This is a genomic window from Streptomyces sp. NPDC020801 (assembly GCF_044334385.1).
GTDB lineage: Bacteria > Actinomycetota > Actinomycetes > Streptomycetales > Streptomycetaceae > Streptomyces.
Map to the genome: position 1 here is coordinate 1 of NZ_JBIRST010000004.1, position 56,731 is coordinate 56,731.

Annotated in this window: 45 protein-coding genes and 1 rRNA gene (1 of these 46 cut by a window edge); 21 read left to right on the plus strand and 25 right to left on the minus strand. The window is 73.0% G+C overall.

What is annotated here, in order from left to right; translation table 11 throughout:
• Positions 1-271 (minus strand): 16S ribosomal RNA (locus ACH4UM_RS09790); the annotation flags it as partial.
• Between the two features lie 561 nt (positions 272-832).
• Between ACH4UM_RS09790 and ACH4UM_RS09795 the strand changes: the two genes are divergently transcribed.
• Together ACH4UM_RS09795 and ptsP are read left to right on the plus strand one after the other, a co-directional pair.
• Positions 833-1,282: a PTS glucose transporter subunit IIA gene (locus ACH4UM_RS09795; RefSeq protein WP_398175950.1), complete on the plus strand. Its 450-nt coding sequence runs from the start codon at positions 833-835 to the stop codon at positions 1,280-1,282.
• 80 nt (positions 1,283-1,362) lie between these two features.
• Positions 1,363-3,033, plus strand: coding sequence for a phosphoenolpyruvate--protein phosphotransferase (gene ptsP, locus ACH4UM_RS09800; protein ID WP_398175952.1), 1,671 nt, complete (start codon positions 1,363-1,365; stop codon positions 3,031-3,033).
• Positions 3,034-3,106: 73 nt separating this feature from the next.
• Here the strand turns inward: ptsP and ACH4UM_RS09805 are convergent, their stop codons facing one another.
• Both ACH4UM_RS09805 and ACH4UM_RS09810 read right to left on the minus strand, forming a co-directional pair.
• Complete coding sequence (locus ACH4UM_RS09805) at positions 3,107-4,000, minus strand: hypothetical protein (RefSeq protein WP_398175954.1); 894 nt, start codon at positions 3,998-4,000, stop codon at positions 3,107-3,109.
• A 687-nt stretch (positions 4,001-4,687) separates the two neighbouring features.
• Positions 4,688-6,655: an acetoacetate--CoA ligase gene (locus tag ACH4UM_RS09810; RefSeq protein WP_398175956.1), complete on the minus strand. Its 1,968-nt coding sequence runs from the start codon at positions 6,653-6,655 to the stop codon at positions 4,688-4,690.
• 213 nt (positions 6,656-6,868) lie between these two features.
• Here ACH4UM_RS09810 and ACH4UM_RS09815 point away from each other — a divergent pair, with 213 nt between their 5' ends.
• Positions 6,869-9,238, plus strand: coding sequence for a TIM-barrel domain-containing protein (locus ACH4UM_RS09815; RefSeq protein ID WP_398175958.1), 2,370 nt, complete (start codon positions 6,869-6,871; stop codon positions 9,236-9,238).
• A gap of 1 nt (position 9,239) precedes the next feature.
• Here the strand turns inward: ACH4UM_RS09815 and ACH4UM_RS09820 are convergent, their stop codons facing one another.
• Positions 9,240-9,776, minus strand: coding sequence for an NUDIX domain-containing protein (locus ACH4UM_RS09820; protein WP_398175960.1), 537 nt, complete (start codon positions 9,774-9,776; stop codon positions 9,240-9,242).
• A gap of 47 nt (positions 9,777-9,823) precedes the next feature.
• Positions 9,824-10,633: a M15 family metallopeptidase gene (locus ACH4UM_RS09825; protein WP_398175962.1), complete on the minus strand. Its 810-nt coding sequence runs from the start codon at positions 10,631-10,633 to the stop codon at positions 9,824-9,826.
• Between the two features lie 155 nt (positions 10,634-10,788).
• Between ACH4UM_RS09825 and ACH4UM_RS09830 the strand changes: the two genes are divergently transcribed.
• The 5 genes from ACH4UM_RS09830 (at position 10,789) to glpK (ending at position 16,401) form a co-directional block, all read left to right on the plus strand.
• Positions 10,789-11,217: a Zn-ribbon domain-containing OB-fold protein gene (locus ACH4UM_RS09830; protein WP_398176704.1), complete on the plus strand. Its 429-nt coding sequence runs from the start codon at positions 10,789-10,791 to the stop codon at positions 11,215-11,217.
• Positions 11,214-12,404 (plus strand): lipid-transfer protein, encoded by a 1,191-nt coding sequence (locus ACH4UM_RS09835; protein WP_398175964.1) that lies wholly within the window; start codon positions 11,214-11,216, stop codon positions 12,402-12,404. The genes ACH4UM_RS09830 and ACH4UM_RS09835 overlap by 4 nt, the downstream gene beginning before the upstream one ends.
• A 165-nt stretch (positions 12,405-12,569) precedes the next feature.
• Positions 12,570-14,195, plus strand: a complete 1,626-nt coding sequence (locus tag ACH4UM_RS09840; protein ID WP_398175966.1) for an EAL domain-containing protein — start codon at positions 12,570-12,572, stop codon at positions 14,193-14,195.
• Positions 14,196-14,567: 372 nt separating this feature from the next.
• A complete protein-coding gene (locus ACH4UM_RS09845) occupies positions 14,568-14,858 on the plus strand; it encodes a hypothetical protein (RefSeq protein WP_398175968.1) in 291 nt (96 codons plus the stop codon).
• Between the two features lie 22 nt (positions 14,859-14,880).
• Positions 14,881-16,401, plus strand: coding sequence for a glycerol kinase GlpK (glpK, locus tag ACH4UM_RS09850; RefSeq protein WP_398175970.1), 1,521 nt, complete (start codon positions 14,881-14,883; stop codon positions 16,399-16,401).
• 159 nt (positions 16,402-16,560) lie between these two features.
• Here the strand turns inward: glpK and ACH4UM_RS09855 are convergent, their stop codons facing one another.
• Genes ACH4UM_RS09855 through ACH4UM_RS09875 form a run of 5 tightly spaced genes read right to left on the minus strand, consistent with a single transcriptional unit; the run spans position 16,561 to position 24,477 of the window.
• Entirely contained in the window at positions 16,561-17,166 is a 606-nt protein-coding gene (locus ACH4UM_RS09855; RefSeq protein WP_398175972.1) for a GTP-binding protein, read from the minus strand.
• A complete protein-coding gene (locus tag ACH4UM_RS09860; protein WP_398175974.1) occupies positions 17,147-20,785 on the minus strand; it encodes a hydantoinase B/oxoprolinase family protein in 3,639 nt (1,212 codons plus the stop codon). The genes ACH4UM_RS09855 and ACH4UM_RS09860 overlap by 20 nt, the downstream gene beginning before the upstream one ends.
• A 24-nt stretch (positions 20,786-20,809) precedes the next feature.
• The gene (locus tag ACH4UM_RS09865) at positions 20,810-21,205 is read right to left on the minus strand and encodes a DUF742 domain-containing protein (RefSeq protein ID WP_398175976.1); all 396 of its coding nucleotides are present in this window, start codon (positions 21,203-21,205) and stop codon (positions 20,810-20,812) included.
• 9 nt (positions 21,206-21,214) lie between these two features.
• On the minus strand, positions 21,215-21,649 hold the full coding sequence (locus tag ACH4UM_RS09870) for a roadblock/LC7 domain-containing protein (protein WP_398175978.1): 435 nt from the start codon (positions 21,647-21,649) through the stop codon (positions 21,215-21,217).
• Complete coding sequence (locus tag ACH4UM_RS09875) at positions 21,646-24,477, minus strand: nitrate- and nitrite sensing domain-containing protein (RefSeq protein ID WP_398176706.1); 2,832 nt, start codon at positions 24,475-24,477, stop codon at positions 21,646-21,648. The genes ACH4UM_RS09870 and ACH4UM_RS09875 overlap by 4 nt, the downstream gene beginning before the upstream one ends.
• A 422-nt stretch (positions 24,478-24,899) precedes the next feature.
• Here ACH4UM_RS09875 and ACH4UM_RS09880 point away from each other — a divergent pair, with 422 nt between their 5' ends.
• Positions 24,900-25,466, plus strand: a complete 567-nt coding sequence (locus tag ACH4UM_RS09880; RefSeq protein WP_398175980.1) for a hypothetical protein — start codon at positions 24,900-24,902, stop codon at positions 25,464-25,466.
• On the opposite strand, the gene ACH4UM_RS09885 is transcribed toward ACH4UM_RS09880, so the two are convergent.
• The 5 genes from ACH4UM_RS09885 to ACH4UM_RS09905 form a co-directional block, all read right to left on the minus strand.
• Positions 25,448-25,657 (minus strand): hypothetical protein, encoded by a 210-nt coding sequence (locus ACH4UM_RS09885; RefSeq protein WP_398175982.1) that lies wholly within the window; start codon positions 25,655-25,657, stop codon positions 25,448-25,450. The genes ACH4UM_RS09880 and ACH4UM_RS09885 overlap by 19 nt on opposite strands.
• A gap of 345 nt (positions 25,658-26,002) precedes the next feature.
• Positions 26,003-30,784, minus strand: a complete 4,782-nt coding sequence (locus tag ACH4UM_RS09890; RefSeq protein ID WP_398175984.1) for a hypothetical protein — start codon at positions 30,782-30,784, stop codon at positions 26,003-26,005.
• Positions 30,785-30,830: 46 nt separating this feature from the next.
• A complete protein-coding gene (locus tag ACH4UM_RS09895; RefSeq protein ID WP_398175986.1) occupies positions 30,831-31,721 on the minus strand; it encodes a hypothetical protein in 891 nt (296 codons plus the stop codon).
• A gap of 106 nt (positions 31,722-31,827) precedes the next feature.
• Entirely contained in the window at positions 31,828-33,354 is a 1,527-nt protein-coding gene (locus ACH4UM_RS09900; protein WP_398175988.1) for a hypothetical protein, read from the minus strand.
• Positions 33,355-33,445: 91 nt separating this feature from the next.
• Positions 33,446-34,141 (minus strand): GntR family transcriptional regulator, encoded by a 696-nt coding sequence (locus ACH4UM_RS09905; RefSeq protein WP_398175990.1) that lies wholly within the window; start codon positions 34,139-34,141, stop codon positions 33,446-33,448.
• Positions 34,142-34,324: 183 nt separating this feature from the next.
• On the opposite strand from ACH4UM_RS09905, the gene ACH4UM_RS09910 reads away from it, so the two are divergent.
• From ACH4UM_RS09910 to ACH4UM_RS09930, 5 genes are read left to right on the plus strand one after another with little or no spacing between them, the layout of a single operon-like run.
• Positions 34,325-35,644, plus strand: coding sequence for an MFS transporter (locus tag ACH4UM_RS09910; protein WP_398175992.1), 1,320 nt, complete (start codon positions 34,325-34,327; stop codon positions 35,642-35,644).
• Positions 35,645-35,694: 50 nt separating this feature from the next.
• Positions 35,695-36,510: a putative hydro-lyase gene (locus ACH4UM_RS09915; RefSeq protein WP_398176708.1), complete on the plus strand. Its 816-nt coding sequence runs from the start codon at positions 35,695-35,697 to the stop codon at positions 36,508-36,510.
• A 20-nt stretch (positions 36,511-36,530) separates the two neighbouring features.
• Entirely contained in the window at positions 36,531-37,289 is a 759-nt protein-coding gene (locus ACH4UM_RS09920) for a LamB/YcsF family protein (RefSeq protein WP_398175993.1), read from the plus strand.
• Entirely contained in the window at positions 37,286-37,912 is a 627-nt protein-coding gene (locus ACH4UM_RS09925) for an allophanate hydrolase subunit 1 (protein ID WP_398175995.1), read from the plus strand. Before ACH4UM_RS09920 ends, ACH4UM_RS09925 begins: the two co-directional genes overlap by 4 nt.
• A complete protein-coding gene (locus ACH4UM_RS09930) occupies positions 37,909-38,778 on the plus strand; it encodes a biotin-dependent carboxyltransferase family protein (protein WP_398175997.1) in 870 nt (289 codons plus the stop codon). The genes ACH4UM_RS09925 and ACH4UM_RS09930 overlap by 4 nt, the downstream gene beginning before the upstream one ends.
• 38 nt (positions 38,779-38,816) lie before the next feature.
• On the opposite strand, the gene ACH4UM_RS09935 is transcribed toward ACH4UM_RS09930, so the two are convergent.
• The 5 genes from ACH4UM_RS09935 to ACH4UM_RS09955 all read right to left on the minus strand — a co-directional run bounded on the left by ACH4UM_RS09935 (position 38,817) and on the right by ACH4UM_RS09955 (position 44,247).
• Positions 38,817-39,677 (minus strand): SGNH/GDSL hydrolase family protein, encoded by an 861-nt coding sequence (locus ACH4UM_RS09935; RefSeq protein WP_398175999.1) that lies wholly within the window; start codon positions 39,675-39,677, stop codon positions 38,817-38,819.
• Positions 39,674-40,840 (minus strand): glycosyltransferase, encoded by a 1,167-nt coding sequence (locus tag ACH4UM_RS09940; protein WP_398176001.1) that lies wholly within the window; start codon positions 40,838-40,840, stop codon positions 39,674-39,676. The genes ACH4UM_RS09935 and ACH4UM_RS09940 overlap by 4 nt, the downstream gene beginning before the upstream one ends.
• Entirely contained in the window at positions 40,837-41,973 is a 1,137-nt protein-coding gene (locus ACH4UM_RS09945) for a glycosyltransferase family 4 protein (protein ID WP_398176003.1), read from the minus strand. Before ACH4UM_RS09945 ends, ACH4UM_RS09940 begins: the two co-directional genes overlap by 4 nt.
• Positions 41,974-42,112: 139 nt before the next feature.
• The gene (locus tag ACH4UM_RS09950; RefSeq protein WP_398176005.1) at positions 42,113-43,531 is read right to left on the minus strand and encodes a HEAT repeat domain-containing protein; all 1,419 of its coding nucleotides are present in this window, start codon (positions 43,529-43,531) and stop codon (positions 42,113-42,115) included.
• Between the two features lie 323 nt (positions 43,532-43,854).
• Positions 43,855-44,247, minus strand: a complete 393-nt coding sequence (locus ACH4UM_RS09955; protein ID WP_398176007.1) for an ankyrin repeat domain-containing protein — start codon at positions 44,245-44,247, stop codon at positions 43,855-43,857.
• A gap of 320 nt (positions 44,248-44,567) precedes the next feature.
• Between ACH4UM_RS09955 and ACH4UM_RS09960 the strand changes: the two genes are divergently transcribed.
• Both ACH4UM_RS09960 and ACH4UM_RS09965 read left to right on the plus strand, forming a co-directional pair.
• Positions 44,568-44,762 carry a hypothetical protein gene (locus tag ACH4UM_RS09960; RefSeq protein ID WP_398176009.1) on the plus strand — a complete coding sequence of 65 codons (195 nt, stop codon included), beginning with the start codon at positions 44,568-44,570 and terminating at the stop codon, positions 44,760-44,762.
• 42 nt (positions 44,763-44,804) lie between these two features.
• A complete protein-coding gene (locus ACH4UM_RS09965) occupies positions 44,805-46,397 on the plus strand; it encodes a hypothetical protein (RefSeq protein WP_398176011.1) in 1,593 nt (530 codons plus the stop codon).
• 243 nt (positions 46,398-46,640) lie between these two features.
• On the opposite strand, the gene ACH4UM_RS09970 is transcribed toward ACH4UM_RS09965, so the two are convergent.
• Positions 46,641-48,140, minus strand: a complete 1,500-nt coding sequence (locus tag ACH4UM_RS09970; protein ID WP_398176013.1) for a PLP-dependent aminotransferase family protein — start codon at positions 48,138-48,140, stop codon at positions 46,641-46,643.
• Positions 48,141-48,204: 64 nt separating this feature from the next.
• Between ACH4UM_RS09970 and ACH4UM_RS09975 the strand changes: the two genes are divergently transcribed.
• From ACH4UM_RS09975 to ACH4UM_RS09990, 4 genes are all read left to right on the plus strand, one after another.
• The gene (locus ACH4UM_RS09975) at positions 48,205-48,894 is read left to right on the plus strand and encodes a YitT family protein (protein ID WP_398176015.1); all 690 of its coding nucleotides are present in this window, start codon (positions 48,205-48,207) and stop codon (positions 48,892-48,894) included.
• A complete protein-coding gene (locus ACH4UM_RS09980) occupies positions 48,891-49,658 on the plus strand; it encodes a glycerophosphodiester phosphodiesterase (protein WP_398176017.1) in 768 nt (255 codons plus the stop codon). Before ACH4UM_RS09975 ends, ACH4UM_RS09980 begins: the two co-directional genes overlap by 4 nt.
• Before the next feature lie 92 nt (positions 49,659-49,750).
• Positions 49,751-51,097: an MFS transporter gene (locus ACH4UM_RS09985; RefSeq protein WP_398176019.1), complete on the plus strand. Its 1,347-nt coding sequence runs from the start codon at positions 49,751-49,753 to the stop codon at positions 51,095-51,097.
• A gap of 279 nt (positions 51,098-51,376) precedes the next feature.
• Positions 51,377-51,751, plus strand: coding sequence for an RNA polymerase-binding protein RbpA (locus ACH4UM_RS09990; RefSeq protein ID WP_003977404.1), 375 nt, complete (start codon positions 51,377-51,379; stop codon positions 51,749-51,751).
• A 209-nt stretch (positions 51,752-51,960) separates the two neighbouring features.
• Here ACH4UM_RS09990 and fxsA read toward each other — a convergent pair whose 3' ends face one another.
• From fxsA to ACH4UM_RS10010, 4 genes are all read right to left on the minus strand, one after another.
• Positions 51,961-52,527, minus strand: coding sequence for an FxsA family membrane protein (gene fxsA / locus ACH4UM_RS09995; protein WP_398176021.1), 567 nt, complete (start codon positions 52,525-52,527; stop codon positions 51,961-51,963).
• Positions 52,528-52,634: 107 nt separating this feature from the next.
• Entirely contained in the window at positions 52,635-53,435 is an 801-nt protein-coding gene (locus ACH4UM_RS10000; protein ID WP_398176023.1) for a polyprenol monophosphomannose synthase, read from the minus strand.
• A 545-nt stretch (positions 53,436-53,980) separates the two neighbouring features.
• Positions 53,981-55,585, minus strand: coding sequence for an amidohydrolase (locus ACH4UM_RS10005; protein ID WP_398176025.1), 1,605 nt, complete (start codon positions 55,583-55,585; stop codon positions 53,981-53,983).
• Between the two features lie 76 nt (positions 55,586-55,661).
• Complete coding sequence (locus ACH4UM_RS10010; protein WP_398176027.1) at positions 55,662-56,102, minus strand: Lrp/AsnC family transcriptional regulator; 441 nt, start codon at positions 56,100-56,102, stop codon at positions 55,662-55,664.
• A 268-nt stretch (positions 56,103-56,370) separates the two neighbouring features.
• On the opposite strand from ACH4UM_RS10010, the gene ACH4UM_RS10015 reads away from it, so the two are divergent.
• Positions 56,371-56,731 carry the 5' portion of a hypothetical protein gene (locus ACH4UM_RS10015; protein ID WP_398176029.1) on the plus strand. It continues 77 nt past the right edge of the window, so the window shows 361 of its 438 coding nt (coding positions 1-361); it begins with the start codon at positions 56,371-56,373; the stop codon falls past the right edge of the window.

Below are 56,731 nucleotides of genomic sequence, written 5' to 3' on the forward strand. Positions count from 1 at the left end.
CGCCTTGGTGAGCCGTTACCTCACCAACAAGCTGATAGGCCGCGGGCTCATCCTGCACCGCCGGAGCTTTCCACCACCCGACCATGCGGTCAGTGGTTGTATCCGGTATTAGACCCCGTTTCCAGGGCTTGTCCCAGAGTGCAGGGCAGATTGCCCACGTGTTACTCACCCGTTCGCCACTAATCCCCACCGAAGTGGTTCATCGTTCGACTTGCATGTGTTAAGCACGCCGCCAGCGTTCGTCCTGAGCCAGGATCAAACTCTCCGTGAATGTTTTCCCGTAATCGGGATGAACACCACGAGAGCGGTGCGAGAGGAGGAATAGTCCCCTCGCACACAGCGTCCTCGCTGTGTTGTTTCAAAGGAACCTCGACCATCGGAATGAACCGACGGACGGGGTATCAACATATCTGGCGTTGACTTTTGGCACGCTGTTGAGTTCTCAAGGAACGGACGCTTCCTTCGTACTCACCCTCTCGGGCTTTCCTCCGGGCGCTTCCCTTCGGTGATCCAAACTCTATCAGGCTTTTCCGGTCTCTCTGACCACCGTCCCGCAGGCATGCGGAAGGCGATCCCGAGATAGGATCTGACAAGTTGGGTGCTGCTCGGCAAGGACGCCTGGTGCGTCGCTCATCCCCGGGCAGGGGTACGACTGTACACGGGGCCGCAGAGCGGGTGCAAATTGATTGGTTTGGTGGTCTAGACCACCAACGCGGAGCTGTCGTAAGCTCTCGTCCGGTACCGGTACTTACCGTGACATCCTGCTGCTCAGTGTGCCGTCCAGCACAGACAGTGACGGCCCATATGAATCTCCACCCCTGGGAGGCTTCCCATGACCACCGTGACGTCCCCGCTCGCCGGACGCGCCATCGGACTGTCGGCCGTGCCGGATCCGGTCTTCTCGGGCGCGATGGTCGGCCCGGGCACGGCGATCGACCCCGTGCGTGAGCCCTCCGAGGCCGTCGCCCCCGTGGACGGCGTCATCATCTCGCTGCATCCGCACGCCTTCGTCGTCGTCGACGAGCAGGGCCACGGTGTGCTCACGCACCTCGGCATCGACACCGTGCAACTCAACGGCGAGGGCTTCGAGCTGCTCGTGAACAAGGGCGACACGGTGACGCGTGGCCAGGCCGTGGTGCGCTGGAACCCCGCCGCCGTCGAAACGGCCGGCAAGTCTCCCGTGTGCCCGGTCGTGGCCTTGGAGGCCACCGCCGAATCCCTCTCCGATCTTCGCGACGACGGCGATGTGAAGGCCGGCGACAGTCTCTTCGCCTGGAAGTGACACCACCGCCGTCCTCCGGGACGGCGCACAGAACAACCATCGCGGCGGCGGAACCCGCCGCACTATCGGAGACGGGTCAGATGGAGACAACGCTGCGAGGCGTCGGTGTGAGCCACGGGGTGGCGATCGGCGAGGTTCGGCACATGGGCACGGCGGTGCTGGAACCGCCTGCCAAGCAGATCCCGGCGGAAGAGGCGGGGCGCGAACAGGGGCGCGCCCGTCAGGCTGTGGAGGCTGTGGCGGCCGACCTGATGGCGCGCGGCAATCTGGCGGGGGGCGAGGCCCAGGCAGTGCTCGAGGCGCAGGCCATGATGGCCCAGGACCCGGAGCTGATCGCGGATGTCGAGCGGCGTATCGCCGTCGGCAGCACCGCCGAGCGTGCCGTGTACGACGCGTTCGCCGCCTACCGGGATCTGCTGGCCGGTGCCGGTGAGTACCTCGCGGGTCGGGTCGCCGACCTCGACGATGTGCGGAACCGTATCGTCGCACGCCTGCTCGGTGTGCCCATGCCGGGTGTGCCGGACAGCGACGAGCCCTATGTCCTGGTCGCCCGGGACCTGGCGCCGGCGGACACGGCGCTGCTTGATCCGACCCTGGTCCTGGGCTTCGTCACCGAGGAGGGCGGCCCGACCAGCCACAGCGCGATTCTCGCGCGGGCGCTCGGTGTACCGGCCGTCGTGGCGCTGCCCGGCGCCGGTGAGCTGGCCGAGGGCACGGTGATCGCTGTGGACGGCAGCACCGGGGAGATCTTCGTGAACCCCAGTGCCGAGAAGAAGGCCCAGTTGGAGGCCGCGGCTGCCGAGCGCAGGGCCGCGCTGGCCGCCTCGACCGGTCCGGGTGCCACCTCCGACGGTCACAAGGTGCCGCTGCTGGCCAACATCGGCGGTCCCGCGGACGTCGCGGCGGCGGTCGAGGCCGGGGCCGAAGGGGTCGGTCTGTTCCGGACCGAGTTCCTCTTCCTGGACGACAACAAGAACGCGCCGGCGGAGGAAAAGCAGGTCGAGGCCTATCGGCAGGTCCTGGAGGCCTTCCCCGAGGGCCGTGTCGTGGTACGCGTGCTGGACGCGGGTGCGGACAAGCCGCTGGACTTCCTGACGCCGGCCGACGAGCCGAACCCCGCCCTCGGCGTGCGCGGTCTGCGGACGCTGCTCGACCATCCCGAGGTGCTGCGCACCCAGCTGGCGGCGCTGGCCAAGGCGGCCGAGGGGCTCCCGGTCTACCTCGAGGTCATGGCCCCGATGGTGGCCGACCGGGCGGACGCCAGGGCGTTCGCGGACGCCTGCCGTGCGGCGGGGCTGCGGGCGAAGTTCGGTGCGATGGTCGAGATTCCTTCGGCCGCGCTGCGCGCGCGCTCGGTGCTGCAGGAGGTCGAGTTCCTGTCGCTGGGGACCAACGACCTCGCGCAGTACACCTTCGCCGCCGACCGTCAGGTGGGCGCGGTGTCCCACCTGCAGGACCCGTGGCAGCCCGCGCTGCTCGACCTGGTCGCGATGGCCGCGGAGGCGGCGAAGGCCGAGGGCAAGAGCTGCGGTGTCTGCGGTGAGGCCGCGTCCGACCCGCTGCTCGCGTGTGTGCTGACCGGTCTGGGTGTCACCTCCCTGTCCATGGGTGCGGCGTCGATTCCCTATGTCCGGGCGACGCTGGCCAAGCACACGCTGGCGCAGTGCGAGCGTGCGGCCTCGGCGGCGCGTGCCGCGGACAGCGCTGACGAGGCGCGCGCCGCGGCTCAGGCGGTGCTGTCCGGCGAGTGACCTCGCCACGCCGATCGCCGGCCGCGGCTCCGTGAGGGGCGCTCCACCCGTGGGTGGGGCGCCCCTGGTGCGTTCAGTGCCGGTGCCGCGGCTGCGGTCCCTCCTCTCCCAGGTCGGGCGGGGTGCCGTAGTCGACGCCCGATTCCGGAGAGATCAGGTCACCGGACTCGACATCGGTGCAGTAGGCGTCGAAGACCTCGCCGGCGGTGAGGGGTTCGAGGCCGTCGTCGCGAAGGCGCCAGCCGTAGATGCGGTCGGGGGTGTCGTCGGCGGTGGTGCGCATGACGAGTCCACCGGGGCTGCGGGTGGCGATGCCGAGGGCGAGGACGGTGGTGAATTCCAGGGCCTCGGCCTCGTCCAGCCGGGTGCTGCCGCTGTCCTCGTCGTCCACGTGGAGGACGGCGACGAGGGCTTCCGGTGTGGTCGAGACGCTGCACACCAGGTGCCGGTTGCCCGGTGGGGCCGTATCGAGGATGCGGACGAGGAGGTCCGCGGCCCGGGTGAAGGCGGCTCGGCCGATGTCCTCGCCGCAGGAGGCGCAGGGGCCGAGCCGGGCCAGGAGAGTGGAGGCGTACTCCCAGGTGGCCTGGCGCACCGCCTCGTCGACGAGGTCGGGGACGAGCTCGTCGAGGGGCCGGCCGTCGTAGGGAAGGCTGGGGCCGTTGGTCGCGATCTCGGCGGTGAAGCGGGCCCGGCTGGTGGGGGTGTCGGGCTCGAGGCCGGTGTCCGCGCAGAACGCGGCGTAGTCCTCGGGGTCGAACAGCGCCACTGCCGTGTGATTGCCCTGGGCGGCCCGGGACCTGAGGAGGGCCTCGACCTGTGCGAGGTAGGTGGTGTGGTCGGCGAAGGCGAAACTGCGGTAGCGCCGCATGGCCCGGAAGTCGTGCTCGTCGGTGAGCAGGCCGATGGTTCCGGCGATCTCCCGGTGCAGTACGCGTCGCATGGTCCTGTGGTCGGTGTGCGCCATGTCTTCCCCCTGTGAGCGCAGTCGATCAATGCTCACTCACAGTAACCGGCGCCACTGACAACGGGGCCTTCGTGAGCCGGTCGCGGGCGGTTCGGTGCTGGATCAGGCAGGTCACGGCGATGCCGGTGCCGAAGACCGTCCGGCCGGCCGGGCCGGTGGCGATGGCCCAGGTCCGCGGGCGGTCCGGTGCGCTGGGTGCATGTGCGCACGGTGATCAAGTTCCTGGGAGCGGATCTGCGGTGGGCCGCGGCCGCCTGCGACGCCACCACCTGCCCTGGCACGACGGGCGGTTGCTGCTGACGTCCGGCCGGGCCAGCCGTCTCCTCCAGGGGACGGTCCACGGGCTGATGACGGACGAGGGCACTCGCGCGTTGGTGTCCCGCGCGCGGGAGACGTACACGCGACGCCGTGGCGCCCTCCTGGGGGAGCTGCGGGCGTGGCGCTTCGCGGCGCACGGGGCGAGCGGGATGAATGTGTGGGTGCCGGTGGCGGACGAGTCGGCCGTGGTGACGGACTGCGGTCCTACGGCTGGTGCTCGCCGCGGGTTCCAGGTTCCGGCTGTCGTCCGAGCCCGGGTGCGGATCTCCGTCGCCGGGCTGGAGCCGGCCGGCGCGGCGCAGCTGGCCTCGGACTTCGCCGCCGTGCTGGGCGAGTCCGAGGCCGCCTGTGGGGGGATGACCGCAGCCGTCAGGCGCGCTTGCGGGCCAGGTCCTCGTAGAAGCGCAGGAGGTCGAGGTCGTCGATGGAGCCTGGGTTGACCGCCTTCTCCAGCGGGGTGCCCTGGAGGAGGCGCTTGACCGGGACCTCGATGCGCTTGCCCGTGAGGGTGTGCGGGATGCCCGGCACCTCGATGACCTCGTCCGGGATGTGGCGCGGGGAGAGCTGTTCGCGGATGGTCTGCTTGATGCGGTCCAGGAGCGCGTCGTCGAGGACGGCTCCGGGGATCAGGTGGACGAAGAGGGGCATCCAGTAGCCGCCGTCCGGCTGCTCGATGCCGATGACGAGGCATTCCTTGATCTCGGGGAGGCGTTCGACGGCTTCGTAGATGTCGGCGGACCCCATCCGCACGCCCTGGCGGTTGAGCGTGGAGTCGGAGCGACCGTGGATGATCACGGAGCCGCGGGAGGTGAGGGTGATCCAGTCGCCGTGGCGCCACACGCCGGGATACATGGCGAAGTAGCTGTCGTGGTAGCGGCTGCCGTCCGGGTCGTTCCAGAAGTGGATCGGCATCGACGGCATGGGGTTGGTGACCACCAGCTCGCCGACCTCGTCGACCAGGGGGGCACCGCTGGGGTCCCAGGACTGCAGATCGGTACCCAGGCAGGGCGCCTGGAGTTCGCCGATGTGGACCGGGAGGGTCGGTACGGCACCCGCGAAGCAGGAGCACACGTCCGTGCCGCCGCTGACGGAGGCGATCCACAGGTCCTCGCGGACCTCGTCGTGCAGCCAGCGGAATCCGTCGGGCGGCAGCGGGGAGCCCGTGGTGGCCACGCACTGGACCCTGGACAGGTCGAAGTCGCTGGACGGGTGCACCTGTGCCTTGCGGCAGGCCATCACATACGCGGCGGAGGTGCCGAAGAGGGTGGCTCCGGTGCGCTCGGCGACCCGCCACTGGGCTCCGGTGTCGGGATATCCCGGACTGCCGTCGTACAGGATGATCGTCGTACCGGTCAGCAGGCCGGAGACGAGGAAGTTCCACATCATCCAGCCGGTCGACGTGTACCAGAAGAAACGGTCCTCGGGGCCGAGGTCGCAGTGCAGGCCGAGCTGCTTGAGGTGTTCCACCAGGATGCCGCCCTGGGACTGCACGATGGCCTTGGGCAGGCCGGTGGTACCGGAGGAGTACAGCACCCACAGCGGATGGCCGAAGGGCACCTGCTCGAAGTCCGGCTCGACGTCGGCGGAGGTCAGGGCCGACCAATCCAGGGCGCCTTCGGGGGCGGCGGTGCCCAGGAGGGGGATGTGGACGACGGCGCGCAGGGTGGGCAGTTCGCCGCGCAGCTCGGCGACGGTGTCCCGGCGGTCGTGCTCCTTGCCCCCGTAGCGGTAGCCGTCCACGGTGAACAGCACGACCGGTTCCACCTGCTGGAAGCGGTCGAGGACGCTGCGGGCGCCGAAGTCGGGGGCGCAGGACGTCCAGACGGCCCCGACGGCGGCCGTGGCCAGGAGGGCGACGACGGCCTGGGGGATGTTCGGCAGGTAGCCGCTGACCCGGTCGCCCGGGCGTACGCCGAGGAGGCGCAGCTCGGCGGCCAGGGAGCCCACCTGGCGGCGCAGCTCGGACCAGGTCACGGGGCGTGGCTCGTGGGTCTCGTCGACATGGAGGAGGGCGGGTTCGTCCGGGCGGGTGGCGGCCGCGCGCAGGGCGTGTTCGGCGTAGTTCAGCCTCGCCCCGGGGAACCACTGCGCACCCGGCATCGAGCGGTCGCCCAGCACCCGCGCGTAGGGGGTCGAGAACCGTACGTCGAACCACTCCGTCACGGCTTTCCAGAAGGTGTCCAGCTCGTCGACGGACCAGCGGTGCAGGGCCGCGTAGCCGCCCTCGGCCGGGGCTCCGTGGTGCTCGGCCGCCCATGCCTGGAACTTCGTGATCTGTGCCTGGGCGATCCGCTGCGGATCGGGCTGCCAGAGCGGCAGGGGATTCACGGTCGACATGGGCGGCTCCCGGACTGTGCGCGTCGTGTGCGTCGGTCCGCGCACGTGCTGGGGTGTGCGCGTGACACGGCTGACACGGACGATGCCATGTGATCGACTTCCGCACCAGGGTGCGCCCCACATAGTCGCTGTCGTGAAGGTGTGGTCCGGGCACGGGTGAACGGAAGTTGAACGACACGCGCGCGGAGCGCCGTCAATGGCAGGGTGAGCAGCATGGACGGTCGTGACCTGGTGCGTTCGGTGAAGGCGGTCGGTTCGGCGAGGGCGGCCCAGGGGGTGCGCACCGTGCGGGCCGCTTGGCGCAGGCGGCGTGCCGACGCCAAGGGACTGCCGCCGCGCGGCGCCGAACGCGCGCGGGTGCCCGGTGAGGTGCGGGACGCGGAGCCGGGACCCGGAGGCGGGGTCGTGCGCTTCGCCCGCTCTGAGCTGCGCATCGTCGTCGCGGTGAACGGGGCCGTGTTCTGGGGCTGGGACGGGGCCGGGCCCGAGCCGTCCTACGCGCTGGCCGGCCGCTGTCCGGAGCCGGATCCGCGTGCGGTGCTGGAGCCGGACAAGGACGGCGGCTGGCGGGTCGTGGCCGAGCGGGCCACTGTCGCCGTCTCGCGGCACGGCGCGGTCGAGGTCCGCACGCCCGGGGGCGTGTCACTGCGCCGCGATCTGCCGCCCCGGTGGTGGGAGCCGGTTGGTGGGGGCGCGGCGCGCTGGACGCAGCGCTCTGAGGTGCCGGCCGACGCCCGGTTCTTCGGTCTGGGCGGACGGCCGTCGGGCCCCCGGCTGCGGAACGGCAGCTACCGCCTGTGGAACACCGATCCCGGTCATGCGTTCGGCCGCGACGACGACCCGCTGTACATCACCATGCCGGTCCAGCTGGTGGTGGCCGACGCGGGCACGCACCTGGTGTTCCACGACAACTCCTGGGACGGCTCGGTCACCGTGCGGGAGGGTGGGGAGGGCGCCGGCTCGGGCCACGACCGGGCCGGGGCGAGCGAGTTGAGGATGGACGGCGGTCCGCTGCGGTGCTGGGTGGCCGTCGGCACCCCCGCGCGCGTCGCACACACCTGGGCCTCTCTCACCGGGGCGGCCGCGCTGCCGCCCGCCTGGGCCCTGGGCCACCACCACGCGCGGTGGGGGTTCGGCACCGAGCAGGAGGTGCGGCGGATCGTCGCGGGCTATCACGAGCACGGTCTGCCCCTGGACGCCGTGCACCTCGACATCGACCACTACGACGACCACCAGGTGTTCACCGTCGACCAGGACCGCTTTCCCAAGCTGCCGGTGCTCGCCGAGGAACTGCGGCGGGACGGCATCCGGCTGGTGTCGATCGTCGACCCGGCGGTGAAGGCCGAACGGGGAAATGCCGTGTACGACGCCGGAACGGCAGCGGACGCCTTCGTGCGGGACGCCGCGGGGAAGGTCGTACGGGGCGTCGTGTGGCCCGGGGAAGCCGTCTTCCCGGACTTCACGCACGCGCGCGTGCGGCAGTGGTGGGGCGGCCTGTACGAGGAGCGGCTGGCCCAGGGGTTCTCCGGCTTCTGGCATGACATGAACGAGCCGACCTCGTTCGCCGCCTTCGGCGAGACGACGCTGCCCCGGTCGTCCCGCCACGCGCTGGAGGGCCGGGGAGGCGACCATCGCGAGGCACACAACGTGTACGCGCTGTGCATGGCCAGGGCCGGGTACGAGGGGCTGCGCGACCTGGTGCCCGAGGAACGCCCTTTCGTCTTCTCCCGCGCCGGGTGGGCCGGTATGCAGCGCTACGGCGGGACCTGGTCGGGGGACGTGGCCACCGGCTGGCCCGGCCTGCGGGCGTCGCTGTCCCTGGTGCTGGGGCTGGGCCTGTGCGGCGTGCCGTACTCGGGACCGGACGTCGGCGGGTTCGACGGCAGCCCCTCGGCGGAGCTGTATCTGCGCTGGTTCCAGCTGGCGTCGTATCTGCCGCTGTTCCGGACGCACGCGAGTCTGCGGGCGGGACGCCGGGAGCCGTGGGAGTTCGGGCCGGAGGTGCTCGGGCACGCGCGCGTGGCGCTCGTCGAGCGGCGGCGTCTGCTGCCGTACTTCGTGACCCTGGCCCATCTCGCGCGGCGCACCGGGGCGCCCTATGTGCGGCCGCTTTGGTGGAGCACGCCGGAGGACCGCGCCCTGCGGGACCGTGACGACGCCTTCCTGCTCGGCGACTGCCTTCTGGTGGCGCCCGTGCTGGGGCCGGGCACGGACCGGCGGGCCGTGCGGTTGCCGCGGGGCCGCTGGTACGACACGGCGACGGGACGGGCGTACGAGGGGCCGGGGCAGGTGCTGGTCGAGGCCCCCTTGGCGCGGATCCCGGTGCTCGCGCGCGCGGGTGCCGTGATCCCCGTGCGGGGTGCGGACGGCGGACTGGAGCTGGAGGTGTGGGCGCCCGCCCGTGGACGGACCGGAGGCGGGCTGGTGGTGCCGGACGCGGGTGACGGCTGGGAGGAGCCGGAGATCGAGCGGTATGCCTGCCGCTGGAAGGGCCGGCAGGTGGTCGTCGAGCGCGAGCGGGAGGACGGTGTGAGCGCACCGTCCCACCCGGTGCGCATACGCGGGCTGGACGAGCACTACTAGTTCAGACGTAGCGGCCCTCGAACCAGGCGCGGACGGCCAGCGTGTGCAGCGGGAAGGCGAGTTCCTGCGGCCTGCGCAGCAGGTGCCAGCCCTCCGTCTCGTCCGTGGCCGTGGACCGCGGCAGGCCCTCGGCCGGGCGTTCCGGGAGCAGCCCGAAGAGCAGCAGATGGCCGTCGGGCGAGCTCATGGCGTCGGCGAGCCGCACGTCCCGGGCGGCCGCGTCGATGCCCGTCTCCTCCCTGAGTTCACGGACGATGGCCTGCCGCCAGTCCTCGCGGTCGTCGACGTAGCCGCCCGGCAGCGCCGTGCCCCCGCGCGCGGGGGCCACGGTGCGGGTGATGACGACCAGGGCGGCGCCCTTGGTGTCGTACACGGGCTGGAGGGCCACCGCGACCGGCAGCGGATTGCGGTAGGCCACGGACCCGCACACCGGGCAGGTTCGGGGCCAGCCGCCGATGCCCTCTCCATAGGGCGCTCCGCAGCTCGAACAATGGGAGCCCGGTACGGAGTTGGCATTCGAGTGCTGAATTTCGGACACGCGCGGACTGTATCCGATCAGAGAAAGGTGGTCTTCCGTCAGGAGGCTCAGCGTCTCGCCGTGAGCGACTTGCAGGAGACGGGAAAGTCGAAGTAGGTGTCCGGGTGGGGCTCCGGCTTGAAGGTGTAGTGCCACCATTCCTCGGCGAGGTTCACGAACCCGAGGTGCTCCAGGGTGTTCTTCAGCAGCAGCCGGCTGGCGCGCTGTCGTCCATGGATACGCGGGTCGAGCGTGTGCGCGAGGGTGTCGAAGCAGTCGAAGCCGGTGCCCATGTCCACGGAGTTGTCCGGAAAGCGTTCGCCCTCGGGCGCGTAGCAGGGCACCGGGGGCTGTCCTGGGACGTAGGGGTGGGTCGGCCTGGCCGGCAGCCTGACGATCGTGAGGTCCGTCGTGGAGCCGCGGCTGTGGCCGGATTTCGCCGCGATGTAGCCGTCGTCGAACAGCCGGGTCTTGTCGACGTGCGGGTAGAACTCGCCCTTCATGGACTGGTCGTCCAGGTCCCGGGCCCAGCGGACGAAGTGGTCGACGGCGCGCTGGGGGCGGTAGCAGTCGTACACCTTGAGGGAGTAGCCCCTGGCCAGCAGCTCCTTCTGGGCCCGGTGGAGGGCCTGGGCGGCGGGGCGGGTGAGGATGCAGATCGGCTGCTGATAGCCGTCGATGCGCTCGCCGACGAAGTTGTGGGGGGTGAAGTAGCGGATCTCCTGGATGATCGTCGGATCCACGGAGCTCAGGGCCACGAAGTCCTCCGGCGCCTTTGGGGCGGGGGTCGCCCGGGCGGTGGCGGAGGCGGTGGTCACGGTCAGCAGGGCGGCGACGGCGGTGACGACACCGCGTACGGCACGGGACAGACGTGTCATGCCTCTTACATCTATCGGGGCTCCGTCCCGTTCGGGAAGCGGTCGCACGTGCGGTCCCCCCGGATGCCTGCCGCATTCCCCCGGGCCGTGGCACACTTCTGACGCATCGTCAGGTCTGGCTGCGGGGAGGGCCCATGTCGCGTGCACGCACTCCTGTGGTCGCCGGGTGGTTCACCGGCGAGGCAGAGAGCTTCCGGCTGCTCGGCACGCGGTGCTCCGCGTGCGCCTCGGTCTTCTTCCCCCGGGAGGACGCCCACTGCCGGAACCCGGGGTGCCCCGGCGGGGAACTCGTGGAGCATCCCCTGTCCCGGCACGGACGGATCTGGTCGTACACGGACACCCGGTACCGCCCTCCGTCACCCTATGTGAGCAACCCGGAACTCCCCTGGGTGCCGTACGCGTTGATCGCTGTGGAGCTGGAACCGGAGCGGCTCGTGGTGCTCGGGCAGGCGGCCGACGGGATCACGGCCGCCGATCTGGCCGTGGGGATGGCGGTGCAGGCCGTCCCCGGCGTGCTGTACGAGGACGCGGAGACGACCTGGACGACATGGAAGTGGCGGCCGACGGGGGTGGTGAGGGCGTGACGGAGGACATCGCGGTGCTGGGTGCGGGCATGCACCCCTGGGGGAAGTGGGGGCGGGGCTTCGTCGAGTACGGCACGGCGGCGGCCCGCGCGGCGCTCGCCGAGGCCGGACTGGACTGGCGGGACGTCGGCTCGGTCGTCGGCGCCGACACCGTGCGGGGCGGCTACCCCGGGTATGTGGCAGGGGCGACCTTCGCGAAGGCGCTCGGCTGGCAGGGCGCCCGGGTCGCCAGCGTGTACGCGGCGTGCGCGTCGGGAGCGCAGGCCGTGGCCACCGCGCGGGCGCAGATCCTCGCCGGGCTCGCGGAGACGGTGCTCGTCGTGGGCGCGGACGCGGCACCCAAGGGGTTCTTCCGCCCGGCGGGCGGGGACCGCCCCGATGATCCGGACTGGCTGCGGTTCCGCGTTCTGGGGGCCACCAACCCTGCCTACTTCGGGCTCTACGCACGGCGGCGGATGGCGGTCCACGGCGACACCCTGGACGACTTCGCGCAGGTCAAGGTGAAGAACGCCGCCATGGGAGCGCTGAACCCGAACGCGCGCTACCGCAACCGGGTCACCGCCGAGGAGGTGGCCGCCTCCGCCGTGGTCGCCGATCCGCTGCGGCTGCTCGACATCTGCGCGACCTCGGACGGCGGGGCCGCACTGGTGCTGTCCAGCATGGAGTTCGCCCGCCGGCAGGGCGCGGCACGGCCCGTACGCGTACGGGCGGTGTCCACGGTGACGCCGCGTTTTCCCAGCACCGTCCTGGACCTGCCGGACATCGCGACGGACTCCGCGGCCGCGGTGGAGCCCTCCGCCGAGACCTTCCGGGCATCGATCGCGCGGGCGGCCTACGAGGAGGCAGGTCTGGGCCCCGAGGATCTGTCGCTGGCCGAGGTCTACGACCTGTCCACCGCCCTGGAACTGCAGTGGTACGAGGATCTGGGCCTGTGCCGCGCGGGCGAGGGTGCGAAGCTGCTGCGGGAGGGTGCGACGGCCCTCGGCGGCCGCATACCGGTGAACGCAAGCGGCGGGCTGGCCTCCTTCGGGGAGGCGGTACCGGCCCAGGCGATCGCCCAGATCTGCGAGCTGACCTGGCAGTTGCGGAGCGTCGCGGGTGACCGGCAGGTCACGGGCGCGCGCGTTGGTATCACGGCGAACCAGGGGTTGTTCGGGCACGGTTCGGCGGTGGTCGCGGTGCGGTGAGCGAAGGCCCTCGGGGGGCTGGCCGGCTACGGGGCGGGGACCGGCCACGTGGGTCGCCGGGCCGCCGAAAGGCCTTTCCCATACGCACTGTGATCACCCGGGAATGCTGTGTGAACGTCTCATGAACTGGGCCTGGGCCGGATGGGACGGCGCCATCATGCTCCCGTGCACCCCTGGACGGATACTCTCCGCTTCGCCTTCCAGCCGGTGGTCAACCTGGCCTCCGGCGGGGCCGCCGCACTGGAGGTCCTGGCCCGCCCGGAGACCGGAGACGTGCTGGCCGAGGCCCGCCGCGACCCCGGGCTCGACGGCCGGCTGGCGGTGTCGGCGCTCCGCGCGGCCACCCGCAAGGAGACGCTGCTGCCGCTCCACCTCAACGTGTTCGCCGGCACTCTCGCCGATCTCGGGGGCCTGGGCCCCCTGCATGACGCCGTGCGTGAGGCGGGGCGGATGCCGTGGGAGGTCACGATCGACATCGTCCCGCCGTACGCACACGTACCTCAGCAGGCCCTGCTGGACGCCGTCACCGCACTGCGCGGCCAGGGCTTCAGGATCAGCGCGGACGGGGTCGGCGACGGCGACGTGCCCCTGCGGCTGCTCGCCGACCTCGCCCCCGACCTGGTGAAGCTCGACGCCTCACTGCTGGAACGACCGGCTGTGGTGCGGGCGATGCGGACACTGTGCGAGCAGGTGGGGGCGCTGCTCGCCGTGGAGGGGGTGGAGACCGAGCGGCAGTGTGCGATCGCGTTGTCGGCCGGGGCGCAGCTGGCGCAGGGGCAGCTGTTCGCCCCGCCCGCGCGGCTGCCGGCCGCGGACGTATACGTTCCGCCGCCCTCCCCCGAGGTCGTGCCGGCACCGCGATCCGGGCCGTCGGTGCGCGAGTTCCTGCGGCCCGCCGCGCTGCTGCCCGCCGGTGCCTCGGCAGGCCAGGTGCGGGCACTGCTGACCGGGACGCCCGAGGTGTCGGGGGTGCTGCTCGTGGACCAGTACGGGGTGCCGGTCCGGTCCGTGCACCGGTCCCGCTTTCTGCTGACCATGTCCGGACGCTACGGCCATGCCCTGTACGCCGATCGCCCGGCCGCCAAGCTGGGCGATCCGCCACGCACGGTCGGCATCGACGCAACGGCCTGGGAGGTGCTGGACGTCGTCGCGGTCGGCGGCCGGGACCGCACCTCGGACGACGTGGCGGTCGTCGACCGGCGCGGGCGGTGTGTGGGCGTCGTACGGCTCGCGGACCTCGTACGGGCGCTGGCCGAGTCGCGGGTCGAGGAAGCGGCAGGGCTCAATCCGCTGACGCGGCTGCCCGGCTCGGACGCGATCACCGGCGAGGTGGACCGGCGGATCTCGGGCGGGCGGGCGTTCGCGCTGAGCTGGCTGGACATCGACCACTTCAAGCAGATCAACGACGGCGCCGGCTTCGCGGCGGGCGACGAGCTGATCCGGTCGGTGGGCAGGGCCCTGCAGCGCGCGGCGACCGGGACGACCAGGGTGGGGCACATCGGCGGTGACGACTTCCTGGTGCTGGCGGATCCGGACGAGCTTGATCCGCTGGCCGCCTCCGTGCTGGACGCCCCCTGGTCGGCGGGCGGCCTTCCGGTGACGTTGTCCCTGGCCACGGTCGTCTGCGCGGCGGGCAGCGTGACCAACCACCGGCAGGCGGCCGCCTGCCTGGCCCCGCTGAAGAAGGCGGCGAAGGCGCTTCACGGGGCCAGCTGGGTCCTCGGCCGGGCCGGCCGGCCCGGCCACGAGGTCCGCCGCGGCCCGGCGGCCACCGCCGCCCAGGCGGGCTGAGGGCACGGGAACGGCGCCGGACCGGAACCGGAGCACACGCGAGTCGTTCCGGGGCCCCGCGTCCTCGGGGGCGGCTCACGCATCGGCTGTCACCGTTGCCGTCGGCGACCTTGACGCTCCCTGTGCACAGGTGAACACTTCCCGTGTCAGCCGACATCGCCGTACATTCTCGGCGCATCCAGGCACGGCGTCGGGCGGGCCCCGCACGCGCCCCGGCCCCTCCCCCACGGGCGATCCGGCTGCGACGGCACGCTCGTCACGGACGCCGGGCGGGGCGCGGGATCTCCCTGCCTTCGGCTGAGGACGCCAGCAGCAGCGCACCCCGCAGGGACAACCGGGGCCGATGTTCCCGGGCCGGGCCTAGGAGCCGCCATGAGCAACGCGGACGCGGACGCGAACGTGGTCGTCGGCGAGAGCACCGGCTCCGCCCTCCCGTCCCGCTTCGCCGCGGACGCGTCCGTCGTCCATCTCGCGCAGTATCAGCCCAGTGTGGGCCAAACTGTTACGAGTAAGGACGCAAACAGCCAAAACCGTCGCAGCCCTCGGGCCCTTCTCACCTCCCGGAGATCCGGCTACGCGATCCATCACGCGACCTGGACCCGCGCATCGTCCCAGCTGATCGAAGGGACGCACGCGGGCGTCGACCACAACGCAGCCTTCTGACCCTCGCCACCAAGGGGTAGCCATGACGGACAACGCCGAGAAGTACGTGGCCGCTATCGACCAGGGCACCACCTCGAGCCGCTGCATCGTCTTCAACCACAGCGGCGCCATTGTCGCCGTCGACCAGCGCGAACACCGGCAGATCTTCCCCAAGCCGGGCTGGGTGGAGCACGACGCCACCGAGATCTGGTCGAAGGTGCAGGCAGTGGTCGCGGGCGCGATCGCCAAGGCCGGGCTGCGCGCCGACCAGCTCAGCGCGCTCGGCATCACCAACCAGCGCGAGACGACGGTGCTGTGGGACCGCGCCACCGGCAAGCCGGTGCACAACGCGATCGTCTGGCAGGACACGCGCACCTCGGCGCTCTGCAACGAGCTGGGCGGCTCCGACGGGCAGGACCGTTTCCGTGAACAGACCGGCCTGCCGCTGGCCAGCTACTTCTCCGGCCCGAAGGCGGCCTGGCTGCTGGACAACGTGCCCGGTCTGCGTGACCGGGCGGAGCGCGGCGAGATCGCCTTCGGCACGATCGACTCCTGGCTGATCTGGAACCTCACCGGCGGTACCGACGGCGGACATCACGTCACCGACGTCACCAACGCCGGCCGCACGATGCTGATGAACCTGGAGACCCTCCAGTGGGAGCCGTCCATCCTGTCCGCCATGAACGTCCCCGAGGCGATCCTGCCCGAGATCAAGTCCTCCTCGGAGGTGTACGGGACCGCCGTCGGCCAGCTCGCCGGCGTACCGGTGGCATCGGCCCTGGGCGACCAGCAGGCGGCCGTGTTCGGGCAGGCCTGCTATGACGTGGGCGACGCCAAGAACACGTACGGCACCGGCAGCTTCCTGCTGCTGAACACCGGCAGCCGGCCGGTGCCCTCGAAGAGCGGTCTGCTCACCACCATGGGCTACAAGATCGGCGGCGAGCCGCCGGTCTACTGCCTGGAGGGGGCCATCGCCATCACGGGCGCGCTGGTGCAGTGGTTCCGCGACCAGCTCGGCATCATCCGCACCGCGGACGAGATCGAGCCGCTGGCGGCGAGCGTCGAGGACAACGGCGGCGCGTACATCGTGCCCGCGTTCTCCGGCCTGTTCGCACCGTACTGGCGTTCGGACGCACGGGGCGTGATCACCGGTCTCACCCGGTACGTCACGAAGGGGCACCTGGCACGGGCCGTGCTCGAGGCCACGAGCTGGCAGACCCGTGAGGTCGTGGACGCCATGTACCAGGACTCCGGGGTGCACCTGAAGACGCTGAAGGTCGACGGCGGCATGACGAAGAACAACCTGCTCATGCAGCATCAGGCGGATGTGCTCGGCGTGCCGGTGATCCGCCCCAAGGTCTCGGAGACCACCTGCCTGGGCGCCGCCTACGCGGCCGGGCTCGCCACCGGTGTGTGGAACGACCTCGACGAGCTCAAGTCGCACTGGCAGAAGGACGCCGAGTGGACCCCGTCCATGGAGGACTCGGTCCGGGACCGCGAGTACCACAACTGGAAGAAGGCCGTCGAGAAGAGCTTCGGCTGGCTGGAGGACGGCGAGGGCTAGCCGCGGGCGCGTGTGGGCCCATCGCGCGGCACGCACGCGTGCACGCCGTCCGCGCGCCACGCGCGCGTGCCATGGAACGCGGCCCGTACCCCGGTCGGCGGGGGTACGGGCCGTGCACGTGAGCCGGCCGGCGGCGGCTTCCCGGCGGCGGTGGACGCCTCAGGTGGTGACGGTCTGCCGGTGCTCCGCAGCGTGCGCCATGGCGTGCTGGACGACGCCGATGAGGATCTCCTTGACCGACTCGCGGTCGCGGGCGTCGCACAGCAGCAGCGGCACGCCGTTGTCGAGGTCGAGGGCCTGACGGACGTCCTGCACCGGGTAGCGGGCGGCACCCTCGAAGCAGTTGACGCCGACCACGAAGGGGATGGAGCGCCGCTCGAAGTAGTCCACGGCGGCGAAGCAGTCCTCAAGGCGGCGGGTGTCGGCCAGGACGACCGCGCCCAGCGCGCCCTCGGACAGTTCGTCCCACATGAACCAGAACCGCTCCTGCCCGGGCGTCCCGAAGAGGTACAGCACCAGGTCCTCGCGCAGGGTGATGCGGCCGAAGTCCATGGCGACGGTCGTGGTGTGCTTGCCCTCCACACCGCTGATGTCGTCGACCGGGCGCCCGGCCTCGGTCAGCAGTTCCTCGGTGCGCAGCGGCCTGATCTCGCTGACCGCGCCGACGAGGGTCGTCTTGCCCACGCCGAAGCCGCCGGCCACCAGGATCTTCAGCGTGACGGGCTCGACCGGGGGCTTGCCACGCTCAGAACGCCCGAAGATCATCGATCTCTTCTCCTGCTTGATGGTGGTCGGACGACGGTGGGCCGTAGCCTCCGCCGCCGGGGGTTTCGATGACGAGTACGTCGCCGGGGGCGACGTCCGCGGAGTCACTTCCGCCGAGTTCGACGACGGTGCCGTCCGCGCGCTCCACCCGGTTGGCGCCTACCGCGCCGGGCTCGCCGCCCGCCATGCCGTAGGGCGGGACCCGGCGGTGCTGGGACAGCGTCGAGACGGTCATGGGCTGGAGGAAACGAATGCGGCGCACCGCGCCGTCGCCGCCGCGCCACCGTCCACAGCCGCCGCTGCCGCGCCTGACCGCGAACTCCTCCAGCCGCACGGGCAGCCGCCATTCGAGGACTTCGGGATCGGTGAGCCGCGAGTTGGTCATGTGGGTCTGGACGACGCTGGCGCCGGGGAAGCCGTCGCCCGCGCCGGAGCCGGAGGCGACGGTCTCGTAGTACTGGTGGCGGTCATTGCCGAAGGTGACGTTGTTCATCGTCCCGGACCCCTCGGCCTGGACGCCGAGCGCCGCGTACAGGGCACCGGTGATGGCCTGCGAGGTCTCCACGTTCCCTGCGACGACGGCGGCCGGCGGCTCGGGACTGAGCATCGAGCCGGGCGGCACGATGATCTTCAGGGGGCGCAGACAGCCGTCGTTGAGCGGGATGTCGTCGGCGACCAGGGTGCGGAAGACGTACAGGACGGCCGCGTTGACGACGGCGAACGGCGCGTTGAAGTTGGTCGCCAGTTGCGGGGAGGTGCCGGTGAAGTCGATCGTGGCCGACCGGTGCTCGCGGTCCACTCGGACGCGGACCCGGATGACGGCGCCGGAGTCGGTCTCGTAGGCGTACTCCCCGTCCTGCAGTGCGTCGATGACCCGGCGGACGGCCTCTTCGGCGTTGTCCTGGACGTGCCGCATGTAGGCCTGGACGACGTCGAGGCCGAAGTCCTCGATCATGCGGTTGACCTCGTCGACACCCTTCTGGTTGGCGGCGATCTGGGCGCGCAGGTCGGCGAGGTTGGTGCCGGGGTTGCGGGAGGGCCAGGGCGCCTCGGTCAGCAGGCGGTGGGTCTCCTCCTCGCGGAGGTGGCCGTTCTCGGCGAGCAGCCAGTTGTCGAAGAGGACGCCCTCCTCGTCGATGGTGCGGCTGTCGGCGGGCATGGAGCCGGGCGCGATACCGCCGATCTCGGCGTGGTGACCGCGGGAGGCGACAAAGAAGAGAATGCGTTCACCGCGTGTGTCCCCGCCGTCGAAGACCGGGGTGATGACGGTGACGTCCGGCAGATGGGTGCCGCCGTGGTACGGGTCGTTGACCGCGTAGGTGTCCCCCGGCCGCATCGCCGCGCCCCGGCGCCGGATGACCTCCTTGACGCTGGTGCCCATCGAGCCGAGGTGCACGGGAATGTGCGGGGCGTTGGCCACCAGGTTCCCGTCCGGGTCGAACAGGGCGCAGGAGAAGTCCAGGCGCTCCTTGATGTTGACCGACTGGGCCGTGGACTCCAGTCGGGCGCCCATCTGCTCGGCGATGGACATGAAGAGGTTGTTGAACACCTCCAGCAGAACCGGGTCGGCCACCGTAGCGAGATTGGAACTCTGCGTAACCGCCGCGCGTTCCAACACCAGATGCCCGCCGTCTCGTGCCGCGGCCCGCCAGCCGTCGTCGACGACGGTCGTCGCGCCGGCCTCGGTGATGATCGCGGGGCCGGTGACGGTGTCGCCGGGAGGCAGGTCCTCGCGGCGGTGGAGCGGGACGTCCTGCCAGGCGCCGCCGGTGTGGAGCCGGACGGTCTCCGGTGCGGTGGAGCGGCCCGCGCGGGCGGCCCCGTACGGGGCGAGGGCGGAGAGATCGGGGGGGTCGGTGATGCCGGTGGCTTCCACGGAGAGGGATTCGACGACGATCGGACGGTCGAGCGTGAAGGAGTACGTGGCGCGATGACGTGCTTCGAAAGCGTGGCTCATGCTGTCGGGCTCGGTCAGCTCGACGGTGAGGGTGGTGTCCGTGCCGTCGTAGCGGAGCTGGGCGCGCCGGGTGACGCGGATGTGTTCCTCGGGGACGTCCTCGGCGAGCAGTTCCGCGCGGGCCGCGGCCTCCAGGCCGTCGGCGGTCTTCGTGACGCCCGGCATGGCGGCGGGCTCCAGTGGTGCTTCGACGGACTGCTCACGCATGGCCGTGGTGTCGGCGAGGCCGATGCCGAGCGCGGACAGGACGCCCGCCATGGGCGGGACGAGGACGGTGCGGATGCCGAGGGAGTCGGCGACCATGCAGGCGTGCTGGCCGCCCGCGCCACCGAAGGTGGTGAGGGCGTAGCGGGTGACGTCGTGGCCCTTCTGCACGGAGATCCGTTTGACGGCGTTGGCGATGTTGGCGACTGCGACCTGCAGGTAGCCCTCGGCGACCTGCTCCGGGCTGCGGTCGTCGCCGGTCCTGCGGTGGATCTCCTGGGCGAGTGCGGTGAAGCGCTCATGGACGAGTTCGTCGTCGAGGGGCTCATCGCCGCCTGGGCCGAACACCTCCGGGAAGTGGGCGGGCTGGATGCGGCCGAGCATGACGTTGGCGTCCGTGACGGTGAGCGGGCCGCCGCCTCGGTAGCAGGCGGGTCCGGGGTCGGCGCCCGCCGAGTCGGGGCCCACCCGGTAGCGGGAGCCGTCGAAGTGCAGGACCGAGCCGCCACCGGCGGCCACGGTGTGGATGTCCAGCATGGGGGCCCGCAGCCGGACCCCGGCGATCTGCGTGGTGAAGACCCGTTCGTACGCGCCCGCGAAGTGGGAGACGTCGGTGGAGGTGCCGCCCATGTCGAAGCCGATGACCCGGTCGAAGCCGGCGAGCCTGGACATCCGGGCCATGCCGACGATGCCGCCCGCGGGCCCGGACAGAATGGCGTCCTTGCCGCGGAACTGCCGGGCCTCGGCGAGCCCGCCGTTGGACTGCATGAACATCAGCCGTACGCCTTGGAGTTCGTCGCCGACGTGCTGCACGTAACGGCGCAGTACGGGCGAGAGGTAGGCGTCGACGACGGCCGTGTCCCCGCGGGGGACGAGTTTCATCAGCGGGCTGACCTCGCTGGACAGCGAGATCTGCGGGAAGCCGATGCGGGCGGCCAGTTCACCGACGGCCCTCTCGTGCGCCGGGTGCAGATGGCTGTGCAGGCAGACCACGGCGAGGGCGCGGATCCCGGCGTCGTACGCCTCCTGCAGCGGGCCGGCGAGGACGTCCAGGTCGGGGGCGCGCAGCATGGTTCCGTCGGCGGCGATGCGCTCGTCGACCTCGATGACGCGTTCGTGGAGCAGCTCGGGCAGTTCGATGCGGCGGGCGAAGATGTGCGGGCGGTTCTGGTAGGCGATGCGCAGGGCGTCGCGGAAGCCGCGGGTGACGACGAGCAGGGTCCGCTCGCCCTTGCGTTCCAGCAGGGCGTTGGTGGCCACGGTGGTGCCCATGCGGACCGACTCGACGGGACCGGCGGAGCCGCCGAGGAGTTCACGGACGCCCGCGACGGCCGCGTCGGCGTACCGTGCGGGGTTGTCGGACAGCAGCTTGTGCGTGACCAGGCGGCCGTCCGGGCGCCGCGCGACGATGTCGGTGAACGTGCCGCCCCGGTCGACCCAGAACTGCCAGCCTGTCACGTCACCACCCCGCTTCCGCGCCGCTCACAGCGCCCGCAGGCCGTTGATCACGTCGCGCAGAATACTCTCGTCCGGCAGCTCGGCCGGGGGCACCGGACGGTTGACGTGGACGTACTCCTCGTCCACGAGGTCGCCGACGAGGACGCGCACCACGCCGACGGGGAGGTCGAGTTCCGCGGCGAGTTCGGCGACCGACTGCGGTGTGTCTCGGCACATCTCCACGATGTCCACGTGTTCCGGGGACAGCGCGTGGTCCGCCTCCGGGTCGTCCACATGGTGTTCCGCGACGACCACCGCGATCAGGTCGAGGCGGTGCTGGGCCGCATGGCTGGTGCGGCCCCGCGTCATGGCGTACGGACGGACCACCGGTCCGGCCTCGTCGTCGAACCAGTGGCTTCCTGCCTGACCGTCTCCGCTCATGTCATCCCACTACCCGCCCGAGGGCAGATCGGTGCGCGGAGCGGCGCCCAGATGTACTCCGACCCGCTTGACGAGCAGCGTCATCTCGTACGCGACCTGTCCGACGTCGGAGTCGGCGTCGGACAGGACGGCCAGGCAGCTGCCGTCGCCGGCGGCGGTCACGAAGAGGAAGGCGTCGTCCAGCTCGACGACCGTCTGACGGACGCTGCCGGCCTCGAAGTGCCGGCCCACGCCCTTGGCGAGGCTGTGGAAGCCGGAGGCCACGGCGGCCAGGTGCTCGCTGTCCTCCCGGGTGAGGTCCTTGGACACTCCGGTGGCAAGACCGTCCCCGGAGAGTACGACGGCCTTGCGGATGCTGGCGACCCGGTCCACGAGGTCGTCGAGGAGCCAGTTCAGACCGGCCTTGTCGGTCGAGGTGTGGCCGGTCGCCTTCGGTGCGGTCATCGACCGTCCCCCTTAGTCGTTCCTTGTGCTGTGCCGTCCTGGGCGTCGTCGCCCACGGCGTTCTCCTCACGGCCACGCTGCCAGCCTCGCTGTAGCGATGCCATACGGCTGCGGACCTCGTCGGCGTCACGTTCGACGGCTTCGGGCCCGTCCTCGGTGCGCCGCTCGGGAGCCTGTTTGAGTTGCGGGGCGAGGTTCGCCTGCCGCACGCGCCGGGGCAGCGGTCCCGCACCGGGTCCGGGTTCGCCCGGCGCGGTGGCGGGGCTGAGGCCCGTGTCGTCGGGGCCGCCGGCCGCGAGGGCGGCCCGGCGGGTGCGCTGCGGGAGGGCGGGAGCCTGCTCCGCACCCTCGCCTGCGGCCGGTGGCGCCGGGGACACGCCGCGTCCGCCGAGGCGGTCGGCGGACGGGGTGGCCCGCCTGAGGGGCGTCTCGCCGCGCCGGCGGGCCGGCAGTGGAGGCGCGGGCTCCGGGTCCGGCCGGCCGGCGCTCGCAGCGGGCCGGCCGTCCGCCGGCTCGCGGCGGGACCGCTGTTCGCTGACCGGGCGCCCGTGGGAGCTGACCAGCTTGGGCGTCCGGCGCCGCGGCAGCGACACCGGCAGGTGCGGGACCTCGTCCTCGTCGGTGCGGTCTTCCGCGCCGCGCAGGCCGGTGCCCTGCCGGTGCTCGGCCGTCTCGTGGGGCGTCGCGTCGTCCGTCTGCGGCTTGGCCAGGGAGCGGCGCGGGCGGAAGAGTCCGCCGCGTTCGCTGTCCGCGTCACCGAGGGTGCCGGGGAAGTCCTCGATGGCGTCCAGGTCGACGGGCGCCTCCAGCTCCACCGGCCCGTCCAGCAGCGAGGCCGGCAGGCCGGGAAGCGGCACGGGTGCCTTGGAGAGGACTTCGGCCTTCGCGGCGGGCCGCTCCCGGTCCAGACGGAAGCCGACGCCGTTTGTGTCGGGGACGTCGTCCGTGAGCAGGGCGTCGGGGACGAAGACGACGGCGGTGATGCCACCGTAGGGGGACGGCTGCAGCGAGACCCGGACGTTCTGCCGCTGGGCCAGCCTGCTGATCACGAAGAGTCCGAGCCGGTCGGTGTCGGAGAGTTCGAACTCCGGTGTTTCGGCGAGGCGGAGGTTGGCGTCCAGCAGGGCTTCGGCGGCCATACCCAGGCCCCGGTCGTGGATCTCCAGGGTGAAGCCGTTGGCGACCCGCTCGCCGAGGACCTGCACCGCAGTGTGCGGCGGCGAGAACACCGTGGCGTTCTCCAGGAGTTCGGCCACGAGATGGGTCAGGTCGGCGACGGCGGGGCCGGTGACGGCGACCCGGGGCAGCCGGCGGACCTCGATGCGCTCGTAGTCCTCGACCTCGGCGACCGCGGCGCGAACGACGTCCATCAGCTGCACGGGTTTGCGCCACTGCCGGGAGGGGGCGGCGCCGGAGAGGATCACCAGGCCCTCGGCGTGCCGGCGCATACGGGTGGTCAGGTGGTCCAGGCGGAACAGGTCGGCGAGTTCCTCGGTGTCCTCGGTGCGGCGTTCCATGGTGTCGAGGAGGGTGAGCTGCTTGTGCAGCAGAACCTGGCTGCGGCGGGCGAGGTTGACGAAGACCTCGGAGACGCCGGCGCGGAGTTCGGCCTGCTTGACGGCGGCCTCGACGGCGGCCCGCTGCAGGGTGTTGAGGGCCTGCCCGACCTCGCCGATCTCGTTCTTGTCGTACTCCAGGCGCGGCACCTCGGTCTCCACGTCGACCTGTTCACCGGTCGACAGCCGGCGCATCACGCTGGGCAGCCGGACGCCGGAGGCCTCGTGGGCCTCCAGGCGCAGCTTCCTGAGGTCGCGGATGAGGCCGCGGCCGATGCGCACGGACAGGACCAGGGAGACCAGTACGGCGATCAGGCCCAGGACTCCCGCGACGGCCGCCTGCAGGATGACGTCCATGGCGACGGGGCGGACGCGGTCCTGATAGCGGTCGTTGGCCCGGTCGTCCAGGGCTCCGAGGTCGTCGAGGACGGTCGCGGCCGCGGTGTCCCAGCTCTTCGCGGTCACGGCGCGGGGCATGCCGGACGTGGTGGAGGCCGCGGTCTGCTCGGCGGCGCGCAGCGGGGCGGTGGAGGCGTTCTGCCAGAAGCGCTCGTAGCGGCCGCGCTCGGCGGCGGGCAGGAACGGCAGGCTGACGCCGTACATCAGGGTCCGCTCGGCCACGAGATCGGAGATGTCACGGCTCTCGGCACGGGTGAGCGTGCCGACGACGAGGGAGGAGCCGAGCAGCGCGTCCTCGCGGGAGAGCAGTTCGCGGGCCCGGGCGAGGTTGACGAGGGCGCGGTACTGCTCGTCCAGCTCCACGTCGTCGAAGACGTGGAGGTCGGCGAGCAGCGTGTAGCAGGGGTCGACCAGGTGGTTGTAGAGGCCGAGCGCCTGGGCACGGCCGACGGTGCCGTCCTCGACGCTGCGGCGCAGGGACTCGATGCCGTCGAATGCGTCGAGGACGGCGGTGAGCCGCCCCTCGCTGCCGGCGCCCATCGCGTCCCGGACGTCGGGATTGCGCGCGTTGCCGCGGATCTTGGCGATGGCCTCGTCGGCTGCGGTCCGGCTGCGCCGCAGTGCGGCGAGCCCGTCGGAGGCGCGCGGGTCGGCGAGATAGACGAGGGTCTGCCGGCGCTCCTGCTGCAGCGCTCGGACGGTGTCCTCGGTGGGGTAGGCGATCTTCTCCACCACGGACGAGGCGTTGAACAGCTGGGTCGCCTGCCTTCCGGTGATCACTGTGGCAAAGGCCCAGATCGCCGTCAGGGACAGCAGCGGCACGAGAAGCAGCGCCACGATCTTCCGGCGGATGGACTTCCCGCGAAAGCGCATGGCCTCCCCCAGCTCGCCCCCCACCGACAGGGGGGTACACATGTGCGTCAACAAACGGCGCGAGCCTACTACCGACACCGCGCTATCTCGAAGAGGCTTCCGGAACCTGAACTTCCGCACCGGCGACGAGAGATGGCGAGTTGTCCGGTCATTGCGGGAGATGACGACCCGGAATGAGGAGGTGACGGCCTGCCGGAACAGGTCGGGCCGCAGGGCCGGTTGGCCGATATTTTTCGCTTCTTGGGAATCTTCGTGGTGCTTCGCTCGTCCTTACTCATGGGACATGGGGGCGGAATGGGCCACTGGAGCCGCATCCCGCACCTGGGCGGCGTAAAGCAGCGCAAGCCGGGCAGCCCACTGGGGAGCCGGTTCTTCGGACACCGGGGGCGAGCGGTCTGCTGGCGGTGGGGAGTGACACGTTGATGGGCACGGAGGAACGGCGCGGGGCGGCCGGTGACGGCGGTACGGCGCAGCTGACGGTGGCGCGACGGAGATTCGAGGCGCCGGATCGCGACATTCCGGCGGTCGGACCCGACCGGCGGGGGTCGGAGAGGTTCGCCGGTCCCGCGGACGCGGACGGACGGGCCGAGCAGCCCTCCTGCAGACCGTTGTGGGTCGAGGAGCCGGCTCGGCGGCGCAGGCTGCCCGACCCGGTGCGTGAGGCGGCCGTGCGTGCGGTGCTGATCATCGCTGTGACGCTGATACAGGCGGTGGTGGCGTTCCTGTGCACCATGGCCGGGTCATGGCTGGCTTTCCCGATGGTCCTGAGCAGCGTGGCGAGCACGGTGGTCGCCACCTGGGCGGCGCTCGACGTGTGGGTGACCCGCCAGGTGTGGAACCAGCGCAACGGCGTGGTCTCGGCGCCGAGCAGCACCGCGCGGGCCCTGCGCCGCGAGCGGCGCAGGGCCCGGCGGGAGGAGCGGGCGGCCGAGCGGAGGCAGGAGCGGATACGCCGGCGGGGCGGCACGGGTCAGCTGTCGCACTCGTAGCGGACGGGACGGCCGCCGGCCCGGACGGCGGTTCCCCGGAGGGCGGCCGCCTGGGCCCGGGCGCTGTCCCGCGCCAGTTCGTGGCGGACCCGTGTGAGGGGGCGCGTGCGGTCCGCGGCGAGAACCGCGGTCGTGCGGCCGTGACGTTCGTACGCGGCGGCGATGCCGTCCCCGGGCGGTGCTCCGTCCACGAGCCGGCCCTCCGTGACGCGGAGGTGACCCTGTCCTGCCGACGGGCGGCGAACCGGATGCGGGCGCCGTACCGGCGGACGAGAAGTACGGCACCGAGCGCGCGGTCTCGACGGTGCGCCCGGCGAGCAGGCCGGCCACGGCGATGCGGGGCAGGGGGTCTTCGTCGGCCAGTTCATGGTCGCCCTGTGCTTCGCGGAACTGGCCGCCCGCTGCCCGATCGCGGGCAACGGCGAACTGCTCGACCGCATCAGCAACACCGCGGATCTACTGAGGGAGGAAGCCTGACTGGTGCTGCGACCGGAAAGGTTTGCCGGTGAACCTGTCCGGTCGCAGCACTGGGGAACCTAGGCCGGCCGTTTGAACATCCGCGTCGCCGTGATCTCGCTGTGCACCGTCTCTCCGGCCGGGGTCTGCTGGGGCAGCCCCGGCCGGAGGTGTTCCTCCACTCTGATGTACTTCAGGCCGGCCCTCAGGTCGGCGTCGTTGCGCAGGCGGATGACCAGGGGGAACTCGGCCAGGGCGGTGGTGTCGAACAGGCCGGTGGTGTAGAGGAGCTGGACGCCGAGCGCGTCGGACACGGCCCGCTGCAGTTCCAGCAGGTAGGTGGCGTTGGCCCGCCCGATGGGGTTGTCCAGGAACAGCGTTCCCGCGTGGCGGTGCTTGTCACGGCCGCGGTCGTTGGAGCGCAGCGCCGCCATGGTGCAGTACAGGGCGATGGCCGCGGTGAGCAGCTGGCCGCCGGAGAACACGTCGCCCATCTGGCCGACGGGGACGCGCTCGGCACGCAGCACGGCGTCCGGCTTGAGGATCTCGACGGCGACCCCCTTGGGCTGGAGGGCGGCGGCCACACCGCGCAGCAGCAGGGACATGCCATCGCGCCGAAGGTCGGAGTTCTTCTTCACGGCGGCCCGGGTCGCCTCGTCGATGACCTCGCCGAGCCGCTCGGTGAGCGTGGCCTGGTCCGGCTCCTCGAAGCGGATGCGCAGGAACTCCTGTCCGGACCACTCGCCGAGGCCCTCCGGGAGCCGGGAGAGGCGCTGGGCGGACCTGAGCGTGGCGAGCGCCGACTCGACCAGGCCGCGCAGCCGGTCCACGATCGAGTCCCGGTTCCGCTCCAGCTGGGCCAGTTCGTCGGTGAGGACGCGGAGCCGGGGCGCGAAGGCCTCGGCCCACTTCTGGGCGTGCTCGGGCAGGGCGGCGGCGGGCAGCTCCCGGATCTGCTGCCGGGCGGGGGTGCGCACCTGTTCGTAGCGGGTGGAGTTGGCGTGCCGGACCAGGACGTCGCTCGCCTCGCGCACCGCCGCCTCGGCGGCGGACAGGTCGGCGGAGCAGCCGCGCAGCGAGCGGCGGGACTCGGCGGCCGCCTGCCGGGCGCCTTCCGGGCTGCCCGGATACGGCTCCGGTTCCTCCTGCTCCTCGTCACTGGTGTGCTCGCGCAGCAGGTCGCGGAGCGTCGCGGAGATCTCGTCGAAGCCGCTCGCCGCGTCCTCGGCGGCCCGATGGGTCTCGAGCAGCTCGGCGTGCGCCTCCCGGGCCCGGGTCAGCGCCTCGGTGCGGGAGGCGAGTTCTCCGGTGGCGGTGCGCAGCAGCGCCTGCGCGTGCCCGGCGTCGCGCGGGAGCTGCTCCTCGGGCAGCTCGGTGTGCGCCTCGCCGTCCTCGGGCGCGTGCCGCTCGGCCTCGCCGCGCAGCCGCCCGAGCTGCTCACTCGCGGACGACATACGGGTCTCCAGCAGCTGCACCAGCTCCTCCGCGCGGGCGGCGGCGGCCTGCCGGGACGGGCCGTCGGAACCGTCGGGGGACTGAAGGAGCTGCTCGGCGCGCGTACGGACCTTGTTGCTGAGCCGGTCCAGTTCCGCGCGGGCCGCGCTCTCGTCGCTCTCCGCCCGGGCCTGCTCGGCGCGCAGGTCGGCGCCGACGCCGACCTTCTCGTACACCTGGGAGGCGGCGCGGTAGGCCTCACGAAGGGCGGGCAAGGAGGCCTTCGGGGCGTCTGTGTCGCTCTGCGGTACGTCGTCGGGGGCACCGGCGATCTCGGACCGCTCGGCGCGCAGCGCGCGGGCGGTGCGGCGGGCGTCGTCGGCGGCGCGCTGGGCGGCGCGCCGGTCCTCGTCGGCGGCGCGGGCCCGCTCCAGGCATTCCTGGGCGCGGGCCTCCGACTCCGCGGCCTCATCGGCGAGTTCACGCAGCCGGACCTGCCAGCCGGCGCGCTCGCGCAGCCGGAAGGCGAGCCCGGCGAGGGCGTCGGCGGCGCGCCGGGCCCTCTGCGCGGCTTCCTGCCGCTCGTCGCGCAGCTGCGCGGCCTCGGCGGCGGCCTCGTCGGCCTCCGCCCGCGTGGCGCGCGCCTCGGCCAGCTCGGCCTCGGACTCCTCGGCGAACACGCGTGCGTCCCCGGCGGCCCGGGCCAGCTCGGTCAGCCGGCCCGCGGGACAGCCGGTGCGCCAGGAGGCGAGCCGGGCCGCCAGTTCCCGGTCCTTGCCGAGCCGGGCGGCCAGCGCCCGGATCTCCTCGTCCCGCCGGGCCGCCCGCGCGCGCAGCGCCTGCCGCTCCTCGTCGGCGGCGTGCTCGTCGTGCATTGCCGGGTTCGGCGGCACGAGAAAGACGGCGCCGTCGGCCGCGCCGGCCGCCGGGGTGGGGGCGAGCAGAGCCGCCGCGGTGCCGACGGCCACGGCGGACCGGGGCAGCAGGGCCGCGTCGGCGAGCGCCTCGCGGGCCCGCGCGTGCGTGTCGGGATCGGTGATGATCACACCGTCGACCAGTTCGGGGCGGGCGGCCAGTACGCGCGCGTGGTCGGCGGGGTCGACGGCCTGGGCGAGGTAGCGCCAGCCGGGCAGCGCGGGAATGCCGTGCTCCCCGAGGAACTCGACGGTCGCCAGCACGTCCGGGCCCGGCGGTAGCAGACCGCCGTCGCCGAGCGCGCCGAGGATGCGCGAGTCGTCGGCGGCGGCGGTGCGCAGCTCGAACAGCTGCCGCTCGGCGCAGGAGACGGCGTCGTCGAGGAGTTCGCGCAACTCGTCGGCGAAGCGGTCCAGGTCCTCGGAGGTGAGGTCGTGCTCGGCGAGGGTGCGTGGCCCGCCGTCGGCCGCGGCGCCCGCCGGGTCCGCCGCTCTGCCGCCGCGCTGTCCGGCTCCGCCCTCGGGGCCGTTCGTCCGGCCATGGGCCGCTCCGCCGGCATCCACGCCCGCGTCGGCCGCCGCCGTCTCCGCCGCTCCGCCGCGGGCGCCGGCGGTGTCGTCCGGCCCCGTCCTGGGGCCCGGCACTCCGGTCCGGCCGGCGCCGCCGGCGCCCGGCAGGCTCAGCAGCTCCGCGAGTCGTTCCTCCCCCGCCAGCGCCTCGGCGAGACGGCGCTCGGCGTCGTAGGCCCGTTCCGCCGCCGTGGCCGCGTCGGCGGCGCGCGCCGCCGTGAGTTCCCCGCGGGATTCGGCCGAGGCCGCCTCGCGGGCGTGCTCGGTGGCCTTCCGGGAGACCTCGCGGGCCTCGTCCCAGGCGGCGACGGCCGTCTTCTCGGCGTCGCTGGCGGCCAGGGCGGCGCGCGCCGGGTCCGCGTCGGGGGCGCTGTCGTCCAGCCAGCCCGCGCGGACGGCCTCGGCGGTCTCCTGCTCGACCTCGGTCAGCCGCTGGCGCAGATGGCCGGCCTCGCTGCGGGCGCGCTGCGCCTCGGTGGCGGCGGCGGTCTGGTCCCGGTAGGCAGACTCGCCTGCCTCCTGCAGCCGCGCGGACCGCTCCTCCTCCTCGTTGGCGAGGCTCTCGGCGCTCTCCGCGGCCGCGTGCAGGGCCCGTACGAGATCCACGGCGGCCTTGGCGCGGGCGGCGAGCGCGGGGGCCGCGTCCCGCTCGGCCTCCTGGATGGCCGCGGAGACGCGGGTGACGCGGTCGGCGGCGGCGCGGTGGCGCAGTACGGCCTCGGCGGCCTGCCAGGCGGAGTGCAGGGTGCGGGCGTCGGCGAGCTCGCGCTTCTGCGCCGCGGCCGACTTCTCCGCGGCGGCGAGCGCCAGCGAGGCGTGCCGGTAGGCGAGTTCGGCGGCGATGAGGGCGCTGCGCTCGCGGGCGCCCTCGCAGTGCGTGACGGCGTAGGCGGCGGCCGTGACGCGCTGGGCGAGGTCGGCGGCCCGGACCCGCTCCTGCACGGCCCGCGCGGACAGCCGCCGGGCCAGCGTGCGGGTGCGCCGCTCGGCTGCGGTGTGGATTTCACGCGCGCGCGTGCGAGCCCGGGCCGCCTCGACGATCCGTCCGAGCAGGTCCACCGACCCTGCGGTGAAGTCCCGTTCGGCGATCAGTTCGGCGCGCCGGCCCAGCTTGTTGCCGAAGCCGCTGACCAGGTCGGCGAGTCCGTCGGTGTCGCGGGTGTCGGTGACGGCGCGCAGTAGCAGGTCGGTGAAGTCGGAGTCCTTCTTCACCGCGAACAGGCCGGCGGCCTCGCCCTCGTCGGCGTTCATCTCGCGCTGGTAGCGGAAGAGTTCGGGGTCCAGACCGAGGTCGCCCAGGTGCTCGGTCCAGCGCTCGTGGATCTCCTCCCAGTGCACCTCCAAGTGCGGATAGGCCTTGCCCGCCTCCGTGATCGCGTCCCGGAAGCCCTTCATGGTGCGGCGCCGGCCCTGCGCGGCCGACTGGCCCTCCGCGGGCGGGCGTACGGCGGTGGCCTCGGCGACGGGGAGGTTGTCCAGGGTCAGTCCGGGGCCGGGCCGGAAGGAGTACCAGGCCTCGGCGAACTTCCGCGGGTCGTTGGACACCTGGCGCCCGCGCCACTCGCTCACCTTGCCGACGACCACGCACTCGCCGGTCAGTACGTGCTGCCACTCCAGCGCCACATGCCCACAGTCGTCGGCCAGGAGGAACTTGCGCAGCACGCCGGAGCTGGCGCCACCGAGGGTGTTGCGGTGGCCGGGCAGCATCACGGAGAAGATCAGCTTGAGCAGGACCGACTTGCCGCCGCCGTTCTCCAGGAAGAGCACGCCGGCGGGCGCGGGGCGGCGCGGCGGGCCGACCGGCTCCTCCTCGAAGAACTCCGCCTGGGTGGGCGCGGGGTCGGGCACCGGCTCGCCCACGCCCCGCAGGTCCAGCACGGTGTCGGCGTAGCGCGCACCGGCCGGCCCGATGGAGTAGAGGCGGACCCGGGACAGCTCGTACATGGCGGACTCTCGTCAGTCTTCTTGCGGATCGGCGGTTCGGGAGGGGTCAGGGGCGGGAGGGCGCGTGGAAGGGCAGCCCGGCGTCGGCCACCAGCTCCAGGTCTTCGGTGTGCTCGGCGGGCAGCAGGCTCGGTGTGCCGTCGGTGACCGGGACGACGCCCAGTTCGAGGAGTTCGGCCATGGCGGCGCTGCCCGCCATGTCGCGCACCTGGAGCTGGTAGCGGGCCGTCGTGCGGTAGGTGCCGCCGCTCTCCTCGCCGGTGCGCTGGAGGAACCCGGAGTCGGTGAGGAAGGCCAGCGCCTTCGCCACGATGCCGGTGGTCGAGGCGGCCGGCCGGCGCGCGTCCTTGGTCGCTCCGGTCGCGCTGCGTCTGGCCCAGATCCGCCAGGCGGCCTCGAGGCCGGGCGCGTCGGTGGCCGGGTCGGTGTTCTCGCCCTGTTCCTCGGCGCGCTGCTCCAGGCGGCGGCAGGCCTGGCGCACGAAGGCGTCGACGCCGTTGACCGTGACGCGCCCGATGTAGCCGTCGTCGGCGAGATCCTCGGGGCGCGGGAAGGCCAGGGCGGCCACGGCGAGGTGGGCGAGCCCGTGCAGGAAGCGGTCCCCGGAGTCGGCGGCGGTACGACGCGCGTAGTCGCCCATGCGGACGGCGAACACCGAGTCCTCGGCGGCGGTCACCGCCATGCCCGCGCGCGGGGACACCTCCAGGACGACGAGGCCGAGCCCGGCGGCAACCGCGTCCGCGAGCCGTGCGAACGCCGGGTCCTCGCGGTGACGGCGCAGCAGCTCGGCGTACTCCTGGTCCCGCGCCGGCTGCAGCTTGGGCTGGAGTCCGAAGGCCACGAGCCGCGCCGCGTCGGCGGCGTCGGCGGGGGTGACGGCGGCCGTCGCGGGCGCACCGCCGGCTTCCGGCTCACTCCGGTCGACGTGCTCGGTCACGGTCGGTACTCCTTGCTGCGGCCGTGCTCGTGGCCCCGGTCCTGCTCGTGGGTGCGGTCCCGCTCGTGGGTGCGGTCCCGCTCGTGCCTGGGGTTGCGGGTGGGGTTCACGCCGCCTCCGTCCGTCCGGCCGCCATTCCGGCCGCGTCCAGCAGGGCCGTGCCGACGATGAGGTCGGCCCCGCCGAACTCGGGGTCGTCCAGCTCGGTCCCGTCGTCCACGGCGAACAGCAGCTTCTCCTCGCCCTGCCGGTAGGCGGTGCCCACCGGAGGGCTGGCCGCGTGGACGGCCAGCAGGGCCACCAGATAAGGAAGTTCGGTGTCCTTGCGCCGGGCCTCGGCGAGCAGTCCCGAGAGCCGTCGCGGCGCGTCGGCGGGGAGGTCCAGCAGTTCCATGGCGGCCGCCAGTTGTTGCTCGCTGAACCGGCTGTCGTCCGGCGTGGCAATCAGGTCGGGCTCGGGCATCTCCGCGCCGAGGTGCTCCCGCTCGGCGGGCGGCGTCAGCAGTATGCCGACGAGGTCCGCGACCCGGACGGAGACCGGTGTGCGCAGTCCGGTGCCGTGCGCGAAGAAGGCGTCCGTGACCCGGATCGCCTGCTCCAGGGGGAGCGGGAGGGTCGGTGCGAGCAGGTGTCCGAAGAGGTCCGTCCCGGAGGTGGTCAGGGGCGTGGCGAAGGCCTGCCGGTCCTGTTCGGCGCGGAAGAGCGGGCCCGCCTCCAGCAGCCGGGACTGCAGCTGCGTGTGCCTGCGGATGCAGTCCTTGACGATGTCGACGAGCTCGGCGGCGCGCCGCTTGTGCTCGGGCTCCTCGGTCTCGTCGCGGGCCTTGCGGATGTTGGTCAGGATCGCGTTCTCGTGCCGGTAGCGGTCGGCGACGTGGTCGAGGGCCTCGGCGATCATGTCGGGCACCGCGTTCAGCCAGTCCACCGCGCGGACGTTGCGCCGGGTGGCCTCCAGGGCCCGGCGCAGGGTCTCCGAGTACTGCACGGTCCGGTAGCGGGCCTGCTCGGCGGCGAGCTGGGCGTCGGCGAGCCGGCCGCGGTTGATGAGCACCTCGAGTTTCACCTCGGCGGCGATCTGCGCGCTGGTGACGTCGGTGTCGAGGGCGCCCACGAGGACGTTGACGGCCTCGTCCGTGGTGCGCAGATAGACGCTGCCGCCGGGGCCCGGCACCTCCTCGATCAGCTTGAAGTCGTAGTCCCGGCGGACATAGGTGCCGTCCGGGGCGAAGGTGCCGTACACCGCGCGGAAGCCGCGGTCGACACTGCCGACGTTGATCAGGTTCTCCAGCACCCAGCGGGCCACGCGCTCGTGCTCGGCCACCGGCCGGTGCGGGGCCTGGGCGGCGACGCGCGGGATGAGCCGGGCCACGATCTGGTCGTGGTCGGCGCCGGTGTCGAAGTCCATGTTGAGGGTGACGAGGTCGATGGCGGCGAGCGCGACCTCCGCCATGCCGTACACCGAGTACTCGCCCGCGAGGTTCGCCTTGCGCGCGTCGAGGTCGTGCAGCGGCGCGGTGCACGCGAGCGCGCGCAGCCGCCGCGCCAGCCCTTCGTCGGCGGCCGGGCCCGGTGCCGGGCGCGGCCCCGCGCTGAGCTGGGGCGGAACGCTGTCCGTCGATGCAGGCGAAGTCACGGTGCACAGACTAGGTCCTCGCTCTGACAACGACCCAAACGGCGCAGATGCGCCCGGCGCGACCGGCGTCACCGAAGGGGCGGGGGACCCGCTACCCGTCCTCGCCGACCCGTCTGCGGTACACCTCCACGATCCGGTCCAGCGAGTCGTCGAGGTAGACCGCGAGGAGCCTCTCGGCCCCGCCCCGGTCGCCCGCCAGCAGGGCCCGGAGGATCTGCTGGTTGCGGCCGAGGTACGGCTCGTGCAGGCGCCGCGGGTCGTCCACGACGTGGAAGGCGAGACGCAGTTCGGCGAAGACGCTGCGCATCAGTTCGTCGGTGCGCTCGCTGCCCGCGAGCGCGACCAGTTCCCGGTGGAAGTGGATGTTGGCGGTGCCCAGCCCATTCCAGTCGGCTTCGCGGGCCGCCCGCCGGCCCTCCGCGACGGCCTCGGCGAGGCCGTCCACTGCGTACGGCGGCTCACCCAGGCCGCGTACGACGGCGCACTCGACGAGGCGGCGGGTGCGGTAGATGTCCTCGACGTCCTCGACCGCCAGCACCCGTACGAACACGCCGCGGTTCAACTCGTGGACGAGCAGCCTCTCGTGCGTGAGCAGCCGGAACGCCTCGCGCAGCGTGTTGCGGGAGACGCCGAGCGCCCCGCCGATGCTGTCCTCCGACAGCCGGGTGCCGGGCGGGAAGTAGCCCTCGGCGACACGGCTTCTGAGGATGTCCGAGACGCGCTCGGCGGTGCTGGTGCGGCCCAGCAGGGCACGGTCGTCGGCCAGTGGCGTCAGCTGCTCTGCCATGCCCGGAATTCAACCGCAGACACAGGAACGAAACAACAGGGGTATTGAAGGATCGTTCAACGATCCTCTACCTTGCTACGCACGGCGCCGCCGCTTCCCCGTACTGCGGCACGACGGCGCCCTGGCTTCCGCACGGCACGGCTCACTCCTCCGCACCCTCCGTCCCACAACTGCGAGGTGCCCATGAGCACGACCCCTCCACCGCAGGCCCTGACCTCCGGCACCCGGTCCAAAGGCGGCGAACACGCCCCCGACGACGGCGCGTTCGGCTGGCTGCGGGCCCTGGACCCGCGCGGCCGCCGCGCCTTCGCGGGCGCGTTCGGCGGCTATGCGCTGGACTCGTACGACTACTTCACGCTGCCGCTGAGCATGGTGGCGCTGGCCGCGCACTTCGGTCTGGACAGCGGCCAGACCGGCCTGTTCACCACCGTCACGCTGGTCGTCTCCGCGATCGGCGGCGCCGTCGCCGGCGTGGTCGCGGACCGCGTCGGCCGGGTCCGGGCACTGATGATCACGGTGATCACCTACGCGGTGTTCACCGTGGCCTGCGGCTTCGCCCCCACCTACGAGACGCTGCTGGTGTTCCGCGCCCTGCAGGGCCTCGGGTTCGGCGGCGAGTGGGCGGTCGGCGCGATCCTGGTCGCCGAGTACGCGAGCGCGAAGCACCGGGGCCGCACGCTCGGCGCGATCCAGAGTTCCTGGGCGGTCGGCTGGGCGCTGGCCGCGGTCGTCTACACACTGGTCTTCTCCGTGGCCGGCGACGACCTGGCCTGGCGCGTGATGTTCTGGACCGGCGCGCTGCCCGCGCTGCTGGTGGTGTGGGTACGGCGCCGGGTGCACGACGCGCCCGAGGCGACGGCGGCCCGGGAACGAAGCGCCGGACGCGGATCGTTCGCGGCCATCTTCAAGCCGGGCACCGCCGGTTCGCCGGGCCTGCTGCGCACCACGGTCTTCGCGGGACTGCTCTCCACCGGTGTCCAGGGCGGCTACTACACGCTGGCCACCTGGGTGCCGACGTACCTGAAGACGGAGCGGGGCCTGTCGGTCGTCGGGACCGGTTCGTACCTGACGTTCCTGATCTCCGGTGCCTTCATCGGCTATCTGACCGGCGGTTACCTCACCGACCGGCTGGGCCGGCGCCGCAACATCTGGCTGTTCGCGCTGCTGTCGGCGATCTGCATCCTGGCGTACGCGAACATACCGAGCGGCGCCAACACCCTGCTGCTGGTGCTGGGCTTCCCACTGGGGTTCTGCATGTCGGCCATCTTCAGCGGCTTCGGCTCCTACCTCAGCGAGCTGTACCCGACGGCGGTGCGCGGCACCGGGCAGGGCTTCACGTACAACACCGGCCGCGCCCTGGGCGCGGTCTTCCCGACCCTGGTCGGCTTCCTGGCCGACAGCTGGGGCGTGGGCGGCGCGCTGGTCTTCGGCGCGATCGGCTACGGCATCGCCGCCCTCGCGCTGCTGGGGCTGCCCGAGACACGCGGGAAGGAGCTGGCGTGAACCCCACGGACACCACCAACGGTTCCCCCACGGACCGCCGCCTTCGGGTACTGGCGGAGGACCGCCCCGTGGCCCTCGCCGACGAGCACGCGCACGCGTGGAGCCCCGCCGCGGCCCGGCGGCGCTTCCGGGAAGGGCTGACCGGCCCCACCGCCGGGGTCGCCGCGGGGCACACCCAGGTGAACATCATCTCGGTCCCCGCCGACTGGGCCTACGACATGCTGCTGTTCTGCCAGCGCAACCCCAAGCCGTGTCCGGTCCTGGACGTCACCGACGCCGGTTCCTTCAGAACCGTCCTCGCCGAGGGCGCGGACCTGCGCACCGATCTGCCGCGCTACCGGGTGTGGCGGGACGGCGAGCTGGTGGAGGAGCCGACGGACGTGCGCGGGCACTGGCGCGCGGACCTGGTGACGTTCCTCATCGGCTGCAGTTTCACCTTCGAGTGGGCGCTGACGTCGGCGGGCGTCCCGATCCGGCACATCGAACAGGGCCGCAACGTGCCGATGTACGTGACGAGCCGTCAGTGCCGGCCGGCCGGACGGCTGCACGGCCCCATGGTCGTGTCGATGCGTCCGGTGCCGCCGGAGCACCTGCCGGCGGCCATCCGGGAGAGCAGCCTGCTGCCGGCGGTGCACGGCAGCCCGGTCCACTGCGGCGATCCGTCCGGGCTGGGCATCGCGGATCTGGACCGCCCCGACTTCGGTGACGCGGTGGACGCCGAGCCGGACGACATCCCGGTGTTCTGGGCCTGCGGGGTGACCCCGCAGGCGGCGGTGACGGCCTCCCGGCCACCGTTCGCCATCACCCACGCGCCGGGGCAGATGTTCCTGACCGACGCCCGCGACGAGCAGTACCGCGTGGCCTGAGGAGAGACGCGAATCAATCCATGACCTCGATCGATCTCAACGCCGACCTCGGTGAGGGCTTCGGCCGCTGGCGGCTGACCGACGACGAGCGGCTGCTGTCCGTCGTCACCAGTGCCAACGTGGCCTGCGGCTTCCACGCCGGGGACGCGGCCACCATGCGCCAGGTGTGCGAACTGGCGGCCGAGCGCGGGGTGCGGATCGGGGCGCAGGTCTCCTACCGCGACCTCGCCGGGTTCGGGCGGCGCGCGATGGACGTGCCGCCCGCCGAACTGGCGGCCGAAGTGGCGTACCAGATCGGTGCTCTGGAGGTGTTCGCGCGAGCGGCGGGCGCCCGCGTGTCGTACGTCAAGCCGCACGGCGCCCTCTACAACCGGGCGGTGCACGACGAGGAGCAGGCCGGTGCGGTCGTCGAGGGGGTGCTGCTGGCCGACGCGGCGCTGCCGGTGCTCGGGCTGCCCGGCTCACGGCTGCTGGAACTGGCCGCAAAGGCCGGACTGCCCACGGTCACCGAGGCGTTCGCGGACCGGGCGTACACGGACGAGGGCACGCTGGTGTCACGCGGCCGGGACGGCGCGGTGGTCACCGATCCGGAGGCGGTCGTGGAGCGCTCGGTGGGCCTGGCCCGCTCCGGGACGGTCACCTCGCACTCCGGAGCGCTCGTCGACGTACGGGCCCGCTCGCTCTGCCTGCACGGGGACACCCCCGGCGCGGTGGAGCTGGCCCGGCGGGTCCGTGACCGGCTCACGGCGGCGGGCGTGCGGGTGGAGGCCTTCGCATGAGGGTGTTGCCGGTCGGCGACGGCGCGCTGCTGGTCGAGGTCTCCTCCGGCGAGGAGGCCCAGGCCCTGCACGCGGAGCTGCTGCGGCGCCGCGCGGAGGGCCTGCTCACGGCCCGTGAGATCGTGCCCGCGGCGCGTACGGTCCTCCTCGACGGCCTCGCCGAGCCCGACCGGGTGGCCCGTGAACTGACCGCCCTTGAAGTGCCACCCGCCCTTCCGCGCGGGGAGCGGGTCGTGGAACTGCCCGTGCGCTACGACGGTCCGGACCTGGCCGACGTGGCCGCCCAGTGGGACGTCCCCGCGCGGGAGGTGCCCCGCATCCACGCGGCCACCGAGTTCCGCGTCGCGTTCTGCGGGTTCGCGCCCGGCTTCGGCTACCTCACGGGGCTGCCCGCGCGCTACCACGTTCCGCGCCGGGCCACTCCGCGTACGGCGGTCCCGGCCGGCGCGGTGGCGCTGGCGGGTGCGTACACCGGCGTGTACCCGCGGTCGTCGCCGGGCGGCTGGCAGCTGATCGGCACCACGGACACGGTGCTGTGGGACCACGCGCGCGTGCCGGCCGCCCTGCTGTCGCCGGGCACGCGCGTGCGCTTCGTTCCGGCCGGAGCGGCGGGTGCCGGATGACGGACCGCGCGCTCGCCGTCGTACGCGCCGGGGCGCTGACCACCGTGCAGGACGCGGGGCGCCCCGGACACGCACACCTCGGTGTGCCCCGGTCCGGGGCGCTGGACGCACCGGCCGCCGCGCTCGTCAACCGCCTGGTCGGCAACCCCGCCGGGGCGGCCGTCCTGGAGACCACGCTCAACGGCTGTGCGGTGCGGCCCCGTTCGGCGGTCACCGTGGCGGTCGGGGGTGCGCCCTGCCCGGTCTCGGTGGACGGGCGGCCCGTCCCCTGGGGGGCGCCGGTGCGGGTGCCGGCCGGGGCGCTGCTGGACGTGGGCACAGCGGCCTGCGGGGTGCGCAGCTATGTCGCCGTGTCCGGCGGGGTGGCCGTGGAGCCGGTCCTCGGGAGCCGCTCCACCGACCTGCTGTCCGGGCTCGGCCCCGCGCCGCTCGCCGACGGCGTGGTGCTTCCCCTGGGGCAGCCGGCCGGCCTCCACGCGCGCGTGGACGTCGTCCCGCAGCCGCGGCCCCCGGCCGAACTGGTCCTGCGCGTGACCCCGGGGCCCCGCGAGGACTGGTTCACGCCGGCGGCCCTGGGGACGTTCGCCTCGCGCCCGTACCGCGTGTCCTCGGCGAGCAACCGCATCGGCCTGCGCACCGAGGGGCCCGCCCTGGAGCGGGCCCTGCCTGGTGAACTCCCCAGCGAGGGCATGGTGCTGGGCGCGGTCCAGGTGCCGCCGGACGGCCGCCCGGTGGTCTTCCTGGCCGACCACCCGACCACCGGCGGCTACCCGGTGATCGCGGTGGTCCGCACCACCGACCTCCCGGCCGCCGCCCAGGCGGCCCCGGGCACCCCCGTCCGCTTCGTACCGGTACGCCGCCGCTGAGGGACATACGCACCCTGCCGGCGGCGGCCTGGTTCTTCTCACGCGGCGTCCGGTTCGGGACGGTCGCGCACCGACAGCGCGGCCAGAGCCGCCGACACCGACGCCGACGCCCGCAGGTCGAGGCGGGCGCTGGTGCCGCGAGCGCGGTGGCGCAGTTCGCCGGCGGCGAGGGTGAGCAGCTGCGGCAGCAGATCGGTGCAGCGGCGCGCCACCCAGCCGGTGCCGGCCGTGGCCAGCCACCACAGCCTCGCCGGCCGGGTGGGCGCGGGAGAGTCCGGTTCCGGCGAGGGCGCGGCACCGGCCGCCAGGCCCGCCGCGGTGAGCAGCGCGTGGAAGCGGACGGCCAGTTGGCGGTGTCCGCGTTCGCCGGGGTGCAGGCGGTCCGCGCTCCACATGGCGCGGTCGGTGAGCCACTCGCCCTCGTCGGCGTGCAGGTGCACGGCCCCGTACCGGTCGGACAGGGCGTGCACCACCGCGTTGACCGCCCGCTGCCGGCGGGCCAGCGGGCGGGCCAGCGCGCCCGGCAGGCCGAGCATCGCGCCGGGGTCCGGCAGGCAGGCGGTCAGCAGGACCGCTCCCCGGCCGGTGAAGGCCGCGTACACCTGGTCGAGCCGGGCGGCCACGGCGTGGATGTCGAAGGTGCGGCGCAGGGTGTCGTTGACGCCGACGACGACGGAGACCAGGTCCGGGCGCAGTTCGAGGCCGGCCGGGGTCTGCCGGTCCAGTACGTCCCGGGTCTGTGCCCCGCTGACCGCGAGTTTGGTGAACTCCACCGCCGTGGGGTCCCCGGCAAGCCCTCCGGCCAGCAGCTCGGCCCAGCCGCGCCACCCGCCGCCCGCACGGTCGCCCACGCCCTCGGTGAGCGAGTCACCGAGGGCGACGAAGCGCAGGGGTCTCATGCCACTCCCTCCGGCACCGGGCGGCGGCGCGGGCGGACCGGGGCGTCGTGGGCGGCGAGGAACGCCGCCACGGAGCCGGCCCACCCGAAGCACTCGGCACGCGCGCGTGCCGCCTCGCGCCGCGCGCGCTCCGGGCGTTGCAGCAGCGTCTCCACGGCGTCGGCGAAGTCCTCGCCGCGGTCCGCCGCGGTGGCCCCGGCGGAGCCGATCACCTCGGGCAGCGCGGAGGAGGCGCTCGCCACCACGGGGGTGCCGCAGGCCATCGCCTCCAGCGCGGCCAGCCCGAACGTCTCGGCCGGGCCGGGCGCCAGGCACACGTCCGCGCAGGCCTGGAGCGCGGCGAGCAGGCCGGGGTCGCTGACGTGCCCCAGGAAGGTGACCGGGAGCCCGCGCTGACGCGCCCGCTGTTCCAGCCGGGGCCGCAGCGGGCCGTCACCGGCCACCACCAGCACCGCCCGGCGCCCGCGCCGCAGCAGCACCTCCAGGGCGTCCAGCGCGTTCCCGGGCCGCTTCTCCACCGACAGCCGGGAGCACATCACCAGCAGAGCCTGGTCCACGCGCGCGTGCCGGGCGCGCAGCGCCGGGTCCCGCAGCGCCGGACGCCGTTCGGCCAGGTCGACGCCGAGTGGGGCGCGTACGACGTTGCGCGCGCCGATGCGCACGAACTCCCGCTCGGCGAACTCGGTGGTGCACACGATTCGCGCATAGGTGTGCGCGGTACGGATGTTGAGGGCGTCGGCGGCACGCCGGGACAGGTTCTCCGACAGGCCCCAGGTGCGCAGCACACCGTCGGCGGACTCGTGCGACACCATCACGGCGGGCACCCGGGCACGCCTGGCCCAGCGGCCGGTCCACCTGAGCGTCGTACGGTCGGAGACCTCCAGGCGGTCAGGCGCCAGTTCCTCCAGGACGGCGGCGACGCGCTGCCTGCCGGTGAGGACCCGGTAGCCGCCGGTGCCGGGCAGCAGCGGCCCGGGCAGGGTGATCACGCGGCCCTGCTCCGTCTCGCGGTCGGTGTGCCGTTCGCCCGGGGTGATCAGCACCGGTTCGTGACCGGCCGCGCGGTAGCCCTTGCCGAGCTCGCGCAGCGCGGTGCGCAGTCCGCCGGAGGCGGGGGTGACGAAGTTGGCGAGCCGTACGATCCTGAGCGGTCCTCTCTTCATGCCGCCACCACCGGCCTGCGCTCGGCGAGCACGTCGGCGTAGTGGGCGAGGAGCTGGTCGCCGACGGCCTCCCAGGTGCGGCCCTCGACGGCGGCGCGGCCGGCCGCCCCGAACGCGGTGCGCAGCGCGGGGTCGGCGGCGAGCGACCGCACCGCCTCGCGTACGGCGGCGGCGTCGCGCGGCGGGACCAGCAGCCCGGTGCGGCCGTGGGCGACGAGGTCGAGCGGGCCGCCGGCGGCGGGCGCGACGACGGGCACCCCGCTGGCCATGGCCTCCTGCACGGTCTGGCAGAAGGTCTCGAACGGGCCGGTGTGCGCGAAGACGTCCAGTGAGGCGAAGATCCGGGCGAGTTCGCCACCGGTGCGGCGGCCCAGGAAGACCGCGCCGGGCAGGGTCTCGGTCAGCTGCGCCTGGCTGGGCCCGTCGCCCACGACGACCACCCGGACGCCCCGCAGACCGCAGACCCCGGCGAGGAGTTCGACCTGTTTCTCGGGGGCCAGCCGCCCCACGTAGCCGACGAGCAGCTCGCCGTTCGGGGCGAGTTCGCGGCGCAGCGCCTCGTCGCGGTGCTCGGGGCGGAAGCGTTCGGTGTCCACGCCGCGGGGCCACAGCCTGACCCGGGGCACGCCGTGTGTCCGCAGGTCGTGCAGAGCGGCGCTGGAGGGAGCCAGGGTGCGGTCGGCGGCGGCGTGGACGGAGCGGATGCGCCGCCAGGCGGCGGCCTCGCCCGCGCCCATGTAGGTGCGGGCGTAGCCGGCGAGGTCGGTCTGGTAGACGGCGACGGCCGGGATGCCGAGCCGGGCGGCGGCCGCCATGCCGCGGACGCCGAGGACGAAGGGGCCGGCCAGATGGACAAGGTCGGCGCGGTGCTCGGTGAGCGCCGCGGCGACGCGCCGGCTGGGGAGGGCGACGCGGACCTGGGAGTAGCCCGGGAGCGGGAGGGAGGGGACACGGACGACGGGCACGGCGGGGCAGGGCGACCAGGCGTCCGGCCCCTTCGCGGCGGCGGTGGCCGGAGCGACAACGAGGGGAGCGTGACCGCGATCGACGAGGTGCCGGGCGGTCTGGAGCGCGCAGTGGGCCACGCCGTTCACATCGGGGGGAAAGGATTCGGTCACGATGACGACACGCATACCGGTGTTGTCGCCGTGCCGGACGTGGCCGCGTCAACGTGGATCTTTCCGGCCGAGGAACGTCCCATGAGCGTTGGGCTGCACAGCCGGGCAGGTCAGCCCATGTCCACGCACTCCTGACTCCCGGGTCACCGGCCGTTCACACGGCGGGCGTGTCGGGTCCGATGCGGCTGCGTACGGCGGTCTGGACCTCGGCCTCCTCTGCCGGGTCGGCGGCGAGGCGGCGCAGCTGCTCGACGACGCGGGTGTCACCGGTCTCGGCGTGCCGGGCGGCGAGTTCGCGGGTGGTCTCCTCGCAGTCCCACAGGCATTCGACGGCGAATCCCGCGGCGAAGGAGGGGTCGGTGGCGGCGAGGGCGCGGGCCGCGCGGCCGCGCAGATGGGAGGAGGCGGTCTCGCGGTAGACGTGGCGCAGGACGGGCGTGGCGACGGTGATGCCGAGGCGTCCGGTGCCGTCGACGAGGGTCCACAGGGTGGGCGCGTCGGGGCCTTCCCCGCGGACGGCCTCCCGCAGGGCGGCGAGTACGAGGTCGCGGTCGCGTGTGCCGCCGCGGCAGGCGAGCATGCGCCCGGCGGCGGCGCCCAGCGGGTCGGGGCGGCGGGCCCAGCCGCGCGCCCGGTCGACGGCGGCGACACTGCGCATGCGTTCGAAGGCGTCCACGGCGGCCTCCACCACGGCGGCCGAGCCGTCGGACACCGCCGACTCGATCAGTTCGAGGGCGTCGGGGTCGTTGCCGTCGGCGAGGTAGCGCAGGGCGGTGCAGCGGGCTCCGTCCGTGCCCTGCCTGGCGGCCCGGAGGATCTCGGGCCGGTCCTCGGGACCCGCCACGGCGGTCAGACAGCGGGCGGCCGGCACGTGGAGCGCGGCACCGCGCTCCATGCCCTGCTGGGCCCACTCGAACACGGCCTGCACGCTCCACCCGGGGCGGGGCCCGGTGGGGCGCAGCTGCCGCTGCCAGCGGTCGAAGCAGCCGGCCTCGTGGGCGGCACGCACGCGCGTGGCGATCGACTCGCGGGAGTCCTCGGCCCACAGCCGCCACGGCCGGGGCTCGAAGGCGTCGCGCACGGCGACGGCCAGTTCGGCCTCGCCCTCGGCGTCGGCGGGGAAGCGGGCGAGGACGGGTGCGGCCAGGGCGCGCAGTCCCGCGTCGTCGTCCCTCAGCGCCAGCTCGTCCAGGGCCCAGGCCCAGTTGGCGCCCGTGGCGGCGTACCTGCGCAGCAGCGCGAGCGCGTCCAGTCTGCCGTAGGAGGCGAGGTGCCCGAGGACGGCGAGGGCGAGCCCGGTGCGCGACTCCTCGGTGTCGAGGGCGTCCTCGGGATCGAAGAGGTGCGCCTCGATGGCGTCCAGTTCGCCGTTGAGATCGAGGAAGAGCCGTGCGTAGTAGAGGGAGCGGTTCTCCACCTGCCAGTCGTGGCGGGGGTCGCGCAGCACGCAGTGGTTCAGAGCCGCGAGCGCTTCGGCGCGGGGGGCGGTGAGCGCGTGCAGCGTGCCGTCGCCGCGGCCCCGCTGGAGCAGGCCGAGCAGCGTACCGCTGGGCGCTATGACCGGATCGAACATGGGAAACAGCCTCACATCAAGCGTCGACGCAACCGGGGACCACGCACTACCTGGCCGCGTGACAACACGTCGGGGCGCCCGCCGTCTCTTGCTCGCTGTAGACCATCTTCCTCTGCCTCTCGTCGGTGGCCCTGCGGACCGCATCACGGCCCGCGCGGTGCGGCAACCCCTGCCCAGCCATCGCGTCCGTGAATCACGACGTCATGATGACCCGGCCTGTGAGCTGCCGCGACCGATATTTCCGGCGGCCCCGTACCGCCTCCCCCGTTTTCCGTGTCGTGCCTGGTCAAAAGAGCCGTAGCGGCTGCTCACGGCCCTTGGGTTCACTCGCTGCCGAAAAGCTCCAGCAGCTCCGACTTGCCGAACATCCGTGCAGTGTCGACGGCCGACGGCGTACCGGCCGACGGGTCCGCGCCGCCCTCCACCAAAACCTTGATCACTTCCTGCTCGCCCTTGAAGACCGCTCCGGCGAGGGGCGTCTGCCCGCGATCGTTGACGCGGTCGGCGTCCGCGCCGCACTCCAGCAGCGCACGGACCGCGTCGGCGTGGCCGTGATAGGCGGCGAGCATCACCAGGGAGTCGCCGCGGTCGTTGGTGAGGTTGGCCGGGACGCCCGCGTCGACGTACGCGACGAGCGCCTCGGTCCGCCCCTGCCGGGCCAGATCGAAGATCTTGGTCGCCAGCTCCACGACCTCGGGGTCGGGGGCTTCACTCATCGGCCGGACCGCCTCTCACTGCGAACGTCGGGTACCTCGGTGCTGCGGGGAGCAAGCGTACGGCGGCGAGCGGTGCCGTCCGTACGGGTGAATCGCCAGCGTACTGGCTCCTGCGGCACATGACCCGATCTGCCCGAGGTAAAGATCACCACGAACCCGGCCGGACGCAGACAGTGCTGCTCAACCGGCTCACCAGGCTCCGCCAGTCGGGGTAAAACGAATGAAATTCACCCATTTGCACCTTTTGTCATATGGATACATGCTGTGATCCTGGAAGAACTCAGGGTGACTGTCCCCTTCCCGACACCAGGAGACCTCCCATGATCCTCTCCATCTCAGGCGTCGTCCTGTTCGGCACCATCGTCTTCGTGTTCTTCCGCAAGGACGGACTGAAGCCCTCGCACGCGTGCACGTCGGTGCTGTTCGGCTTCTACCTGGCAAGCTCGGCCATCGCCCCGGGCATCAAAGCCGGCGGCGAGAGCCTGGCGAGCCTCCTCGGCGGCATGAGGTTCTGATACACCGCCAGTCACCCCCGTCCGCACCTCCAGGAGGCAGCAGTGGCCCGGCGCCCCCTCCCCCGCATTCTGAGCACAGGCAGCGCCCAGCTCGCCCGGAGCCGGGAGCTGGCCCGGACGGCGGCCGACAGCGCCACCGACGTCCTCCACCCACTGATCACCATCACCCGTGGTCTGCGCCGGCTGGCCTCGGCCGGACGGCGCAGGTGGGCGGACACGCCCAAGGACCGACGGGGGCCGCTGCTGTTCCTGGTGGCCTCGCTGATCCTGGTGGTGGCGCTGGTGCCGTACGGTCCGCTGCTCGCCGCCGTCGTGGTGATGGCGGCGGCGGCCTGGCAGGGCCGCGACCGGACCCCGCAGGAGCCCGAGGGTCCGGACGAGGCGCGCGTCCAGCGTCTGATGTCGCTGTACGAGGCCCTGGTCCCGTACTTCTCGGCCGCCGAGGACCCGTGCCCGCTGTACGCCCACGGCGGCGACTGGGAGAAGGCCTTCCCCTCCTACGAGTTCGACGACTCCGGCCGCGTCTCCCACTTGCTGATCCGCTACCCCGCCTACTTCACCGATGGCGAGCCCGAGGCCCGGGCGCGGATCGAGCACCTGCTCACCGTCAAGGCCGGCCGCGGACGCGAGTACCTCTTCGGCTGGGACGAGGAGGGCAACCAGCTCACGGTCACGGCCCTGTCCCCGCTGCCCGCCGACATCGCCGCCCAGCGCTTCGTCACCGCCCCGGGCGAGACCGTGCTCGGTTTCACCGACCCGAGCGAGGTGCAGCGCACGCTGCCCCTCACCCACGGCGAGGAACAACGCGACGTGCCGCCGGTCGTCTGGCGCACGGGCCTGCGCTCCACCGAGCCGCATCTGCTGGCCCTGGGCCAGCCCGGCAGCGGCACCTCGACCCTGCTGCGCTCGATCGCGCTCCAGTCCCTGCAGCACGGCGACGTGCTGATCGTCGACGGCGGCGGCACCGGCGAGTACGCCTGCCTGACCGGCCGCGACGGAGTCCTCGCGGTCGAGTGCGGGCTGGCGGGGGTGCTGGCCAGCCTGGAGTGGGCGGCGACCGAGACCGAACGGCGGCTGATCGCCGTCAACCGCGCGCGTCAGGCGGGCCACCCGCCGCCGGAAGACACCAAGCGGCCGCTGTGGCTGCTGCTGGACCGGCCGACCGCGTTCACGTACCTGGCCGCAGCGGACGGCCGCAAGGACCCGCAGGCGCTGCTCCAGGTGCCGCTGCGGCACGGCCGTGCGGTCAATGTGACGGTCGTGGTGGCCGAGCAGTTCGACAGCGCCGAGGCGCTCAGCGACGCGGTGCGCCAGCACACGCGCGCGCGTGTCGTTCTCGGTCCCGCCACGGGCGAGCAGCTCAAGGCCGTGCTCGGGGCTCCGCCGCACACCACTCCGCTCACCGTCGTCCCGCCCGGGCGCGGTTACGCGCGGCTCGGCACGGGAGCCGTGCACCGGCTGCAGGTTCCGGCGACACCCGACCCGTACGACGACTCCGCGAGCGAGGCGCATCGCGCGGCGGTGCGGGATCTTCTGCCGCCGAAGACGACGCCGGCGGACGGGGAGACCGTGCCGGAGCCCATGGAGGCGGTGACGGAGACGGTGACGGAGGCGGCTGTGGCCGAGCCTTCCTGACGGACGGTGCCGCAGCTCGGCCGCCCGCCGCCCGCCGCCCGCGGCTCGGGGCCCGCAGCCCGGCGATCCGCGGCCCGGCACCGCCCGCAACCCGAGCCCGTGACTCGGCCGCCTGGATCAGGACCCGCGGCTTGGGGCCCGCGACTCGGCACCCGCAAGCCAAGCCCGCAGCACGGCCGCCCGCCACCCGGGCCCGCGGCCCTGGGCTCCGCCACGGCCCTGGGCTTGAGCCGCCGCCCTGGGCTATGCCACGAACGTCCGTGGTGGCTCGCCGCCTCCCGAAGCGCCCGCCTCCACCAGCCGCGCCGCCGCCGCCAGCCGCGCCGCGGCCTCTTCCGCCACCGCTCCCCCGACGGTGAACGGCAGCCGGACGTAGCCCTCGAAGGCTCCGTCGACGCCGAAGCGCGGCCCGGACGGGACCCGTACGCCCACGCGTTCCCCCGCCTCGGCCAGCCGCGACCCCGACAGGCCACCGGTGCGCACCCACAGGGTGAGGCCGCCCCGCGGGATCTCGAACTCCCAGTCGGGCAGCTCGCGCCGGACGGCCGTGACCAGGGCGTCCCGGTTGTCGCGGGCCTGGCCACGGCGGATCTCCACGGCCTGCTCCCAGCCTCCGGTGCTGAACAGCCAGTTCACGGCCAGCTGTTCCAGCACGGGGGTGCCCAGGTCGGCGTAGGCGCGCGCGGCGACCAGGCTGCGGATCACATCGGGGGCGGCCCGCACCCAGCCGATGCGCATCCCGGCCCAGAACGCCTTGCTGGCCGAGCCGACGGTGATGACCGTCGAGCCGGCCGGATCGAACCCGCACACCGGCCGCGGCATCGCCAGATCCGCTGCCAGACACAGCTCGCTCATCGTCTCGTCGACGACCAGCACCGTCCCCGCCGAGCGGGCCGCCTCCACCAGCCGCCGTCGCTGGTCCTCGTCGGCGAGCGCGCCCGTCGGGTTGTGGAAGTCGGCGACCACGTAGGCGATCCGGGGCGCGGCCTCCCGCAGCACCTGGCGCCAGCGGTCCAGGTCCCACCCGGCGAGTCCATCGGCCATCGCCACCGGCACCAGCCGGGCGCCCGCCTCCCGCATCAGCTGCAGGATGTTGGCGTAGCTCGGCGACTCCACGGCGATCCGCTCGCCGCGTCCGCCGAAGAGGTGGCAGATGGCGTCGATCGCGCCCATGGCGCCCGTGGTCACCATGATCTGCTCGGGCATGGTCGGGATGCCGCGCGCGGTGTACCGATCGGCGATCATCGAGCGCAGCGCGGGCAGCCCGGCCGGGTAGTCGCCGTGCGTGTGGGCGTAGGGCGGCAGCTCCTCCAGGGCGCCCTGCACGGCTCGGGTGAGCCAGGGCTCGGGGGCCGGGAGGGCCGCGCAGCCCAGGTCGATCATCGAGCCGAGCGCCTCCGGCGGCAGCGGTTCGAGGCCCCGCGCGGGCAGCGGGTTGCCGGCCGGTACGGCGGTCCAGCTGCCCGCTCCGCGCCGGGACTCCAGGAAGCCCTCGGTGCGCAGCGCCTCGTAGGCCGCGGCGACCGTGGTGCGGCTGACGGACAGGGCCAGGGCGAGCTCGCGCTCGGCGGGCAGCCGGGCGGCCACCGGGACGCGGCCCTCGAGCACCAGCAGCCGGACGCCGTCGGCGAGGGCCCGGTAGGCGGGCGGGCGGCGCGAGCCGGATCCCGCCGGGCGGTCCTGCTGGGAGTTGAGCAGCCGGGCCAGCTGCGCGGCACCCACCGCCGAGGTCCACTGCGCCATGACTACCAGTCCACCTTCCCAGAATTGGCCATGGTTGGGTTGTCTCCCCACGCCACAGAGTGTCATGCACCAGGCCACTTCCACCACCAGGGGGGACACTTTGTCCACACGGGCCCGTCTCGGGAGACGACTGATCCAGCTGTACGCCGGCCTCGCGCTGTACGGCGCGAGTTCCGCGCTCCTCGTCGAGGCGAGCCTCGGGCTCGAGCCCTGGAACGTGCTCCACCAGGGCCTGGCGAAGCTCACGGGTCTCACGATCGGCGTGGTGTCGATCGTGGCCGGCGCGGCGGTCCTGCTGCTGTGGATCCCGCTGCGCCAGCGCCCGGGCCTCGGCACGGTCTCCAACGTCTTCGCCGTCGGCCTTGCCATGGACGGCACCCTGGCGCTGGTGCCCGACGCCCGCACGCTGGCCGTGCGGATTCCCCTGCTCCTGGCGGGCATCCTGTTCAACGGCGTGGCCACCGGCCTCTACATCTCGGCCCGCTTCGGGCCCGGCCCGCGGGACGGGCTGATGACCGGGCTGCACCGGCGCACCGGCCGCTCGATCCGCCTGATGCGGACGGTGGTGGAGGTCGCGGTCGTGGCCACCGGCTTCGCCCTCGGCGGCACCATCGGCATCGGCACCGTCCTCTACGCGGTGTCCATCGGCCCGCTGGCCCAGTTCTTCCTGCGCGTGTTCGCCGTTGCGAGGGCAACGGGCGGCAGCACGGTCGTTGCCACCGCGACACCCGAAGGAGCGATACTGCGTCCGTGACCACGCTCGCACGCCACCCGTATCTCGACCATCCGGGGCCCATCGCCTTCGCGCACCGCGGCGGGGCCGCCGACGGCCTGGAGAACACCGCGGCGCAGTTCCGGCGCGCGGTCGCACTCGGGTACCGGTACATCGAGACCGATCTACACGCCACGGCGGACGGCCGGCTCGTGGCCTTCCACGACGCGACCCTGGACCGGGTGACCGACGGCGCGGGCCGCATAGCGGACCTGCCGTGGGAGGACGTGCGGCACGCGCGCGTGGCGGGCCGCGAGCCGGTGCCGCTCTTCGAGGAACTCCTGGAGACCTTCCCCGAGGTGCGCTGGAACGTCGACGTCAAGGCGGAGCCGGCGCTGCGTCCGCTGCTGGACGTGATCGAGCGCATGGACGCCTGGGGGCGGGTGTGCGTCGGCTCGTTCTCCGAGGCGCGCGTGGCCCGGGCCCAGCGGCTGGCCGGGCCGCGCCTGGCCACGTCGTACGGCACACGCGGGGTGCTGAGTCTGCGGCTGCGCTCCTGGGGGGTGCCGGTCACGCTGCGCCGCTCGGCGGTCGCCGTGCAGGTCCCGGTCTCCCAGTGGGGCGTCCCGGTGGTCGATCCACTGTTCCTGCGCGCCGCCCACGCGCGCGGGCTGCACGTGCACGTGTGGACCATCAACGAGCCCGAGCGGATGCACCGGCTCCTGGACCTCGGTGTCGATGGCATCATGACCGATCACATCGACACGTTGCGCAAAGTCATGGAGGAGCGGGGCGTCTGGGTCTGAGACCCGGCCCGGACCGCCCCCTTCCCCGGCTTCGCGGAACCTGGCACGGCATCGGCGGCGGCAGCCGCGTCAGCGGGGAAGCGAGGGCACGGGTGGACATCGGCACCGTGCGGGTACAGGAGGCCGACGAGGCCGCCGAGCGGCGGCGCGAGCAGCGCGGCTGGTACTTCTACGACTGGGCGTGCTCGGTCTACTCGGCCAGCGTCCTCACCGTCTTCCTCGGCCCCTATCTGACCTCGGTCGCCCGGTCGGCGGCGGACGCGGATGGGTTCGTGCATCCGCTGGGGATCCCGGTGCGGGCCGGGTCGTTCTTCGCCTACTGCGTCTCGGCGTCCGTGATCCTGGCGATCGCGGTGATGCCGGTCGCGGGCGCGGCGGCCGACCGGACCGGCCGCAAGAAACCGCTGCTGGCGGCCGCCGCCTATACCGGTGCGGGCGCCACCACGGGGCTGTTCTTCCTGGACGGCCACCGTTATCTGCTGGGCGGCTTCCTGCTGATCCTCGCCAACGCCTCCGTGGCCGTGTCGATGGTCCTCTACAACTCCTACCTGCCGCAGATCGCCCCTCCCGAGGAGCGCGACGCGGTCTCCTCCCGCGGCTGGGCATTCGGCTACGCGGCGGGATCGATCGTGCTCGTGGCGAACCTGGTGCTGTTCACCGCCCACGACTCCTTCGGTGTGTCCGAGGCGGTGGCCGTCCGGATCTGCCTGGCCTCGGCCGGACTGTGGTGGGGCGTCTTCACGCTCGTACCGCTGAAGCGGCTGCGCGACCGCCCCGCGCCCTCCGTGGCGCCGGCGGCGCACGGCTGGCGGCAGCTGGCGGCCACCGTCCGGGACATGCGGGGCAAACCGCTCACCCTCGCGTTCCTGCTGGCCTACCTCATCTACAACGACGGCATCCAGACCGTGATCTCCCAGGCCTCGGTGTACGGCTCGGAGGAGCTGGGGCTGGGCCAGTCGACGCTGATCACGGCGGTGCTGATGGTGCAGGTGCTGGCGGTGGCGGGGGCGCTGGGCATGGGACGGCTGGCGCGGACGTACGGCGCGAAGCGGACGATCCTCGGGTCCCTGGTCGCGTGGACGGTCACGCTGGGGGCCGGGTACTTCCTGCCGGCCGGGGCGCCGGTGTGGTTCTTCGTACTGGCGGCCGGGATCGGGCTGGTCCTCGGCGGCAGCCAGGCACTGTCCCGGTCGCTGTTCTCCCACCTGGTCCCGCCGGGCAAGGAGGCCGAGTACTTCTCGGCGTACGAGATGAGCGACCGGGGCATGAGCTGGCTGGGGCCGCTGCTGTTCGGGATCACCTACCAGCTGACCGGGAGCTACCGGGACGCGATCATCTCGCTGGTGGCCTTCTTCACCATCGGGTTCGTACTGCTCGCCCGGGTTCCGGTGGGGCGGGCGATCCGCGACGCGGGCAATCCGGTTCCTGATCGGATTTAGCACTCGAGACGAAAGGGCTGTAGTGTACGCGTTTGGCCTGCCAGGCGTACCGTTACTGCGCGTCAAAGATGCCGAAACGCTGGGTGACATCTCGTATCAGATGTGACAAACCGGGCGCCGGTGGGTACTGCACTGGTTGACAAGGCTGCGGCTACGACGGCGACGCATGACCCGGAACGGGACATCGGAACGGGAATCTTTACCGCCGACCGGACGTTGACCGGATGACGACGACAGCGACACCTGTCCTGTGGGCGACAAGCCCGGGAGGCACGATTCATGAGTGAGCGAGCTCTTCGCGGCACGCGCCTCGTGGTGACCAGCTACGAGACCGACCGCGGTATCGACCTGGCTCCGCGCCAGGCCGTGGAGTACGCATGCGAGAAGGGGCACCGCTTCGAGATGCCCTTCTCGGTCGAGGCGGAGATCCCGCCGGAGTGGGAGTGCAAGGTCTGCGGGGCCCAGGCACTCCTGGTGGATGGCGACGGTCCGGAGGAGAAGAAGGCCAAGCCTGCGCGTACGCACTGGGACATGCTGATGGAGCGGCGCACCCGTGAGGAGCTCGAAGAGGTTCTCGAGGAGCGCCTCGCCGTACTGCGGTCCGGTGCGATGAACATCGCCGTGCATCCGCGGGACAGCCGCAAGAGCGCCTAGCCCCTCCGGGGCTCGGGCCGGTTATCGGACGCACGTGCACTGCTGCGGGCGCCACACGTGAGCATCACGTGTGGCGCCCGCAGCAGTGTTCTTGCGGGTGCGGCTTCGTACGGGTGGCCGTCCCTGGGGCCTCCGTCCTGGGTGCTCCGTCCCAGGACCCCATCGAAGTGAACGGCCCCACCCTCAAGCACCGGAGGTGCTGCTGGTTCTCACCGAGTCAGAGGAGGGCGCTGCTCCCCCGGCTCGTCGCCCGGCTCCTCCCTGATGACCTCGCCCTGGACGACCTTGCCGTCGGGGCGGTGGATGCGGGCCTGCTGGAAGGCGTCGCCCAGCGTGCCGGGAGTCGCCTCGCGGAGCCTGCGGTCGACCGTGCGCTCCGCCAGGCCGCCGAACGCCCGCTGCACCGGCGGGACCAACAGGAGCAGGCCGACCACGTCCGAGATCAGGCCGGGGATCATCAGCAGCAGGCCGCCCAGCATCATCCAGCCGTTGCCACCGCGGCGCGAGGAAGGGGTGCCGCCGCGCTGCAGTGCCTCGTTGAGGTTCTGGAAGGCCCGGCGGCCCGCCCGCTTGATCACCACCGCGCCGAGCACGAGGCCGGCGACCAGCAGCAGGAAGACCGTGAGGCCGCCCGCCGCGCCCGCGACCACCGTCAGCAGCCAGATCTCCAGCACCAGCCACGCGGCGACGCCCAGCGGCAGGATCCTGCGCAGCCGGGAGCGCCGGGGCCCGGCGGATCCGGTGGAGTACGAAGAGGTCGGAACGCCTGTCGTCATGCTCCCAGTGTGCCTGGGCGCGGCTCAGCACGGGATAAGAGGGTGAGCGGCTCAGCACGGGACAAGAGGATGAAGGGGATGCTCGGCCCCGCCCGTGCGGACTGCCGCTACCGCCGCGTCCGGCCGCCGCGGCCCGTGAGCTTGGCCACTCGCTCCCGCACGCCCCACGACGTGACCCGCCACAGCGCCTCGACGACGATGTCCCGGCTCATCTTGGAGTCGCCCAGCTCCCGCTCCACGAAGGTGATCGGGACCTCGACCACGTGGTACCCCGCCCGGACCGCGCGCCGCGCCAGGTCCACCTGGAAGCAGTACCCCTGGGAGGCCACCCTGTCCAGCCCCAGGCCCTCCAGGGTCTCGCGCCGGAAGGCGCGGTAGCCGCCGGTGACGTCACGGATCGGCACGTCGAGCATCAGGCGCGAGTAGGTGCTGCCGCCGCGCGAGAGGAACTCACGGGACTTGGGCCAGTTCACCACGCGCCCGCCCGGCACCCAGCGGGAGCCGAGCACCAGATCGGCGCCCTTGAGGGCGGTCAGCAGCCGGGGCAGTTCCTCGGGCTGGTGGGAGCCGTCGGCGTCCATCTCGACCAGGACGCCGTAACCCTGCTCCAGGCCCCAGCGGAAGCCCGCGAGATAGGCGGCGCCCAGGCCCTCCTTGCCCTTGCGGTGCAGCACGCGCACCTGCTCGTCCTCGGCGGCCAGCTCCTCGGCGAGCTTGCCCGTGCCGTCGGGGCTGTTGTCGTCGGCCACGAGGACGTGTGCCTCGGGGACGGCCTTGCGCACCCGGCCGACGATCGTCTTGATGTTCTCCGCCTCGTTGTAGGTCGGAATGATCACCAAGGCCGTGCCGAGCGGGCCGAACCGCCTCTCCTGGGCCCGAGCCGCGAGGGTGCCGTCGCCGTCGTTCACTGCTGCCCCTTCATATCCGTACGCAGGGGACCACCATAGTGGCCACGGCCTGCGAGGACGTGACACCACGGTCGTACGGGGGTGTCGATTGCACAAGAGCGGGGTAAGGACGCTCTTTCGGGACTTTCTCGGCATCTGCGCGTTCTGCGGATGGGGGCCCGGCGCCCTTCGGGCCGACCTGGGACCCGCTGGCTGCGGATCGACCGAAAGCCGTTGTCTACTGAGCGGCCGGGCCCCACCCGGGTCACACCTTGCCGACCGTCCGGAACGATCCCGCGCCGACGCGGGCGCTGAGCCTGGCTCCCAGTGACGGTGACCCGGTCCGGCACACCGTCCCTGACCCAGCGGCACTGCGGCGCGGGTACGGAGGTTCCCCGGTCGGGCGTCCGGTGGTGGACCCGGCAGAACCTATCGGCCCGCTGCCGTCGCCTGTCAAACAGCACTTCGACCTGTGTGAACGGCGGCTTCGGCCGGATCGGCGGCGAGGATGCGCAGGTCGCGCGACGGTGGGCGGCCGGTGATCGCCGCCGCGCCACCCCGGGAGATCACTCGCCCGGCCCTACGAACACGGTCCGCCCGCCCACCACGGTCCGCAGACAGACGGGCAGGTCACGGCCCGGGGTGAGGTCGGGCAGCCCGGGGGTGCCGGAGCGCGGGTCGGTCGACCAGCGCGCGACCCGGTCGTCGGGTGCCTGGACGACGAGTTCGTGGGTGCGCCACACGGCGTAGTCCGCGGGCGCGCCGGGCACCAGGACGCCGGCGTCGTCCCGTCCGAGCGCCCGCCAGCCGCCCCGCGTGTGCGCGGTGAAGGCGGCGCGGACGGAGATGCGGTGCTCGGGGGTGCGGTGGAAGGCGGCCGCCCGGACCGTGCCCCACGGGTCCAGCGGCGTGACGGGGCTGTCGGAGCCGAAGGCGAGCGGGACGCCGGCGCGCAGCAGGGCCGCGAAGGGATTCAGGGTGCGGGCCCGCCGGGCGCCCAGACGCCGGGCGTACATGCCGTCCTCACCGCCCCACAGCGCGTCGAAGGCGGGCTGCACGGACGCGGTCAGGCCCAGCTCGGCGAAGGCCGCGATCGTCTCCGGGGTGAGCATCTCGGCGTGCTCGACGCGGTGCCGGGCGGCGCGGACACGGGGCAGGCCCACCTTCTCGGCGGCGGCGCGCACGCCCTCGGCGACGGCGGTGACCGCGGCGTCGCCGATGGCGTGGAAGCCCGCCTGGAGGCCGGCCTCGGTGCAGGCGATGACGTGTGCGGCGACGTCGGCGGCCTCCAAGTGGGCGGTGCCGGTGTGACCGGCGTCGGCGTAGGGGCTGTGCAGGCAGGCGGTGTGCGAGCCGATGGAGCCGTCGGCGAAGAGGTCGCCGGCCGCGCCCAGCGCCCCGAGCCGCCGCGCCTTGTCGACGTCCCGCTCGGCCCAGTATCCGACGACCCGGGGGCCCGGCTCGTCGGCGGCGAGCCTCAGCAGGCCGGTGAAGTCGTCCTCGGAGGAGATGTCCGGGCCGCCGCACTCGTGCACCGAGCCGATGCCGAGGGATGCGGCGCGGGCGAGCGCGGCGCGCTGTGCCTCGGTGCGCTGGGCGGGGGTGACGGCGCCGAACGCGGCGGCGCGCACGGCGTGGTGGGCGTCGGCGGTCAGCGGGCCGTCCACGGGCCCCAGGTCGCCGGTCACCAGGTCGAGCAGGGCGGTGGTGACGACGGCGGAGTGGACGTCGATCCGGCTGAGGTAGAGCGCACGGCCGCCGGTGGCCTCGTCGAGTTCCGCGCACGTGGGCGGGCGGCCGCCGGGCCAGCGGGCCGCGTCCCAGCCGTGGCCGAGCAGCACCCGGTCGCCGGGGCGCGCGGCGGCGAAGTCCCGCACCCGGGCGAGGGCCGCCTCCAGTGAGGGCGCGTCGGACAGGTCGAGGCCGGTGAGCGCGAGTCCGGTGGCGGTGGTGTGCACATGGGCGTCGGTGAACGCCGGGGTGACGAGGGCACCGTCCAGGTCGATCACCTCGTCGACGCCGCCCGCGAAGGAGTCGGCCGCGCCTTCGGAGCCGACCCAGGCGACGTGACCCGCCTCCACGACCATCGCGGTCGCGAACGGATCGGCGGGGCTGTGCACCTCGCCACGGCGGAGGAGAACGGTCTGGGGCTCGGCGGTGCGCTCACTCATGGGCACCAGTCTCGCCCCTCGGCCGGGCCGCCCGGCACGCAGGTCGGCGGTCCGGGGCACGGGTGGGGAGCGGCCGTCAGACGCGAGGGGGGCGTGCCTCGTACGGCGTCGACAGGACCACCGTCGTACGTGTGGAGACTCCGGCCAGCGTCCGTACCCGGGCCAGGAGTTCCTCCAGCTCGTGCGGGGTGGACACGCGCACCTTGAGGATGTAGTTCTCGTCGCCCGCCACGCTGTGGCAGGCCTCGATCTCGGGGACACCGGCCAGCCGGTCCGCGATGTCGTCGGGGGCGCTGGGGTCGAAGGGTTTGACCGAGATGAAGGCGGTCATGGGCAGCCCCACGGATTCGGGGTCGACGACCGCGGCGTACCCGCGGATGACGCCACGCTGCTCCAGCCGCCGCACCCGCTGGTGCACGGCAGACGTGGACAGGCCCGTGGCCTTGCCCAGGTCGGTGTAGCTCATCCGCCCGTCCTTGACGAGCAGCTGCACGATCTGTCGGTCCAGCTCCTCCATGGCGCAAGAACCTACAGTGCGTCTGATCTCCTCGGATACCTCGGCAGGGCTGGTCCTGCCCCGTTCGAGACGTGCGCGCTTGTGGGCGGTCGGCCACCTGGGCGACAGGACCGGCGCGGCGGGCACCTGCGGCTGGCATGTGACGAACACCACAGCCCCGGGGCGGCCTCCGTGATGGTTCCGTGATTACCGCGGAGACGGCGCGGGAAATGCTTGCTGTGGTCGAGGCCGCAGTGCCTTCACGGCCCAGCCTTAGGGGGAGAATCCCATGCAGAGTCTCAAGCGCCCTGGTCGTTCCGTGCCCAGGCGGCAGCAGCCGGTCGTCGAGCCCGCGCCGGAGGGCGTCGAACCGGACGACTTCGCCGGCGAGGAACTCGACGCCTACGACACTTTCGAGATGTACCGGGTGATCTGCCCGGAATGCGCCCAGCCCATCGCCCTGCTGGCGGACGAGGAGGCCCTGCCGGAGCACGCGCTGTGCGCCTCGCCGTGGAATCCGTTCGGGCTCACGGTCTGTGCCGGTACGGGCCGCCGGGCGTCCGACGCACCCCCCGCGGACGAGTCCGTCGAGCCGCAGGAACAGCACACCGCCCTGCTGCTGACGCTCCCGCAGGGACTCGACTGGCGTA

Excerpts from the sequence above, each read along its gene's own strand:
- ACH4UM_RS09795 (WP_398175950.1), top strand. The coding sequence starts at position 833 with ATGACCACCGTGACGTCCCCGCTCGCCGGACGCGCCATCGGACTGTCG.
- ptsP (WP_398175952.1), top strand. The coding sequence starts at position 1,363 with ATGGAGACAACGCTGCGAGGCGTCGGTGTGAGCCACGGGGTGGCGATC.
- ACH4UM_RS09805 (WP_398175954.1), bottom strand. The coding sequence starts at position 4,000 with ATGGCGCACACCGACCACAGGACCATGCGACGCGTACTGCACCGGGAG.
- ACH4UM_RS09810 (WP_398175956.1), bottom strand. The coding sequence starts at position 6,655 with ATGTCGACCGTGAATCCCCTGCCGCTCTGGCAGCCCGATCCGCAGCGG.
- ACH4UM_RS09815 (WP_398175958.1), top strand. The coding sequence starts at position 6,869 with ATGGACGGTCGTGACCTGGTGCGTTCGGTGAAGGCGGTCGGTTCGGCG.
- ACH4UM_RS09825 (WP_398175962.1), bottom strand. The coding sequence starts at position 10,633 with ATGACACGTCTGTCCCGTGCCGTACGCGGTGTCGTCACCGCCGTCGCC.
- ACH4UM_RS09845 (WP_398175968.1), top strand. The coding sequence starts at position 14,568 with ATGAGCAACGCGGACGCGGACGCGAACGTGGTCGTCGGCGAGAGCACC.
- glpK (WP_398175970.1), top strand. The coding sequence starts at position 14,881 with ATGACGGACAACGCCGAGAAGTACGTGGCCGCTATCGACCAGGGCACC.
- ACH4UM_RS09855 (WP_398175972.1), bottom strand. The coding sequence starts at position 17,166 with ATGATCTTCGGGCGTTCTGAGCGTGGCAAGCCCCCGGTCGAGCCCGTC.
- ACH4UM_RS09865 (WP_398175976.1), bottom strand. The coding sequence starts at position 21,205 with ATGAGCGGAGACGGTCAGGCAGGAAGCCACTGGTTCGACGACGAGGCC.
- ACH4UM_RS09870 (WP_398175978.1), bottom strand. The coding sequence starts at position 21,649 with ATGACCGCACCGAAGGCGACCGGCCACACCTCGACCGACAAGGCCGGT.
- ACH4UM_RS09875 (WP_398176706.1), bottom strand. The coding sequence starts at position 24,477 with ATGCGCTTTCGCGGGAAGTCCATCCGCCGGAAGATCGTGGCGCTGCTT.
- ACH4UM_RS09880 (WP_398175980.1), top strand. The coding sequence starts at position 24,900 with ATGGGCACGGAGGAACGGCGCGGGGCGGCCGGTGACGGCGGTACGGCG.
- ACH4UM_RS09890 (WP_398175984.1), bottom strand. The coding sequence starts at position 30,784 with ATGTACGAGCTGTCCCGGGTCCGCCTCTACTCCATCGGGCCGGCCGGT.
- ACH4UM_RS09905 (WP_398175990.1), bottom strand. The coding sequence starts at position 34,141 with ATGGCAGAGCAGCTGACGCCACTGGCCGACGACCGTGCCCTGCTGGGC.
- ACH4UM_RS09910 (WP_398175992.1), top strand. The coding sequence starts at position 34,325 with ATGAGCACGACCCCTCCACCGCAGGCCCTGACCTCCGGCACCCGGTCC.
- ACH4UM_RS09920 (WP_398175993.1), top strand. The coding sequence starts at position 36,531 with ATGACCTCGATCGATCTCAACGCCGACCTCGGTGAGGGCTTCGGCCGC.
- ACH4UM_RS09925 (WP_398175995.1), top strand. The coding sequence starts at position 37,286 with ATGAGGGTGTTGCCGGTCGGCGACGGCGCGCTGCTGGTCGAGGTCTCC.
- ACH4UM_RS09930 (WP_398175997.1), top strand. The coding sequence starts at position 37,909 with ATGACGGACCGCGCGCTCGCCGTCGTACGCGCCGGGGCGCTGACCACC.
- ACH4UM_RS09935 (WP_398175999.1), bottom strand. The coding sequence starts at position 39,677 with ATGAGACCCCTGCGCTTCGTCGCCCTCGGTGACTCGCTCACCGAGGGC.
- ACH4UM_RS09940 (WP_398176001.1), bottom strand. The coding sequence starts at position 40,840 with ATGAAGAGAGGACCGCTCAGGATCGTACGGCTCGCCAACTTCGTCACC.
- ACH4UM_RS09945 (WP_398176003.1), bottom strand. The coding sequence starts at position 41,973 with ATGCGTGTCGTCATCGTGACCGAATCCTTTCCCCCCGATGTGAACGGC.
- ACH4UM_RS09950 (WP_398176005.1), bottom strand. The coding sequence starts at position 43,531 with ATGTTCGATCCGGTCATAGCGCCCAGCGGTACGCTGCTCGGCCTGCTC.
- ACH4UM_RS09955 (WP_398176007.1), bottom strand. The coding sequence starts at position 44,247 with ATGAGTGAAGCCCCCGACCCCGAGGTCGTGGAGCTGGCGACCAAGATC.
- ACH4UM_RS09960 (WP_398176009.1), top strand. The coding sequence starts at position 44,568 with ATGATCCTCTCCATCTCAGGCGTCGTCCTGTTCGGCACCATCGTCTTC.
- ACH4UM_RS09970 (WP_398176013.1), bottom strand. The coding sequence starts at position 48,140 with ATGGCGCAGTGGACCTCGGCGGTGGGTGCCGCGCAGCTGGCCCGGCTG.
- ACH4UM_RS09975 (WP_398176015.1), top strand. The coding sequence starts at position 48,205 with ATGCACCAGGCCACTTCCACCACCAGGGGGGACACTTTGTCCACACGG.
- ACH4UM_RS09990 (WP_003977404.1), top strand. The coding sequence starts at position 51,377 with ATGAGTGAGCGAGCTCTTCGCGGCACGCGCCTCGTGGTGACCAGCTAC.
- fxsA (WP_398176021.1), bottom strand. The coding sequence starts at position 52,527 with ATGACGACAGGCGTTCCGACCTCTTCGTACTCCACCGGATCCGCCGGG.
- ACH4UM_RS10005 (WP_398176025.1), bottom strand. The coding sequence starts at position 55,585 with ATGAGTGAGCGCACCGCCGAGCCCCAGACCGTTCTCCTCCGCCGTGGC.
- ACH4UM_RS10010 (WP_398176027.1), bottom strand. The coding sequence starts at position 56,102 with ATGGAGGAGCTGGACCGACAGATCGTGCAGCTGCTCGTCAAGGACGGG.